At 37.6% G+C, this 43,660-nt stretch carries 46 protein-coding genes and 1 tRNA gene; 32 read left to right on the top strand and 15 right to left on the bottom strand.

Annotated elements, in window-relative coordinates; genetic code table 11:
• Positions 1–98 precede the first annotated feature (98 nt).
• From rpsF to GYA49_02780, 7 genes are all read left to right on the top strand, one after another.
• Positions 99–365 (top strand): 30S ribosomal protein S6, encoded by a 267-nt coding sequence (rpsF, locus tag GYA49_02810; protein ID NMC35953.1) that lies wholly within the window; start codon positions 99–101, stop codon positions 363–365.
• A gap of 128 nt (positions 366–493) precedes the next feature.
• A complete protein-coding gene (locus GYA49_02805; protein NMC35952.1) occupies positions 494–1,093 on the top strand; it encodes a single-stranded DNA-binding protein in 600 nt (199 codons plus the stop codon).
• Positions 1,094–1,165: 72 nt separating this feature from the next.
• Entirely contained in the window at positions 1,166–1,408 is a 243-nt protein-coding gene (gene rpsR / locus GYA49_02800; GenBank protein NMC35951.1) for a 30S ribosomal protein S18, read from the top strand.
• A gap of 24 nt (positions 1,409–1,432) precedes the next feature.
• Positions 1,433–2,098, top strand: coding sequence for a hypothetical protein (locus tag GYA49_02795; protein NMC35950.1), 666 nt, complete (start codon positions 1,433–1,435; stop codon positions 2,096–2,098).
• 38 nt (positions 2,099–2,136) lie between these two features.
• Positions 2,137–3,525: a S41 family peptidase gene (locus tag GYA49_02790; protein ID NMC35949.1), complete on the top strand. Its 1,389-nt coding sequence runs from the start codon at positions 2,137–2,139 to the stop codon at positions 3,523–3,525.
• A 9-nt stretch (positions 3,526–3,534) separates the two neighbouring features.
• The gene (rplI, locus tag GYA49_02785; GenBank protein NMC35948.1) at positions 3,535–3,942 is read left to right on the top strand and encodes a 50S ribosomal protein L9; all 408 of its coding nucleotides are present in this window, start codon (positions 3,535–3,537) and stop codon (positions 3,940–3,942) included.
• 33 nt (positions 3,943–3,975) lie between these two features.
• Positions 3,976–5,208, top strand: a complete 1,233-nt coding sequence (locus GYA49_02780; GenBank protein ID NMC35947.1) for a PDZ domain-containing protein — start codon at positions 3,976–3,978, stop codon at positions 5,206–5,208.
• A gap of 1 nt (position 5,209) precedes the next feature.
• On the opposite strand, the gene GYA49_02775 is transcribed toward GYA49_02780, so the two are convergent.
• Entirely contained in the window at positions 5,210–6,142 is a 933-nt protein-coding gene (locus GYA49_02775; GenBank protein ID NMC35946.1) for a PCRF domain-containing protein, read from the bottom strand.
• 66 nt (positions 6,143–6,208) lie between these two features.
• Entirely contained in the window at positions 6,209–6,553 is a 345-nt protein-coding gene (gene rpmE / locus GYA49_02770; protein NMC35945.1) for a 50S ribosomal protein L31, read from the bottom strand.
• A gap of 422 nt (positions 6,554–6,975) precedes the next feature.
• Between rpmE and GYA49_02765 the strand changes: the two genes are divergently transcribed.
• From GYA49_02765 to GYA49_02755, 3 genes are all read left to right on the top strand, one after another.
• A complete protein-coding gene (locus GYA49_02765) occupies positions 6,976–7,134 on the top strand; it encodes a hypothetical protein (protein ID NMC35944.1) in 159 nt (52 codons plus the stop codon).
• Positions 7,135–7,227: 93 nt separating this feature from the next.
• Positions 7,228–8,469: a histidine--tRNA ligase gene (hisS, locus tag GYA49_02760; protein ID NMC35943.1), complete on the top strand. Its 1,242-nt coding sequence runs from the start codon at positions 7,228–7,230 to the stop codon at positions 8,467–8,469.
• 3 nt (positions 8,470–8,472) lie between these two features.
• Entirely contained in the window at positions 8,473–9,702 is a 1,230-nt protein-coding gene (locus GYA49_02755; GenBank protein ID NMC35942.1) for a hypothetical protein, read from the top strand.
• Here GYA49_02755 and GYA49_02750 read toward each other — a convergent pair.
• The gene (locus GYA49_02750) at positions 9,699–10,505 is read right to left on the bottom strand and encodes a hypothetical protein (protein NMC35941.1); all 807 of its coding nucleotides are present in this window, start codon (positions 10,503–10,505) and stop codon (positions 9,699–9,701) included. The genes GYA49_02755 and GYA49_02750 overlap by 4 nt on opposite strands.
• A 4-nt stretch (positions 10,506–10,509) precedes the next feature.
• On the bottom strand, positions 10,510–10,950 hold the full coding sequence (locus GYA49_02745) for a hypothetical protein (protein NMC35940.1): 441 nt from the start codon (positions 10,948–10,950) through the stop codon (positions 10,510–10,512).
• Between the two features lie 265 nt (positions 10,951–11,215).
• On the opposite strand from GYA49_02745, the gene GYA49_02740 reads away from it, so the two are divergent.
• From GYA49_02740 to GYA49_02730, 3 genes are read left to right on the top strand one after another with little or no spacing between them, the layout of a single operon-like run.
• Complete coding sequence (locus GYA49_02740) at positions 11,216–11,866, top strand: MBL fold metallo-hydrolase (protein NMC35939.1); 651 nt, start codon at positions 11,216–11,218, stop codon at positions 11,864–11,866.
• Positions 11,867–11,892: 26 nt separating this feature from the next.
• Positions 11,893–13,233, top strand: coding sequence for a replicative DNA helicase (gene dnaB / locus GYA49_02735; GenBank protein ID NMC35938.1), 1,341 nt, complete (start codon positions 11,893–11,895; stop codon positions 13,231–13,233).
• A 59-nt stretch (positions 13,234–13,292) separates the two neighbouring features.
• Positions 13,293–14,084, top strand: a complete 792-nt coding sequence (locus tag GYA49_02730; GenBank protein ID NMC35937.1) for a twin-arginine translocation signal domain-containing protein — start codon at positions 13,293–13,295, stop codon at positions 14,082–14,084.
• A gap of 64 nt (positions 14,085–14,148) precedes the next feature.
• Here GYA49_02730 and GYA49_02725 read toward each other — a convergent pair whose 3' ends face one another.
• Positions 14,149–14,394 (bottom strand): hypothetical protein, encoded by a 246-nt coding sequence (locus GYA49_02725; protein ID NMC35936.1) that lies wholly within the window; start codon positions 14,392–14,394, stop codon positions 14,149–14,151.
• A gap of 24 nt (positions 14,395–14,418) precedes the next feature.
• Positions 14,419–14,504: transfer RNA gene (locus GYA49_02720), tRNA-Leu, on the bottom strand.
• 218 nt (positions 14,505–14,722) lie between these two features.
• Between GYA49_02720 and efp the strand changes: the two genes are divergently transcribed.
• Positions 14,723–15,283: an elongation factor P gene (efp, locus tag GYA49_02715; protein ID NMC35935.1), complete on the top strand. Its 561-nt coding sequence runs from the start codon at positions 14,723–14,725 to the stop codon at positions 15,281–15,283.
• Between the two features lie 9 nt (positions 15,284–15,292).
• Here the strand turns inward: efp and GYA49_02710 are convergent, their stop codons facing one another.
• The gene (locus GYA49_02710; protein NMC35934.1) at positions 15,293–15,751 is read right to left on the bottom strand and encodes a hypothetical protein; all 459 of its coding nucleotides are present in this window, start codon (positions 15,749–15,751) and stop codon (positions 15,293–15,295) included.
• Between the two features lie 178 nt (positions 15,752–15,929).
• Between GYA49_02710 and GYA49_02705 the strand changes: the two genes are divergently transcribed.
• From GYA49_02705 to GYA49_02685, 5 genes are read left to right on the top strand one after another with little or no spacing between them, the layout of a single operon-like run.
• The gene (locus tag GYA49_02705; protein NMC35933.1) at positions 15,930–16,841 is read left to right on the top strand and encodes a hypothetical protein; all 912 of its coding nucleotides are present in this window, start codon (positions 15,930–15,932) and stop codon (positions 16,839–16,841) included.
• A gap of 7 nt (positions 16,842–16,848) precedes the next feature.
• Positions 16,849–17,256: a hypothetical protein gene (locus GYA49_02700; protein ID NMC35932.1), complete on the top strand. Its 408-nt coding sequence runs from the start codon at positions 16,849–16,851 to the stop codon at positions 17,254–17,256.
• Between the two features lie 3 nt (positions 17,257–17,259).
• Complete coding sequence (locus GYA49_02695) at positions 17,260–17,994, top strand: RluA family pseudouridine synthase (GenBank protein ID NMC35931.1); 735 nt, start codon at positions 17,260–17,262, stop codon at positions 17,992–17,994.
• Positions 17,995–18,036: 42 nt separating this feature from the next.
• Positions 18,037–19,182, top strand: coding sequence for a tRNA guanosine(34) transglycosylase Tgt (gene tgt / locus GYA49_02690; GenBank protein NMC35930.1), 1,146 nt, complete (start codon positions 18,037–18,039; stop codon positions 19,180–19,182).
• 41 nt (positions 19,183–19,223) lie between these two features.
• On the top strand, positions 19,224–20,243 hold the full coding sequence (locus tag GYA49_02685) for a LytR C-terminal domain-containing protein (GenBank protein NMC35929.1): 1,020 nt from the start codon (positions 19,224–19,226) through the stop codon (positions 20,241–20,243).
• Here the strand turns inward: GYA49_02685 and GYA49_02680 are convergent.
• The gene (locus tag GYA49_02680) at positions 20,236–20,874 is read right to left on the bottom strand and encodes a tetratricopeptide repeat protein (GenBank protein ID NMC35928.1); all 639 of its coding nucleotides are present in this window, start codon (positions 20,872–20,874) and stop codon (positions 20,236–20,238) included. The two genes, GYA49_02685 and GYA49_02680, sit on opposite strands and share 8 nt — an antisense overlap.
• A gap of 123 nt (positions 20,875–20,997) precedes the next feature.
• Between GYA49_02680 and GYA49_02675 the strand changes: the two genes are divergently transcribed.
• Both GYA49_02675 and GYA49_02670 read left to right on the top strand, forming a co-directional pair.
• On the top strand, positions 20,998–21,729 hold the full coding sequence (locus GYA49_02675) for a YebC/PmpR family DNA-binding transcriptional regulator (GenBank protein ID NMC35927.1): 732 nt from the start codon (positions 20,998–21,000) through the stop codon (positions 21,727–21,729).
• On the top strand, positions 21,713–22,513 hold the full coding sequence (locus GYA49_02670; protein NMC35926.1) for a hypothetical protein: 801 nt from the start codon (positions 21,713–21,715) through the stop codon (positions 22,511–22,513). The genes GYA49_02675 and GYA49_02670 overlap by 17 nt, the downstream gene beginning before the upstream one ends.
• A 28-nt stretch (positions 22,514–22,541) precedes the next feature.
• On the opposite strand, the gene GYA49_02665 is transcribed toward GYA49_02670, so the two are convergent.
• Entirely contained in the window at positions 22,542–23,207 is a 666-nt protein-coding gene (locus GYA49_02665; GenBank protein NMC35925.1) for a PhzF family phenazine biosynthesis protein, read from the bottom strand.
• Positions 23,208–24,637: 1,430 nt separating this feature from the next.
• On the opposite strand from GYA49_02665, the gene GYA49_02660 reads away from it, so the two are divergent.
• Positions 24,638–25,588, top strand: a complete 951-nt coding sequence (locus GYA49_02660) for a tyrosine-type recombinase/integrase (protein ID NMC35924.1) — start codon at positions 24,638–24,640, stop codon at positions 25,586–25,588.
• A gap of 35 nt (positions 25,589–25,623) precedes the next feature.
• Here the strand turns inward: GYA49_02660 and GYA49_02655 are convergent, their stop codons facing one another.
• The 6 genes from GYA49_02655 to GYA49_02630 form a co-directional block, all read right to left on the bottom strand.
• Positions 25,624–27,036 carry a hypothetical protein gene (locus GYA49_02655; protein NMC35923.1) on the bottom strand — a complete coding sequence of 471 codons (1,413 nt, stop codon included), beginning with the start codon at positions 27,034–27,036 and terminating at the stop codon, positions 25,624–25,626.
• Positions 27,037–27,154: 118 nt separating this feature from the next.
• A complete protein-coding gene (gyrA, locus tag GYA49_02650; protein NMC35922.1) occupies positions 27,155–29,782 on the bottom strand; it encodes a DNA gyrase subunit A in 2,628 nt (875 codons plus the stop codon).
• A 33-nt stretch (positions 29,783–29,815) separates the two neighbouring features.
• A complete protein-coding gene (locus GYA49_02645; protein NMC35921.1) occupies positions 29,816–30,322 on the bottom strand; it encodes an inorganic diphosphatase in 507 nt (168 codons plus the stop codon).
• A gap of 14 nt (positions 30,323–30,336) precedes the next feature.
• Positions 30,337–32,364: a sodium-translocating pyrophosphatase gene (locus GYA49_02640; GenBank protein NMC35920.1), complete on the bottom strand. Its 2,028-nt coding sequence runs from the start codon at positions 32,362–32,364 to the stop codon at positions 30,337–30,339.
• A gap of 377 nt (positions 32,365–32,741) precedes the next feature.
• Positions 32,742–34,709: a type IIA DNA topoisomerase subunit B gene (locus tag GYA49_02635; protein ID NMC35919.1), complete on the bottom strand. Its 1,968-nt coding sequence runs from the start codon at positions 34,707–34,709 to the stop codon at positions 32,742–32,744.
• Between the two features lie 139 nt (positions 34,710–34,848).
• On the bottom strand, positions 34,849–35,571 hold the full coding sequence (locus GYA49_02630) for a hypothetical protein (protein NMC35918.1): 723 nt from the start codon (positions 35,569–35,571) through the stop codon (positions 34,849–34,851).
• 125 nt (positions 35,572–35,696) lie between these two features.
• On the opposite strand from GYA49_02630, the gene GYA49_02625 reads away from it, so the two are divergent.
• From GYA49_02625 to GYA49_02580, 10 genes are all read left to right on the top strand, one after another.
• The gene (locus GYA49_02625) at positions 35,697–37,406 is read left to right on the top strand and encodes a type II/IV secretion system protein (protein ID NMC35917.1); all 1,710 of its coding nucleotides are present in this window, start codon (positions 35,697–35,699) and stop codon (positions 37,404–37,406) included.
• Between the two features lie 35 nt (positions 37,407–37,441).
• Positions 37,442–38,512: a type IV pilus twitching motility protein PilT gene (locus tag GYA49_02620; GenBank protein ID NMC35916.1), complete on the top strand. Its 1,071-nt coding sequence runs from the start codon at positions 37,442–37,444 to the stop codon at positions 38,510–38,512.
• Positions 38,513–38,514: 2 nt separating this feature from the next.
• On the top strand, positions 38,515–39,717 hold the full coding sequence (locus tag GYA49_02615; protein ID NMC35915.1) for a type II secretion system F family protein: 1,203 nt from the start codon (positions 38,515–38,517) through the stop codon (positions 39,715–39,717).
• A gap of 68 nt (positions 39,718–39,785) precedes the next feature.
• Positions 39,786–40,394 (top strand): type II secretion system protein, encoded by a 609-nt coding sequence (locus GYA49_02610; GenBank protein ID NMC35914.1) that lies wholly within the window; start codon positions 39,786–39,788, stop codon positions 40,392–40,394.
• 121 nt (positions 40,395–40,515) lie between these two features.
• Positions 40,516–41,328, top strand: coding sequence for a prepilin peptidase (locus GYA49_02605; protein ID NMC35913.1), 813 nt, complete (start codon positions 40,516–40,518; stop codon positions 41,326–41,328).
• Positions 41,315–41,737 carry a type II secretion system protein gene (locus GYA49_02600; protein NMC35912.1) on the top strand — a complete coding sequence of 141 codons (423 nt, stop codon included), beginning with the start codon at positions 41,315–41,317 and terminating at the stop codon, positions 41,735–41,737. Before GYA49_02605 ends, GYA49_02600 begins: the two co-directional genes overlap by 14 nt.
• An 8-nt stretch (positions 41,738–41,745) precedes the next feature.
• On the top strand, positions 41,746–42,159 hold the full coding sequence (locus GYA49_02595; protein NMC35911.1) for a prepilin-type N-terminal cleavage/methylation domain-containing protein: 414 nt from the start codon (positions 41,746–41,748) through the stop codon (positions 42,157–42,159).
• Between the two features lie 14 nt (positions 42,160–42,173).
• Entirely contained in the window at positions 42,174–42,680 is a 507-nt protein-coding gene (locus GYA49_02590; GenBank protein ID NMC35910.1) for a type II secretion system protein, read from the top strand.
• Positions 42,670–43,062, top strand: a complete 393-nt coding sequence (locus tag GYA49_02585) for a hypothetical protein (protein ID NMC35909.1) — start codon at positions 42,670–42,672, stop codon at positions 43,060–43,062. The genes GYA49_02590 and GYA49_02585 overlap by 11 nt, the downstream gene beginning before the upstream one ends.
• Before the next feature lie 3 nt (positions 43,063–43,065).
• Positions 43,066–43,608, top strand: a complete 543-nt coding sequence (locus GYA49_02580) for a type II secretion system protein (protein ID NMC35908.1) — start codon at positions 43,066–43,068, stop codon at positions 43,606–43,608.
• The last annotated feature ends 52 nt before the right edge of the window (positions 43,609–43,660 follow it).

The raw sequence follows: 43,660 nt of genomic DNA, 5'->3' as shown, positions 1-43,660 counted from the left end.
TTGTTTCTCCTCAATGTAATGTTATAATTCAAAGGTTATTTCGCTTGGGCAAAATTTAGTTTAAAATAAGCCTAATTATTGTTATTAAAGGAACATCTATGCAATACGAAGCAACTTTTATTTTTGATAAAGATAATAAAAACATGGCTAAAAAACTGACCGATTACATCGAAACGGTTGGGGCTAGCATTGCCAAAAAAGATAATTGGGGAGTAAAGTCACTGGCTTATCCGATTGCTAAACGAACCGAAGCTACCTATTTACATCTAATAGTTGAAGCTGACTCTGATCAGATCAAAAAACTTGAGCAAAAAATCCAGCTTGAAGAAGAGCTTTTGCGCCATTTGATAGTGAAAGTTGATTAAGACTTGTGCTATTTTAATAATAGCTATTATTACAAAATAACTAACTCCAGAATCTAAAAGGTAAGGAGTACACATAGTTAGGTAGTAGACGAGTATAAAACTCTACTACAAAAATAAAAGGAGGCAGTATGTCTGCACGAAGTTTAAATAAAGTTCAATTGATCGGAAATTTGACCCGAGATCCTGAACTGCGTTATACACCTCAAGGCACCCCAGTTTGTACTATTGGTTTGGCTACCAATCGATCTTGGACCGACTCTTCCAGTCAACGACAAGAAGAAACTGAATATCACCGTTTAGTTGCCTGGAATAAATTAGCTGAGCTTTGCAGTCAATTACTATTTAAAGGCCGAAAAATTTATGTTGAAGGTAGATTGCAAACTCGTAATTGGCAGACCCAAGATGGTCAAGACCGCCAAACTACCGAAGTTGTGATTGATGACATGATTATTTTGGACAACCGTCACCGAGATGGTGGTGCTGAAGGAGAGGATGAAACTGCTGGAACTACTCCAGTAGCTAGTAGTCCAGCTCCTGCTCCAGTAGTAGATGATAGTGCAGCTGCTACTGATCAAGTCCAGGTTGATGATGCGGCCAGCGAAGCTGCTCCCAAAGCTTCAGCTAAAACTGAAGACAAAGCTGCTCCCGCCCCAGCTGAGGAGGAAGTGAAAGAAGAAGTTAGTGGGAAGAAATCAGAAGACATTGATGTTGATGACATCCCATTCTAAGTAATTAGAACTTGAGATAAATAATAAGAAGTTAAAATATAACTCTTTAATTAAAAGAGGAGAAAAACTATTATGCAAAAAAAACGTAAGCCACGGAAGCTGCCGCCAGTTAAAACCAATGATCCGTTTGTTAAAGCCGGCACTCAGCCGACTTATAAACAACCGGAAGAACTCGCTCCATATTTGAGTGATCGAGGCAAAATCATGCCTAAAAGCAGAACTGGTTTAACAGCTAAAACCCAACGTCGGCTAGCTAGAGAAGTGAAACGAGCTCGTCATTTAGCTCTGCTTCCCTTTGTTTCTGGCCAACGATAAGTATTAGATACAAATTAGCTATTCATGAGTCAATCTGCGCCAAACCTTGCCCAACAGTTGGCAATTGAAATTGCCAAGCCTTTACATATTGCTCCCAATCAGATCAATACATTTTTACTGGTTCATATTGGCGATATAATCAATCAGGATACTGTTTTGGCAAAAAAAGCCGGAACACTTGGTCTTTCCAAAACCCAAATTCAATCTCCGGTCTCTGGGAAAATAGTTGGTATTGATGATCAAAAAGGAGTACTTTACGTTGAATCCCAAGCAGATCAAGAAGTAGAACGATTAGCTGAAGAAAAAATTGAAGAAGATAAGCCCAAACAACGTCAAGTTCCTACAAATTCTCAGGAAATCCCGGCTTTAGCCGGTTTTGGTTCCGCTGCTGGCGAAGGCTTTTTTATTAAAGACCTATCTGAGACTAGTACGATGAGCTCGGAATGGCACGGTAAAATTTTGCTGTTTCATACTTTTCCATCACTTAAACTCTTTTATCAGGCTTCGGCAGTTGATGTGGCTGGCATAATAATTGCAGCTACAGATACAGAAGCAGAAACTCAACTTGCTAAGGTTCAAAACAAAATCCATCTTGGTGTGCTACTATTTTCTGAAGATGTCAGCCTCAATTTGCTTCATAAGCGAGCTTTGCAGATTGATGGTGCCAATAAAATCCTCCATATTTTGTAGTCCAACTAGCGTGGTAGAATAGGGGGTTGCGCAAAACTATGTCAGAAACCAAACTAGTAAGCAACGAAATTACTGTAGGTCAAAAAAAAGAAGGTTTTATGCCTAATAAATCAAATCTTATTTCCTTGCGTTTTATTCGCAACACTGCTTTAACTCTTGTGGTCATAATGTTGGTTGGAGCAGGTGGTTGGTTTTTAGGCAATCATCAGATTCGTTCGGTCAAAGGTGTGTACGCGTTAGTAGCTGGCAAAGAGGTCACAGAATCAGTAGCGGGAACGCAAACTATTGATCGTAGTCAACCAACTAATAAAAATGTCGACATGACTATGTTTTGGGAAGTTTGGGATGAACTAGAAAGAACTTTTCTTTTTAAAGAACGTATCAATTATCAGAAAATGGTATATGGAGCTATTGAAGGCATGACAGCCTCACTTGATGATCCGTATACAGCCTTTTTTCCTCCCAAAGAAAATAAAACTACCAAAGAAAATTTAAGCGGCCAATTTTATGGAGTTGGTATTCAGTTAGGTTATAAAAAAGACCAAATTGTAGTTATTGCTCCTATTTCTGGAATGCCAGCTGAAAAAGCTGGAGTTAAAGCTGAAGACTATGTTTTAAAAATTACTGATAAGGCTAAAGGTATTGATGAAGAAACGTACAATATTAACATCAATGATGCAGTTGAAATGATTAGAGGCAAAGAAGGAACTGAAGTTACTCTAACTTTGCTGCATAAAGATGAGTCTGAACCGTACACAGTGACAATCAAGCGAGAAGAAATCATCGTCCCTTCAGTTGAAGTAGCTTTTGGCCAGGTTATTAATGGTCAATTTACGACCGAAGCTACTGCTAGTGGTAAATTAGTAGCTGATCTTAAATTATCCAGATTTGGGGAATTAACTGATGAACAATGGGATGAATCAGTAGCTAAAATTTTAGAAAAAGGTGATGAAGTAGGGGGTATTGTTTTGGATATTCGCAACAATCCGGGTGGATATATGCAAGGCGCTGTCAATTTAGCGGCTGAATTTCTACCCATGAATTCTGTGGTAGTAAAACAGGAAAGTTCAATTGAATCTGATAAAGAATTTGCGACCAAACGTTTAGGTCGACTACTTACCACGCCATTGGTGGTTTTAATGAATGGTGGGAGTGCTTCTGCCTCAGAAATTTTAGCCGGAGCGCTGCGAGATCAAGACCGGGCTAAACTGATTGGAACCACTTCTTTTGGTAAAGGAATTATCCAATCTTCCGGTGATTTTGCTGATGGAGCTGGGCTTCATATTACTATTGCCAGGTGGCTGACGCCTAAAGGAACTTGGGTGCATGAAAAAGGTTTGGAGCCAGATATCACTATTGAGCTGGATAAAAAACAGCCGACAGTTGATGTGCAACTGGCTAAAGCGGCTAAAGAAGTGTTAAAATAGGAAAAATCTATGCAAGTACTTATCAAACAAACTAATCAAATTGAAGAGGTCAAAGACAGTTATGCTTTAAACTATTTAATCCCTCAGGGATTAGCTGTTATGGTGACCGATAAGATCAAAAAACAGATGGCACAAAAAGCTAAGCAAAAGGTTGAACAAAAGAAAACTGAAGGAGATAAACAAAAAAAATTAGCTCAAAGCTTTGATGGCAAAACGTTTAAAATTAAGGCTATTGCCAACGAAGAAGGGGAACTTTATGGTAGTATCGACAAAAAACAAATTAAAAAAGAACTGAAAATTAAAGATTCGTTTGAAGTAGAACCAGCTGATCCTATCAAAGAATTGGGTAGTTTTTCCAAGACCTTAGTATTTGGTAAAGCCAAAGCCACTATTACCTTAGAAGTAGTGACTTCATAAAATCTTCATAGTTACCTGTTATATTAGAGCGTTATGACTGAGCAAAATTCTCATTTTAATATATCGCTACCTCTAGCAGCTCTGATTTTAGTCATCGGACTTTTGGCTGGCATTGTAGTCAACCGCTTTGGCTATTTGTATATTGATCCCTATCTCGATCAGGTTTTGCCAACTCAAGTAAAGCAAATCTTAAGCAAGGGCAGTGAGAGTAGTGATGCGTCTCAGCCACTAATCCAAAAAGTGGTCAATGAAGACTCTTTAACTATTGATGTGGTTAAAAAAGCCTCTCCTTCGGTTATAACCGTTGGTATTAAAAAAACTCAGCGAGTAGTAACGGGCAATCCATTTGGTAGTATGTTTGACCCTTTTGGTTTTTTTGGATCGCAACAGCAACAGCAACCACAAGTTGAAGAGCAAAATATTGAGCAAGATATTGGCTCTGGTTTTGTAGTCAGTAAAGATGGTTTGATTGTGACCAATAAACACGTCGTTTCTGACACTGATGCTACTTACAAAATTATTTCCACTGACAATAAAGAATACAAAGTAGAAAAAATTTACCGAGATCCAACCTTAGATTTAGCTATTTTACAAACCAGTGCTACTGATATTGCTCCCTTACCACTAGGTGATTCTAGTAAGCTGCAAGTAGGACAATTTGTGATTGCCATTGGTACGGCTCTGGGCGAGTTTCGCAATACAGTCACAACTGGGGTAGTTTCTGGTTTAGGTCGGGGTATTACGGCTGGTGATGGTTTTGGGATTAGCACCGAACAGCTAGATAATGTGATCCAAACCGATGCAGCGGTCAATCCTGGGAACTCTGGAGGTCCACTGCTCAATTCAGCCGGTCAGGTGATTGGGGTTAATGTAGCTACCAGTACTAACGCTGAAAATGTCTCTTTTGCGATCCCTATTAACGTTATTAAAGAAGCCATTGATAACTTTAACCAAACTGGTAAATTTGATCGAGCTTTTTTGGGAGTAAAGTACAAAATGATTAGCCGAGATTTGGCGATTTTAAACGAAATTCCTGAAGGAGCTTACTTAGTTGAGGTAGTTGATGGTACTCCAGCCGCCAAAGCCGGACTCAAGCAAAGCGATATTATTACTAAAATGAATGGCAAATCAGTTAATGATACCGATGGCGGACTAGCGAAATTGATTAGTCAGATGAAATCTGGGGAAAAGGTAAGCGTTGAATATTATCGTGGGGATGAAAAGAAAACCACAACTGTAACACTGGGAGAAGCAGATACGCAATAAATTATGCTTGCGAAATAGTTTCTTCCTCCTGATCTGCTTCTTGTAAAGCTGTAATCACTTTTTCTAAGTGACCATCAATAATATTTTCCAAATCATACCATGACTTAGTAATCCGATGGTCAGTGACCCGATTTTGAGGGTAATTGTAGGTGCGGATTTTTTCAGACCGATCACCACGACCTACGGCACCACGACGCTGCGAACTTATTGTTGACAAGCGTTTTTCTTCTTCAATTTCCCAGAGTCGAGAGCGAAGTAGATCTTCAGCAATGAGGCGGTTTTGCATTTGAGTTCTTTCTTGACGACAAGAAACTACAATCCCAGTTGGTTTATGGGTCAGGCGAACTGCAGTAGAAACTTTGTTGACGTTTTGACCACCATGACCGCCGGCGCGGGAAAATGACCACTCTAAGTCATTAGGATTGAGCTCAATTTGAGTTTTAGGAACAATAGGTAAGATAGCAACCGTAGCAGTTGAAGTATGGATCCGGCCATTTTTTTCCGTGACCGGTACCCGCTGGACGCGATGAACACCAGACTCATACTGCAGCTGAGTATAGGCATTTTGGCCTTTAATTTTTAAAACTAAATCATCAAGTGATTCGACTTTCCAACCGTCTATCTCAGCAAAACGGACATACATGCGCAATAGATCAGTTGCCCAAATTTTGGCTTCTTCACCGCCAGCCGCACCCCGAATCTCCAAAATAGCCGTATTGGGATTAAATTCCTGACCTTCTTCAGTTTCATCATCGCTACTGTTGCTGCTAGTAGCTTGAAGCAGAGCTTCTTTTTGAGCTTCAAGGTTTTTAATTTCCTCTTCTGCCATTTGGGCCAGCTCTGGATCAGCTAGCATGGCTTTAGTTTCCGCTAGTTTAGCTTCTAGAGCTTCGAGTTGAGGTTTTAGGTAATCTGGAATATCAATAGTTGTCATAAACCTATCTTTTGCCTAGCAAAACACATACTTAGTTTTGGGCAAAAGATTGAGAATTAGAATTAGTTACTGAGAAGAGGAAACTGATTTTTTGCTGGACTTTCGTTGCTGTTGAATCATTTCTTTCAAAGATTTTGGAGATAAATCTTCCTGATTTTCAGATAGTTCAGCTTGCTTACGTTTTTTCTTGGAAACGTATTTTTGACCTTTAGTTTGAGCCATTTTAGCCTGGAATTTTTCCACCCGACCCTGAGTATCCACAAACTTCATTTCCCCAGTATAAAAGGGGTGGCAAAGGCTGCAAATATCGACAGTAATTTTATCCATGGTTGAACCAGTCAAAAAAGTATTGCCGCAAGCACAGGTCACCGTGACATCATGTTTGTAGTTGGGATGAATTTTGGCTTTCATACAAAGTGGAATTATAACAGAAAAATACGCTAGTTGAAAGGGTAAAATCAAAGTTTATGATATAATACTTTCATAAGTAAATAGTAAAAGCGTTTGTACTGGAGTCACGATCCAGGATTTAAGAAAATGCCACTTCGTTTCGATAGTAATCGAAACTACGTTAGGCACTTGAGCGCTGTCTTGCAAAATCGAGACCGGAGAGGTTTATGCCGTATAAAATAAACACCTGTTGTCGTCCGAAAGGGTGGAGGCGGGACCAAGCGCTCATTAGTTCATAGCTAATGAGAAAAGAGATGGGACCGCGGAGGTCCTTATTTTTTGCCTAAAAAAGCATAGATAAGCCTTCGTTCTCTGTTTGTTATTAATTTAATAGCAACTAGAGAGCGGAGGCTTTTTTAGTTGGAAAAAGGAGGTGAAAAAATATGGAAAGAGAATCAGAATTAGTGATTCCTATCGTAATTGATCGAATAACTGGAGAAACCATTGGAAAAAATGATGAAAATGAAATATTACAAGATGAAGATGACGCTGATAAAAAACAACCAATAGCTATTGATAGGTTAAGGCCAAGTGATGATTAAAAATATGGCTTACATCTGCAAGGAACCAGCAGCGTGTAGGCCACACGTCGTTATTTCTGATAAAATCTATTAGAAAAGTAATAAAGGAAAACTATGAAACAAAATAATTTACAAACCCTAAAGGGTTTTCGGGATTTTTTGCCAGAAGATAAACGAGTTAGAGATTTTGTAGCAGCTAAGGTTAAACAAAGCTGTGAACTTTTTGGCTTTGAACCCTTAGAAACCCCTACTTTAGAATATGCTTCAATTCTGCTGGGTAAGTATGGTGCTGAAGCCGATAAACTTGTATATCAGTTTAAAGATCGAGGTGGACGAGATATTGCATTACGATATGATCAAACAGTACCTACTGCTCGGTTGCTGGCTCAATATCAGGGGAAGCTACCTAATTTCTTTCGGCGTTACCAGCTTCAAAATGTCTTTCGGGCCGAAAAGCCACAAAAAGGGAGATTTAGAGAATTTACTCAATGTGACTTTGATATCTACGGTAGCACAAGTCCTTTAGCGGATGCAGAAATCTTGGCCTGCTGTTTTGATATTTTTCAAAACCTGGGGTTTGCAGATACTGTAATTACCATTAATGATCGACAAGTGTTGTTCCAAGTTCTACAGGCTTTTACATCTGTGAATGTAGATATTTTCAGTATTACTCAGAGTATTGATAAACTAGATAAGCTAAAACCTGAAGAAGTTGTAGCTGAGCTTACAGCTAAGGGTTTAGAAAAAACGAAAGCAGAACAAGTATTAACTGAAATTCAAAAAGCTAGCCCTTCTAACAATTTGAAGGCCATTATGGTAGCTGCTCAAAACTTAGGTATTCCAGAACAAAATCTAGTCTTTGAACCGACATTAGCTCGTGGTTTAGACTACTATACAGGAATGATTTTTGAAATTAAATCTAAAGCTTATAGTAGTTCTTTGGGTGGTGGTGGTCGGTATGACAATTTGATTAAACAACTGGGAGGAATTGAAATACCAGCGGTTGGAGTTGGTTTAGGTTTTGATCGAATAGTTGAGCTTGTTAAACAAAACAATTTTTTCGAATCGAACAAAAGTAGTACACAAGTATTTATCACTATATTTAATCAAGATTTACAGAAATACTCACTAACAATATGTCAACAATTACGAGCTCAAAACATATCCGCAGAACTTTCTTTAACAACTGATAATATTGGTAAACAAATCAAGCTAGCCAACCAAAAAAAGATTCCGTATGTAGTTATTGTAGGTGATGAAGAAGTAGCTCAAAATACAGTCACGCTCAAAAACTTAAGCAACGGTGAACAAGTTACTACTACTTTGGAAGAAGCAATTACTAAGCTGAAACAATAAACTATGACAGACCCTACGTACGGTGAAAATCCAGGAGCAGTGGTCAAACGTAGCTCATTACGTTTTTCCAAAAGAATGCCATCCCTGTCTGGTATTTTGACTGCAATTATCATTCTGTTTCTGATCTATGCTTTTTTGTCTGGCATGACGTTCCGGTTTTATGCCAGTTTCTTATTTTTCTGTTATAGCTTCACTAAAAGCATGTGGATTTCGGTAGTTTTGTTGGGAGTTTTTCAAACAATTCTACTAATCCCATTCCGGATTATCTATGTACTTAATTCAAATAATATTAAAGAATTTGTGGAAACCTTCGAGGATATTAAAACCCAAGAACAACAACAATACCAATTTCACCAAAATTTTACCCAAGGTCGTAAGTTAGTACTGTTTTACTCGCTGGATTTTTTTGTCCAACTGATTTCTTATGTTTCTATTGGAAAACTGTTTTTAACTGATTTTTATGCCAGGGCTATTCCTGCCAATCAGCTTTATGATTTTGTACCATATCCTACGTATCCAATTCGAGATATTTTCTTTAAGCTCCCATACCCGCATATCACAAGCAGTAAAGATTTTGGTTTTGGTATTGCTGTATTAGTTTGGCTAGGGTTACTAGGAATATTGCTTCTTAGAAGGGTAGTAAGAGGCATGATCCGGAAAAATAATCAATCATATAAGCCACCTAAAATTATCTCCATGGCTAATGGTTTTTTACTGCCAATTTTTATTTTAGTTTGGTATTTAGCCCGTAATTTTCCTACTGGAATTGAACTATCGATTTTTTCTGGGAGTGTAGCAGTAGCAAATCGAACGCTTAATACCGTTACCGCTGTAATGACCTTTTTGACACTATTTTGGCATGGCTGGCAAAATATTTTACGCAAAACTGAGCTAGCCCAGCTAAGCAATATTCCTGAAAAAATTATCGATCTAACGCAAAGAGAAATGTTTCGGACCACACTCTTTAGTTCGTTTTTAGTAGGGTTGGGAGCTTACTTTATTACCAACCAAATTCCTTCGGCTTTTGAACTATCCATTTTTACCTTAGAGCTAATCTCTTTAGCTGCACCACTAACGTTGGATAAAATGATCACCAGAGCTACTGGCAAGCTAAAATCTAAGCCTAAGAATGAAAAGAAAGAAGAGCATAGTGAAGATAAAAAAGAAAAAGCTACAGAAGATGAAAAAAAGAACAAAGAAGACGGGAAAGAAAAAAGCGAGAAGAAAGACTAATTTTCTTTTGGTTTAGCTGACTTTGTTGCTTCTTTAGCTGAAGCAGTAGCTTCATTTTCAACTTGGTTTTCTTCAGCTAATGGATTGCTCAAACTTGGAATGATATAAACAGCTCTCAATGTATAGGTTTTTTCACCTTCTTTGTCTTCAGAATCAGCTACAGTTGCAATCGCTACAGCCCGATCATCAATACTAATATCTTCCAAATTAGGTCTATCAACTCCTTTTATTTTTAAATTATATTCTTCAGGAATTTCTAAGGCATAAGTTTTCCCATTGCTAATGGTCATAGCTTCTTCATCAATTTCAGTTATTTTGCCAGCAACAACCTGACTTTTAGCAGGAGTTTCAAAATCTTGAGTAAAGGTAATGCGTTGAGCTAGCAAATTTTTGTTGTTAGTTATAGTTTTGCCCATGGCAATCGCAAACCAACCAGTTTCAATATCATCAGCTGTGATTTCCGACCGACCGACACCTGATTTAAATAAAACCAATTCAACATTTTGATCAAATAAAATTTCAGTGTTTTGAGCTGCTTGATTTTGGACCACAATTTTATTATTACCAGTTGTAGTGACAGTCCCAAAACTGCCATACCAAGTTGGAGTGGCACTGTCTGTAGCACTATGACTATTGCTAGTGCCTGTTATATTTTCTTCAATACGCTCTTTAATTTTGTCTAAAACCTCTTGATTTTCAATATCTCCAGACTTAGTACTGGTGTTTTCCTGAGCTAGACTCAGTTGAGGCTTAAACAATGCAATCATCAGAGCAATGAGTAAAATAAATAGCAATTTGTTCATAATGTTATTCTTCTTCACTGTTTAGCTCGGTACTGTACACGATTTGAATGGTTTGACTGGGAGAAACCAGTTCACCATCTGAGGCAGATACAGTGACCGTATTGGCACCTTTGATAAGCGTAATTTCTTGACTAAAATAACCAGCCTGATCAGCTTGTGCAAGATAGTCTTCGCCTTCAGCTACAATGGCTATGATTGCTTCAGGGGTAGTAGTTCCAGTAATGGTAATTTTAGCAGTATCAACGGCAATGCCACTTTGTGGCTCATCAACTTCCAACTTAATTTGTTCTTGAGCAGCTGGTGTTGGAGTAGGAATAGTAGTGGTTTGAGGATTCAAACCAGCTTGTTTGTTGATAATAGCTTTGTTGGCAGTATAAATACCATATGTTACTACCAGTCCTAAAATAGCACCGATTCCAATGGCTAATAAAATTTCTTTCCTCATAATTACTAGATTTGCCGTAAAATAAATAATGACACAAAAACTCGTTTTTTTCCTAATTTTCATCGTTATGTAATTTTTCAAGTACCAATGTTCAAGTACTATCAAAATTGCATGCCTTGAAAATTAGCAAACCCACTTCGTTTTTGTATCAACTTATTTCACAGCAAATCTAGTGCCGAATGTAACACCCGCTTTCTCTATTGTCAAGGCAGCTCAAACCTGATACTCTAAGACCGTTAAAAACGTATGTTAAAATGAGCTCACTATGCAGATTACCTACTTAGGTCATTCCAGTTTTAAGATTAAAACCGCTACCGCTACCATCGTGACTGATCCTTTTGCTAAAAATGTTGGCTTAAAATTCCCCAAAACCGAAGCTGATATTGTCACTATTTCTCATGCTCACCAAAACCATGATTTTCGAGAAGGTATCAAAAATGAAAATGCTTTTATTATTGATGGGCCAGGGGAATATGAAATTAAAGAAGTGATGATTAAAGGAATACGAAGTAAAATTAGTAAAGATGAACAAGCTACTTTTGACCCCAATATTATTTTTCAATTTGAAACCGAAGGTGGCTTAACCCTTTGCCATTTGGGCGATCTCAATCGGGAACTGACTAAAAAAGAAATTGAAGAATTGGAAAATACCGATATTCTTTTGATCCCAGTAGGAAATCACCAAACTATTGGAGCAGAAATGGCTAAAAAGATTATCAAAACTTTGGAGCCAAGCATTGTCATTCCTATGCATTATCAACAAGCAGGACTAGCTCCAGAATTTGCCCAGCTGGATAGTGTAGAAACATTTTTAAAAGAAATGGAAATTGAACCAAAACAGGAAGAACGCTTGGTGATTAACAGTACTAGCTTGCCTGAAGAATTGGAAGTAGTTGTATTAGAAAGAAAGAGTTAGCTTACTGCCACACAAACTTCATACTCATGCCAGGATCTAAAGTTCCACCCCATGATCACGAGGTCGAGCAATCTTTATTAGGAGCTCTGATTATTGATAAAGATGCCATTGTAAATATTAGCTCATTACTACTGGCTGATCATTTTTATGCCAGTGCTCACCAATATATTTACACAGCCATGCTCAAGCTTTTTGAAGAGCGGGATCCGATTGATTTGATTACGTTATCCTCACAGCTAAAAAAACAAAAGCAATTGGAAAAAGTTGGTGGCGAAGAATACCTGACGCTTTTAGCCGAAAAAGTTGCTACTGCAGCTCACAGCGAAAAATATGCCAAAATCATCAAAGATTTAGCTAATAAACGGGAATTAATCAGAATTGGTTCAGACATTGTTGAAATGGCTTATGATGAAGGTAAAGATGCGGTTACAGTCTTAGATACTTCTGAACGGGAAATTTTTGCTTTAGGCCAAAAACATTTATCCCGGACCTTTACTCCGATTCAAGATGCGTTGGCAGATAGTTTTGAGAGATTGGATGAACTGCATAAACAAGCTGGGAGTTTACGAGGTGTGCCGACTGGTTTTAAGGATCTGGATAGTACGTTGGCGGGAATGCAGGCCAGTAACTTGCTGATTTTGGCGGCCAGACCAGGGGTAGGGAAAACGGCTTTTTCACTCAATATGGCCCAAGCTATTACCGTTAATTTTAAAATTCCAGTAGGAATTTTTTCTTTAGAAATGAGTAAAGAAGAGCTAGTTGACCGTCTGATCGTGTCCGAAGCTGACATTGATGCCTGGCGGCTTAAAACCGGCAATTTAAAAGAACAAGATTTTGCCAGGATTTCAGAAGCCTATGGACGGCTAGCCGAAGCGCCACTTTTTATTGACGATACTCCAGGAATTAACCTGATGGAAATGAGGACTAAAGCCCGGCGTTTGCAGCTAGAACATGATGTTAAATTACTCATGGTTGACTACTTACAGTTAGCGGTAGGTACTAAAACATATGAAAGTCGGGTTCAGGAAGTTTCCGAAATTTCCCAATCTTTAAAAAATCTAGCTAGAGAATTAAAAATCCCGATTTTAGCTTTATCCCAGCTTTCCCGGGCGGTCGAATCGCGTGGTACCAAAGAACCGCAGTTAGCTGACTTGCGGGAGTCCGGAGCTATTGAACAAGATGCTGACGTGGTGATGTTTTTGTATCGAACTGATGATGAAAATTTAGAAAATGTGTCTTTAAAAATTGCTAAACACCGAAACGGTCCATTGCGGACTGTTAACCTTTTCTTTAAAGGCGACCGAATCAGGTTTTATGGTATGGAAAAAGGACAGGGTGGAGAAAGTACCAAAGAATCGGAAGAATAAGCTTTACAAATTTGTTATTATGATACTATCTTATATATTATTAAAAAATTTTGAAACATATGGTCAATACTCCAGATAATTCACCTGATACTAGTGATACTCCCGACACAAAAGGATTATCAAGGCGAGGTTTTTTAAAAGGAATTGCGATTGTTGCAGGAGCTGCTGCTGGCCTAGCTTTGCCGCAAGGATCAGTAGCAGAGGCTCAGGAGGAAGGTTGGACACCAGAACAAAAATCTGAAGCAATGTACTTAGAGAGTGTGAGAAAAGTTGCCGAGCAGCTTCTCAACAGCCCTGAACAGAGTAATCAAGCTTATATTAATGGTGATTTACAAGAACAAGGGCTCAGTCTCAGAGTATTTTGTCCTGAGGATATAAATTTTGATGATGCAACTATCATTGCTCCTTCGAAGTCTCTTTCAGCTTCACAAAATGAAGCTTTAGCTACTGAGGGTTTAGAACCAGGAGACAACTTTTTTATTGTCCATAAAAAGCCTTCAGCTGACTCAATGCCATTGCTAGTTGAAAAAAGAGAAAAATCCCAGAATCCTTTATTTTCAGAAAATGGTGATCTTGGAGGACATACCAAACATATCGTTTTTGCATACCAAATCGGTGAAGATGGTAAGCCTGTATGTGATGAGTATGGTCAAATTAAAATATCCGGAATATGGGCAGTACTAAGTCCCAATGCTTTTGGAGATCAATTATCAAATCATCATCGCCCTTATGTTTATATTCCTGTAGAAATGGGGCAACAAGCTCCTGTTTTTGCTGGTAGAACAGCAATGCAATATATGGGAGATGTCTTTAGACAAATTTCTTCTGAGCTTCAAGGAAGTAGTCAATAAAGTAAATAGCTCTAAAATCTGTTTTCTCAAAACAAGTAAAAATTGTTTGATGTAATTTTAATATTTAACTGTGTGAAATTTGAGGGTTTTGACTTTGTGACGTAAGTATATTTACCACTCTTTGGCTTATAGGATCTATTAATTGAGACTCTTGACTGTTCGGATCAGGAACTAATAACTTTATAAGTTCATCACGACTTAAGCCTTGTTTTCCCAAAAATTTCAAACATGCCCCCGCAAGCAAAGTTTCAATAGCTTGGGACAATAGACCTCTTAATGAACTACTATTTTGAAGCATTTCATGTGTCATATTTATTTTTAAATTAAATATTAGTGCCGAGGGCGGGAATCGAACCCGCACGAGGTGTGACCCTCATAGGTTTTTGAGACCTACGCGTCTACCAATTCCGCCACCTCGGCATTTACCTTACATTTTTAATGTTTGATGAGATTTACCAATTCCCCGCCAAAAGTTTTGTTTTACAAAACAATTAGGCGGGCAGGCGCCACCTCGGCAATTTTTCACTTCAAACATAGCTATTTTATCAGAAAAATTACTAAAATTAGTGGTAGAATACAAATATTACTAGTTCTATAGATTCCCGCTTGAGCGGGAATAGCTTTTTCTGGAGGTAATTATGATCCAAGCAACTGATCTTCGAGTCAATACTTTATTTGAATACAATGACGAACCTTGCCGGGTTTTAAGCTATAAACATACTCATATGGCCAGAGGCAGTGCCGATGTACGTCTTAAAATTCGAGGTTTAGTAACTGGCAATGTCATTCCGCTAACTTTTGCCCCCTCAGACCGTTTTGAAGAAGTAAGTTTAGTAAAAAAACCGATGCAATTTTTATATAAAGAGGATGAAGCTCTAAACTTTATGGATCCACAGACTTTTGAACAAATTGAAATTGAAGCTTCCCAAATGGGAGATGAAATTGCTTTTTTACAAGATGGGGAAACGTACAATGTCCTTTATTGGGATGAAAAACCTTTAAGTATCGAAATCCCCCCTAAAGTTGTGGTTGAAATTCTCGAATGTGATCCAGGGGTCAAAGGTAATAGTGCGGCTAATATGTACAAAGATGCTACTGTGACTGGTGGGATCAAAATCCGGGTTCCACTTTTTATCAAACAAGGCGAAAAAATCAGAGTTTCGACTGAAGATCGGGCTTATGTGGAGCGGGCAAAATAAGAATTTGTTTTAGGAAAGCATTCCCAAAAGACAAACAATGATTACTAAAGCTTGGGAAACATTACCCCAGAGAGGGCCGGCGGTGGCTTGATTTTTGTGCTCAAATTCGACAAATTTTCTAAAAATACCATTGAGTTTTAAAAGATAAAACGGAGCTTCAATCAAATCAGGCAGCACTGCAAAAAGAGCAGTGAGGCCAATATAAAAAGCTTGAGTCAAATTTGGTAAAGCCAAAGACATAAAAACCAAAACGCTAATCACACTTACTAATACATCTGCAGCAATAATTAATTTTGTTTTTTGAGATAACGCTCCATTTTTTTTCATCTCTGTAAATAAATGAGGATTCCAGTGGGGGAGGAAGTAATCAAAGAGAAAATGACTAACCAAGGCTGCAGAGACAGCGACTTCTGGCCGGAATTTAGCAATAAAAAACAGGCCTAAAAATATGTGAGGGGTAAGCAACATGAGTGTTATGTACTAGTAATTTTAAAAAACTACTAGCTAAATCAATAATATCTATCAAGCAAAGATTGCATTATACCGTGACACTCTAAATATGCAACCGAGCTTCTATTGTAGAAAGGATTGGCGCATGCTGTCAAATTAGCTATAATCTAGCCTGGTTATTAATTTTTGAAAAACTGTGTTTCCAGTATTAGCCTCTATAGGACCATTCACTATTTCCAGTCTTGGTTTTTTCCTAGCTTTAGCTTTCTTTTTTGGCAGCTTCCATATTTGGCGGCGAGCCAAACAAGAACATATGGGTGATGATGATATTTTTGATTTTATCTTCTTAAGTTTTTTTGGAGGATTGGTGGGAGGTCGTTTGCTATATATTCTTCTTAATTTTCCTAATTTTGGATTCAGACTAGTGCGTTGGATTGATCTGACGTACTCCAATGGCTTTTCCTGGTTGGGATTTTTATTAGGAGCAATGTATATTGGAGCAATAGTTGCCAAAAAAAAGAAATGGCAGTTTTTTGAAATGGCTGATATTTCGGTTTTTGGAATTGTTTCTGCTCAATTGCTGGTGAGAATTGGCCAGTTTCTGGATGGTTCATATGTAGGTCATCAAACTAGTTTACCTTGGGGGATTGGCTTTCCAGGCCTTGATGGTAGACGCCATCCTATTCAACTTTATGAAGTAGGAATTTTGATATTCACGTATTATTTATTAATTTGGTTGGATAAACGCTATCGCTTATTTTCCTGGTATCAGGATGGTCGGGGTAAAGCCAGACCAGGCTTTTTATGGTTGACCTATTTACTTATTGTTGGCGTGAGCCAATTTGCCTTAGATTTTTTTGCTGCAAGTCATATGCAACAGGTTTTTATTTTTTCCTGGTATCAAATTATCTTATGTGTTTACCTTCTCGTTGTGGCTTTTATGTTTTGGCTGCGAAGCGGAACCCATGATGATATTTTGGACAAAATCCCACTTGTTTCTAAATCAGATCAAAGCGAGATAATCCGTCAGCCTATGAATCCCTACGAACCCCGCCAACGTCAACGCCGCTTTTCTAGAGCACGAGCTGGTCATGATGTCAAAAATTAGTAATATCATGCCAAAGCCTTCTAAACTCATCATTTCCATCCTATTTGTTTTGCTTATTATTGGCCTTGATCAAACTAGTAAGCAACTAGTGCTTCATTACTTACCAAAACTAGTTTTTATCAACATGCATGGAGTTTTGGGCATTCTGCCTGGTTGGGTTGGATATGTAGCTTTAGGAGTTTTGCTAATTTCTCTAAAGAAAAAAGTATTAGGTTCGTTTTGGTTGCTACTAATTGTAGCGGCTGGCTTGAGTAATATTTTGGATCGCTTACTGTATGGTGGAGTAGTGGATTTTATACAAATTTGGCAATTTCCGGTGTTTAATCTGGCTGACAGCCTGATTACAATTGGAGTAATTGCAATTAGTCTCAAAGAGTTTAAACAAGAAAAAACCGAATCTATAAAAGAAAAATAATATATGGATATACAAGTCCTATTTCAAGATGATTATATTGTTATTATTAGCAAACCAGCTGGGGTAGTGGTTAATCGGGCTGAAAGTGTCAAAGAGCCAACTATTCAAGATTGGATGGAAGAAACTCATCGATTAGAAATTGGGAATGATGAATCCAGGCAAGCAGAAATACAAGAATTTACTAACCGTTCTGGAGTAGTACATCGGCTTGATAAAGAAACTTCGGGAGTGATGGTTTTAGCCAGGAATGTTGAAACTTTTTTAAACCTTAAGCAACAATTTAAAAAACGCCAAACTCAAAAACAATACATAGCCTTAGTTCATGGCAACATGACTCTCCGAGAAGGGACTGTCAATTTGCCTCTAAAACGCAACCCTTTTAATCGCCGTCGTTTTACCATAGCTGTTGATGGGAAGATGGGCAGAACTAAATATCAAGTTTCCAATTATTTTAGTCGTAATCAAGAACTATTTACCTTGCTTAATCTTTGGCCTAAAACTGGCCGAACCCATCAATTGAGAGTTCATTTATCGCACTTAGGATTTCCAATTGTGTCTGACCCCATCTACTTAGGTAAACGCTTGTCAGCTGACCTTACATGGTGTCCTAGGTTATTTTTGCATGCTAAGTCGTTGTCGTTTTTTCATCCCAGAAGCGGAGAAAAAGTTGTGTTTGAAAGTGGATTAGCTGAAGATTTACAAACTTGTTTAAGTATCTTATCTGAAGTAGAATCGTAGGTCTAAATTAAAACTGATATTCCATTTTATTTTAAATACACTATGTCTTTTGCTTTTACCATTAAAGCCAAAAAATGTGCAGCTCGAGCAGGAGAGATTAAAACCACGCATGGGGTGATTAAAACTCCAGCTTATATGCCAGTTGGTACACGAGGTAGTGTCCGCGCTCTTTCTTCCCAGGATCTTTTGGAAGCCAAAGCTCAAATTATTTTAGGCAACACCTATCATTTACACTTACGGCCAGGAGAACAAACTGTCAAAAAATTAGGAGGCCTACATGATTTTATGCATTGGCCCCGGCCAGTTTTAACAGATAGTGGTGGTTTCCAAGTGTTTAGTTTAGGGGCTGAAGCAGGCAAATTATCCACCATTGATGAAGACGGAGCAACTTTTAAATCACATATTGATGGCAGCACTCACCGCCTAACGCCAGAAAGTTCTATCAAAATTCAGCAAGCCTTAGGAGCTGATATTATTATGGCCTTTGATGAATGTACGCCTATTAAAGGCAAACGTTATGTAAAAGAAGCGATGGATCGAACACATCGCTGGTTGGTGCGCTGTAAAAAAGAATGGCAGAAAAAACCTGGTAATCAGGCTTTATTTGGCATTATTCAAGGTGGCAATTATAAAGACTTACGTCAGGACAGTGCTGCCTTTATTGCAGATCAAGATTTACCAGGTATTGCTATTGGCGGAGTTTCAGTTGGTTATTTCATGGATCAAACTGTTGAGCACATTAGTTGGGTCAAAGCAAAAATTCCAGAAGATAAACCATTTTATGCGATGGGAGTAGGACGGGATCCTCAAGATATTGTAGCTATGGCTTTGGCAGGAGCGGATATATTTGATTGTGTAGCGCCGACTAGATTAGCCAGAAATGGAGCTTTGTATCATGGTAAGTTAGTAGGTAGTAGTTTTAAAGTTGGTTCAGCTGACCAGATTCATTTTGAATCAGAGTTTAATAGCAAAGGTAGATTGCAAATTGGCAACTCTCAATTCAAAACTGACAAACGCGTGATTCAAGAAGGTTGTGATTGTATGACTTGCCGAGCTGGATATTCTAGGGCGTACTTGCATCATTTATACAAAGCTAAAGAGTTACTGTTTTATCGGCTGGCTAGCATTCATAATGTCCGCTTTATGATTCGGCTGTGTGAGGAATTACGAAGCAAGATTGCTGCCTAATTTCTTTTCACTCAGGTTTTTATATTCTGCTAAGATAGAGTATGGTCAAATTTTCTGCCCGGAAAAAGCGTCACAACTTCAAAAAAACTCAAGCAATTTTTGCCAAATTTTCTAAAAAATTGCCTGCTCCTGGTTATTATTTTCAAAAAAATAAAACTATTTTTTTTGTATTGATTGGAGTGATCATGGTGCTTTGTCTAGCTGAACTATGGAATAATTTACGTTTCTCGGTTTGGGATGGCCAATCACAACTTAATTTAAGTTTAGTGCAAGGTGAGGCGCTTTCTTATGTCAAAATAAATCCGGAGTTAGAAGAAGTTTTAATACTTACCTTTCCAGATAATGCTATGGTTCAAGTAGCTAAAGGTTTTGCTGATTACCAGGCTAGCAAAATTGTCAGATTGGCTAAACAGGAAAAAATTCCAGTCGGGAAATTGACTAGTCAAACCATGACGATCTTTTTAGGTAGCTTAACTGACGGTTATATTGTTAGCTCGGTACAAAGCTCCACGTTTTCTAACTTAGTTTTTAAAGCTTTAACTAAACGAGCTAGTACAAATTTGAGTAGTTGGGACTTGTTTCGAATTTGGTTACTACTGCGTAATATGCGAAGTGATCAGGTAAAAACTGTTGATCTGAGCCAAACCGGAGCTTATCAGTTGACCACCTTACCAGATGGTTCCAAAGTGTATCAAATTAATTACGATCTGCTTGATGAATGGGTGTTGCGGGAACTGGCTCAGCCGGAATATCTGAACCAATCTCTGCGGTGGGAAATTTTTAATAGCACTGACCACGTTGGACTAGGACAGGCTTTAAAGCGAATTGTAGCTAATTCTGGTTTTGAGGTCATAGGAGTGCGTCAAGAAAACAAGCCAGTAGAAACATCAGTTCTTTTTATCAATAATAAATCAGTAAATAAAGATAAAATCGCAAAAATCGCAAAATATTTAGGCCTAAAAATCAATGAACATCCAGTTCAGACAAAAGGATCAGCAGCTGATATTGAAATTGTAATCGGAGAAGATTTTTGGCAGCGATTTTTTAATAAATCTAATTAGCAGTTCCAGCTCGAGTTTGTTTTTCTGGAGCAGTAAAAGAAGGGTGATTTTTATTTTTTAAACTACATTTAGTTTCTCTAATAAAAACCGAGACTTTTTGGGGGTCAATAGATTTAATAAAAAATTCATAGCGATTATCACGTTTGACAAGCCAAATTAAACGCCTACCAAAATTATCCGGTAGTCGGCCTACATATTTTTTATCGTGGTACAAACAAATTGACTGATTTCTGATTTTCATTTCCAATTCCAAACAAGCATTAAGAATAGAAAGCGTAGGACGTTCACCAATTTGAACTAGGCTAACAACTTTAGTTTTTCCTGGTTCTTCAATAAAATTATATGTTTTGGTACTGGAGGAGGAATGGATTTTGCCATTGCCATTACAATCTTTTAGTTTATCCAGATTGCGCTTAGCAATCGGATTAAGCCGATCCAGTTTTAAAACTTGTTGGTAGATTTTTCTGGCTTTAGCAATTTCACCCAGGTGGATATAAGCCTGAGCTAATCTATTTAAAGCGTCAATGTTTTTTGGATCTTCGGAGATAATTTGTTCGTTGAGGGTTATGGCTTCGGACCACTCATTATTGAGCGCTTTGTAGATAGCGGCGGCAGAGAGGTTGCTTGTCATTGACAACCAACATACTGAGTTTGGGATTCCTTGTCAAGAGCGATATAATAGGTAAGGACAAAACGTAAGGCGAAAAAGGAAAAATATACATTTTTCAATTTTCGTTTTAGCTTTTGAATTTTTATGTCTGGACACTCTAAATGGTCGACTATTAAACATGCTAAAGGTATCAATGATGCCAAACGAGGCAAAATCTTTTCCCGTCTTTCTAAAACTATTGCCATTGCGGTTCGTGAAGGAGGTAGTGATAGCCCGGAATTTAACCCCAAGTTGAGATTGATGATTGAAAAGGCGAGAGCAGAGAATATGCCTAAAGAAAATATAGCTCGGGCAATTGATAAAGGAGCTGGTCGTATAGAAGGAGCTTCTTATGAAGAAATCACCTACGAAGGATTTGGACCTGGAAAAGTGGCTATGATGGTAGAATGTGTGACTGACAATAAAAACCGGACTAATTCAGAAATTAAATCAGCTTTTGAGAAAAATGAAGGTGTGTTTGGTTCAGTCGGTTCGACCAGCTACTTTTTCGCTAAAAAGGGGATAGTCAAAATTAAATTGCCTGAAGATAAGGATATTGAAGAAATTCAACTAGAGCTCATTGATTTGGGAGCTGAAGATTTTCAAAATGATAATCAAGCTGAATTAACGGTAATTACTGAGGCTAATGGCACACATAGCGTTGCTCAGAATATTGAAAAAGCTGGCTATACAATTTTGGACACCGATGTGATTATGGTTCCAAGCAGCTATATTAATCTTGAAGAGAAAGCTTATGAGCGCTTTATGCATTTTCTAGAGATCGTTGATGATCAAGATGATGTGCAAAGGATTTTCCACAATGCTCAAAAAAATTAAACGTATCTTTTATCTTTCCAAACGAAGAAAATTTGTTATCAGTGCCACTATTCTTTCTTTCGGCCTATTGTTTATTCAGGAGATTCAAGGTATTTACCATTACGGAGCTATTGCCGGATTAAGTCTGATTACTGTTTTACTTTCAATTTGGAGTTTAAAAGAAGATATTCGGAAAATCGGCTGGGTGATGGCGCTAATTTTACCAACCTTTTTTACCGCTTCTATTAATCTATTCTATTTCCTTCTTCCGGAACGGCTTGTTATTCGACTCGCTTTCATGGCTCTTTTTGGGATTGGAATGTATGCTTTGCTTCTGACTGAAAATATTTTTACTGTAGCAGCTTTGCGAACTATTCAACTACTGCGGGCAGCGCAAGCCTTAGGCTTTGTCCTGACGTTATTTGTAGCTTTTCTGTTGTACGATACTATTTTTTCCTACAAATTGGAACCATGGTATAACGCTGGCTTAGTGCTTCTAGCTTCATTTCCGCTAGTTTTACAAGGAGTCTGGTCAGCCAAGTTAGAAGATAAGCTGAGCAAAAAAACCTTGTCATATTCACTTATTCTGACATTTATTTTAGGACAAATGGCTATGATCATTAGTATGTGGCCGGTCACCATCATTATTGCTTCGCTCTTTTTAGTTACTGTCTTTTATGTGATTTTAGGTATTATACAGCAAGCTTTGGTAGGAAGGTTGTTTCGCCAGACTGCTTTTGAATATCTTCGAGTAGGAATTGCGGTGCTTCTAATTGTTTTATTTATTGCTCGGTGGCGAGGATAGAGATAAATTTAAAATAAAAGATAAATATCTATTCCCTTTTAATTACCCTGACCCTACCACCAAGATCTATAAAACCAGATATTGTTGATATTTTAGTATAAATAACTGAACCTTGACCATGATGAATTGTTAAATCCCGACCTAGTTTAATAGTTAATTTCATTGCGCCTGATCCATTAGCCTCATCTTCAGAAATACCCCAATCAGAGGCAAAAGTGCGAGCACGAATAATGGCTTTGTTTTTATCTATCCAAGACCAAATTAGTGTATGTTTTTTAGAAGATGCTTGTTTAACGGTAATTTTTTCAAGCTGTAAAGTATTAACTACTTGTTCAAGATTCCATGGAGGGGTAATTGATAAATCACCTCTAACCCACATTAGTCTATTTTTTGCCCATGTTTTGATTTTAGTTCTCATGCTAATAAGTTGTTTAACTGGCTTTTTATATTCTTGATCTAAAAAATAAGCTGCTCCTATTACAGCATGGCCAGCAAAAGGAATCTCTCTTTGTGGAGAAAAGATGCTAATATCTCTCTTTTGAATATTATTGATAAATACGATCTCACTAAACCCGCTTGCTAATGCTATTTGCTGTCGTTTGACTTTATTAAAGAATTTCTTTTCATCAATAATTATGCCAAGTGGATTACCATATTTACCTAATTTATCTGTAAAAACGTTGACTATATTCATTAAGATGATTTTACTACAAGAGGAATAAAAGTATAAAAAATAGTTTCGTCCTCGAGAACACCTCATATAATTTTTGCGTCTAAAAACAGAGTAGATCTTGATGAAAATAACAATGCTATCCAAAAGCCATATTATTATTTTAATGTAAAAACAAAATCAAATTACTCAAGAGAAAATTTTAATAACAGATATAATTGGTTTTCCATAATAAAATTTTTAGATATATCCAGGCAGAGTAGAGGGGATAGACAGATTTCTGTCACCAGTTATAGTCCCATAATAAACAGAGAATGATATTTTTCACATAAAGTTATAGGACTTTTCACGGAAGCAATTTTAGCAGCAAAACAATTTGACTGCTGAATACCTATGTTTTTGGGAAAATATTCGTAGATATTTAACAGAGTAAATGATATAGTTTGTATATATTACTAGACTCTGTTTATGGACTGGATTTAAGTTGTGGAAAACTTTGAATCTATCAAGGCTTAAACCTTCTTAGCAAGACTTAAAAATAAGAGGCATAGACTAAAGGAAGAGAAGATTTCATGAGTGCCATGCTGGCGAATGTAAATATGTTAAAACGATCTAACCACTCTGCTTAGTTGTATGTATTTAAAATGTTTCCAAGCTATTGTGTCGCACAATATAACTTAAACGACATAGAGTATGGAAGTAGCAGAGAGCAGCTCAATTTTTGTGTTTTTTAGAAAAATTTTTAATTTTTTTTAAATTTTTTTATTTCCCCTTTTACAGATATGTGCAAAATTCACATAACTGCTCTTTTTGTTTTGATACTACATTTTGCCAACTTTGTATAAAAAGCCGTAAAAGTGTGTGTCTACCCCACTTAAGACTTTTTTTACAGAGGTTTTTATCTGTTTTTGATGATTAGTTAATCATTGAAAAACTTTGCATGCGTTAGAATGGCTCTCATTGCGTATTAGCCATATAAAACTGATATATCAACCAAAAATGATTTCTTAAACATCAAAAACAAGTTTTGGAACGATTAGTTAAATACATGCTGTAGACACGTTTTCTGTATGTGTCTATGTAGGTTGTTTTGATGTAATTTGGTCTTTTAAAATGAGCCTCTTGCTTTTTGAAGCTATAAGAAACTCAACCCTTTTTGTTGTGATAGTTTTTAAAAACAAATATCAATATGTTGAATTAATTTTTTTATTATTTATTTTAATTAATATAAGAACACTTTTTCATTTTTATTAGATATTGTTTTTGCTGCTTGTTTTATTTTATGTCGTACAATAAAATAATTTATACTATTAAAAATACATAATTAGAGAAGCCTACTCTGATCCACATCTGTTGTTTTCGGCTTTTTTACAGTAGGTGATTGCTCTATTTTATTAGTATATCAATAAATATTTCTTACTACTCATATTGTCAGTTTCTAACTTTGACTGCTAATGAAAAAAAGTCTTGATATAAAAACCCAAATTGAGCTGTTCTTAGAGTACTTGGAATTGGAAAAGAATGCCTCTCCCCTTACTATTCGCAATTACCGAATCTATCTCGAGCGCTTTGCCAGTTGGCTGGATGCTCAAAAAAACGCAGTCATATCAGTAAAAAGTATTGATATAGACACTGTTCGCGAATACCGTCTTTATTTAAAACGCTTTATTGATGATCATGGCTTACCACTCAAGAAGAGCACTCAGAGCTACTATGTGATCGCGCTGCGATCGTTTTTCAAATGGCTAATTAAAAATGATGTTAAAGTTTTGGCACCGGAAAAAATTGAGCTGCCAAAGAATGATGCTAAATCTTTGAAGTTTTTAAATCGTGAGCAAGTGGAGCGCTTGCTATCCCAGCCTACCCTATCAAGCGAAATAGGGTTGAGAGATAAGGCAATTTTGGAATTACTGTTTTCTACTGGCTTGCGGGTGTCTGAGCTGATTAACTTAAACTGCGATCAGGTCAATTTGGAGACCAAAGAGTTTGGGGTGATTGGTAAAGGGAGGAGACCGCGAGTGGTTTTTTTGTCAGAGTCAGCTGCTGATTGGCTGAACCGATATTTGGAACAACGGGAAGATAGTTGGAAGCCACTTTTTATCCGCTACTCAAGGGGCAAACAAGAAGAATACGAAGGTGAGAAAATGCGGCTAACCCAACGCAGTGTGCAGCGAATTATAAAAAAATACGTACGTAGAGCCAAGCTACCAGTCGATGCAACCACACACACCCTTCGGCACAGCTTTGCAACTGATTTACTTTTAAATGGCGCCGATCTTCGCAGTGTCCAAGAAATGCTGGGTCATAAAAATATTGCTACGACGCAAATTTATACACATGTAACCAATGCCCAGCTTAAAAAAGTCCATGAGCAATTTCATGGGAAGAAAGAAAACAGTAATTAGAAATTGACAGACTAAATTTAACAAACCAAAACCCTTCATTCTTTCTTTGGAATTTCAGGAAATTTAACCAATTCTCCTAGCTGAGAATGAATTGCCTCTCTACATTCTTTCTTAAATTTTTTATTATTATTTTCATGGAGATATTTTGCTACTAAAAATAAATCTGAAGTTTTAATTAACGCAATCTTTTCTCGTTTTGCATCAGTTTTACATTTTGCTGTAAAATCAACCTTTCTATTTTTTGGCTCTATAAATCTTTCTGGATTTCCAAATAATATGCCAAATGCTTTTTCTTCTACCTCGTCTCTAGCAAAGTCTGCATTCAATGCATCAATCAATTGCCGGTATTTAGTTACATTAATATCCTTACTATCTTTCCCCTCACTTTCTCCAATATATCGATGTTCTTCAGGACTTGTAATAACCTGATCCATTTCTAAATTACCATCATCATAATTTTCAGCTTGATAGCCGAGTATTTTAAGAGCTTTTATGACTGCATTTTCAAGTGGTTTACCTTGTTCAAATAATAAATCCTTTAATGTTATCTCCTCTTCAAGTTCTATTTTCAGCTTCTCATTTTCTTCTTTAATTTTTAAAACTTTTTTCTTATTCTTGCTAATTGACTTAAGCAACTTTTCTTCTTTCATGCTTATGAATTCTTTTTTTGAAACCCACTCTGGTGCTGTTGTTTTTTCTGAATTATTGGTAAGTTTGTTATCAATTTCAATTAAACATTGGATAAAGTTGCTGCCCCAAATCAATCCCTTTTTGTTCCAAACCTCTTCTTTTTCACCGTCCACACCTTTTTTTGTTTTTGTAAACTCTTCCTCATTAAAGGTGATCATTGGAAGCGTTATTAAATATCCAGTGCCAATCTTATAAATAGCTCCTAATATTTTCGTTTTTGTTTTACCAGTAAAAACAACATCAACTTCTTTTGGATTTTCTACGTAAAGTTTGTATTCTAAATTATCTTTGAATGAGTTATAAAAATTTCTGAAAGTCGGATTTCCTGAAAAGCAAATATGTTTTCCAGAGGCGGATATTAATGTGCCAATACTGATTGGTAAAAAATCGTAATTAGATTTTGTATAAGTTTTGTGTAAGCTTTCCCCTTTTCTGGGGTGAGATACACCAGAAGAAAGCATGTGGCTTTGTTTTTTGGACAAAACAATAAAAACACTTTTCCCAGATTGCAAAAAATCTGTTATTTCTTTTTGAAGGTGAATTATTTTTTTTTCGTATTCACTTGATGTTGGAACATTGTAGCAACCTCCTCCTGAAGAAAAATCAATCCAATTCCCATAATTCTCACTTGGGTATAAAGATTCTGGCGAAATCAATAAAATATCAGCGTCCATTAAAGATAAATCACTGTAAAAATTTAAATAATTATCACTGTTGCCTGGTATTTCGTATCCGATTGTAAATATTTGTTTTTTCATATGCATAGCTTGTTTCTCTCTGTGAAATAAAATTATTTCAATTACATGAGAATAATTTTTATTTTGATATAAATCTAATTGGGATTATAAAACTGGAAGTCAAGTTGCGCAATTTATTCTACTCTTCGCTCTCTTCTTCACCGATACAAGTCATGGCGGCCACGCTATCGCCTTCTTTGTTAAACCTCATGAGGATAATGCCTTGAGTATTGCGACCCAGTTGCTTAATATTGCGCAGTGGCAACTTGATCATTTGGGCTTTTTTAGTAGTAATCATCAGCTGAGAAATTTCTGGAGTGACTAACTCAGCTGAGACAATATTACCAGTTTTAGCATTAAGCTTAGCCACTTTGACACCTACTCCAGCACGTTTGTGCAATGGGAATAAATGGACCGGAGTACGTTTGCCAATCCCCCGCTCGGTGACAACCATAAGGTCTCTAAAGTATTTTTTGCGACCATCATCGGGTCTGTTCTCTTTAGACGGGAAAGTTTCCATAGTAACCACATAATCATCAGGTTTGATATTAATGCCCTTAACACCTTTGGTAGCTCGACCCATAGGACGGACATCCTTTTCATTAAAGCGAATGGCTTTACCTCTGTGGGTGACGATAAAAACCTGATCATCACCAGAAGTAGTTTTGACAGAAATTAGCTGATCGCCTTGATCCAATTTGATACTAGTCAAACCGTTGACTTTAATTTTGACATATTTATCTAAAGTGGTTTTTTTGATCAAACCCTGTTTAGTAGCCATGACCAAAAACCCTCCAGTTTTAGTCAAATCAGGAATGGCAATGATAGACTTAACCGTTTCCCCACTATCAATATTGATCAAATTAACGACAGCTTGGCCTTTGCTTTGGCGGCTACCTTCGGGTAAATCGTAGGCTTTGAGATGGAAAACTTTGCCTTTGTTGGTAAAGAATAAAACATCATCATGATTGTTGGCAGTTAATAAGAAAGCCATCTCATCTTCAGCTTTGGTAGCCATGGAAGAAACGCCTTTGCCGCCGCGGCGCTGAGAACGGAAAGTATCGCGGGGAATCCGTTTTACGTAGCCACTCTTAGTTACCGTAATTAAAATTGGAGCATTGGGTACTAAATCCTCTTCAGAAATAGTAGTTAGAGCGCCATGAATTTTGGTCCGCCTGGGGCTTTTATATTTTTCTTTAAGTCCATCCAGTTCGGCAATAATGACCTCTAAAATTTGTTTGGGGTTTTGTAAAAGTAAGGTTAGTTTATCAATCGTTTCTTTAATGGCTTTGTACTCATCTTCAATTTTTTGCCGTTCAAGTGCTGAAAGCCGGCGCAGCTGCATATCTAAAATAGCTTCTGATTGGATTTGGGTCAGGCCAAAGCGGGACATCAAATTAGCCCGAGCGGTATCACTGTCTTTGGATTCGCGAATAGTTTTGATAACGGCATCAAGGTTATCTAGAGCAATTTTTAAACCTTCTAAAATATGGGCTCGGAGTTTAGCAGCCCGCAGCTCATACTGACTGCGGCGAACAACCACTAGTTGACGATGTTTGATATATTCAGTCAGCATCATTTTCAAATTACACAACTGAGGTGTGCCATCGACCAAGGCCACCATATTAGCCGGGAAACTGGTTTGTAGCTCAGTATGTTTGAAAAGATTATTGAGAACCGATTTGGGCCGACTGCCTTTTTTGAGCTCAATCACGACATGCATGCCTTTGCGGTCAGATTCATCCCGAATATCAGAAATGCCAATAATCTTTTTATCTTTAACCAGCTGGGCAATTTTCATGATCAGTTTGGCTTTGTTGACCAAATATGGAATTTCGGTAATGACGATCCTAGATTTATCCTTAACTTCAGTGATATCAGTAGTAGCCCTCATCAAAATCCTGCCTTTACCAGAAAGGTAAACTTCGCGGATGTCTTTGGGATTATAAATATTAGCCCCGGTTGGAAAATCAGGACCTTTGATATGGCCCATTAACTCTTCAATAGTAACTTCAGAAACAAAACCGCCAGTGAGTTGATCTGGCTCAGTAGTTTCGATAGTTTTGGGATCAGCTTGAGTTGGAGTGGTTTGGGATTTAGCAACCAAGGTTTTAATTGCATCAACCACCTCTTCCAAGTTGTGTGGTGGAATTTTAGTAGCCATCCCGACCGCAATCCCTTCAGAACCGATCAAAAGCAAATTTGGCAATTTGGCTGGTAAAACCGAAGGCTCTTGTTGAGACCCATCAAAATTGTCGACAAAATCAACCGTTTCCTTATCAAGATCTTCCAATAGCTCATCTGCAATTTTGGCCAGTTTGGCTTCGGTGTACCGCATGGCAGCAGCACTATCACCATCAACTGAGCCAAAGTTACCCTGACCATCGACTAAGGGATAGCGCATGGAAAAATCCTGAGCTAGTCTCACTAACGTTTGGTATACAGCTTGATCGCCATGAGGGTGATATTTACCCAAAACTTCTCCTACAATTCTGGCAGACTTTTTGTATGCAGCTTTAGAGGTCAGACCCATATCGCGCATGGCAAACAAGATCCGGCGGTGTACTGGTTTTAAACCATCGCGAACATCCGGCAAAGCTCTGGCCACGATAACAGACATGGCATAATCTAGATAGGATTTTTCCATCTCCTGTGTAATCGAGGTTGGGAAAATTTTGCCATACTCAGTATCTTTAACCACGTTTTTTTGCAAAGCCTGATTTGGCTCCCCATTTGTTTCTACTGGTTTATTGGTATCTTCTGCCATGTTTTTTTCTTTACAAATTTATGTCGTTTAATATTAAATTATTTGTTTAAAACGATCTTGACTATTTTTAAGCTCTTTTAAGGCTTCTATTTTATTAGCAAAACGCTTGATCTTGACCCATTTACCTTTTTCCAAATCTTTATAGTGAGCAAAGAAATGCTCAATTCGATGTAAACGATGTCTAGGAACATCAGATAATTTGGTCCAAGGCCCAAACTCAGCATCAATACTGCGAGTAGCCGGAACACAAATTAGTTTACAATCTCCACCCTTTTCATCTTCCATAGCCAACATACCAATGACTTCAGCCTTGATCCAGGTGCCTGGAGCCACTGGTTCGGAAGTTAAAACTAAGGCATCAAGAGCATCACCATCTTGGCCAAGTGTATGTTCTACTAAACCATAGTTTTCCGGATAAGCCATGGGAGTTGGTAAAAACCGATCCACATAGATCCTGCCAGTTTTTTCATCCAATTCATACTTAACTGAAGAGCTGGATGAAATTTCGATGATAATATCAACTATGGTTTTTTTTGCCATACAGTCCTCAATTTTTACATGCCAAAAGTAGTAACAACTAAAGAGGCAATCAGCAAAGCCACAATCTGAATGATTTTCATCATAGGATTAAGAGCTGGTCCAGAGGTGTCTTTTAAAGGATCACCAACGGTGTCACCAACCACAGCGGCTTTGTGAGCTTCACTGCCTTTACCGCCAAAAAAGCCATCCTCAATGTATTTTTTGGCATTATCCCAAGCTCCACCAGTATTACAGCTGTACAGAGCAACCATAAGACCAGAGGCAATAGCCCCGCCTAAAAAGCCACCTAATGCTTCAGCACCTAGAAGGCCTGCGAAAACCGGAGCAGTAATTACAATAGTGGCTGGTAAAACTAGCTCTTTTTGAGCAGCAGCGGTCACGATTTCCACGGCCTTAGAATAATCGGGAGTAGCTTTACCCTGCATAATACCTTTAATTTCTTTAAATTGACGGCGCACTTCTTTAATAACTTCGTAAGCTGCAACTCCAACTGATTTCATTAGCCTTGAGCTAAATAAGAATGGCAAAGCAGCACCGAATAAGACACCGACAAAAACTTTAGGATTAGCCATATCAATTGAACTTAATCCAGTTTCTTCAAAATAAGTTGCAAACAGTGAACTAGCAGCAATGACAGCCGAACCAACGGCAAAACCTTTGGTCAAGGCTTTGGTAGTGTTACCAACAGCGTCAAGACCATTGGTTACCTTGGCAGCTTTTTCAGACAGTCCTGCCATTTCACACATACCCTGAGCATTATCGGCAATAGGTCCGAAGGTATCTAAAGCCATAATAATACCGGTTGTTGCCAGCATACCCATCCCGACTAAAGAAACTCCATAAAAACCTAGCAAGCTATAGCCAACCAAAATACCGGCAATCATGACCAAGGTTGAGGCAAAAGTTGATTCCATACCAAAAGACATGCCAGTAATAAGATTGGTACCTGCGCCGGTTTCTGAAGCCTTAGCAATTTCCACTACTGGTTTTTCACCTGGTCCGGTGTAGTATTTTGTAATAAACAGTAAGGCTAGCATACCTACGATCCCAGCTACGGCTGCATACCCAGCTTTGACTTCCTCAAGCAAATAAATTGCCAAACCCATAAAGATAACTACAGAGGAAATTGCTGAAACCACGAAACCTCTAATTAAAGGCAAAATAGCATTGGTCTCACCTTCTCTAGCTTTAACAAAAAATGAACCCAAAATTGAAGTCAAAATAGCAGCAGCTCTAGCTAGTAGTGGAAAAACCACACCTTTTAAACCAAACATTTGACCGCCCAAGATCATGGCAGCTACTACCGTTAGTTCATATGATTCAAAGACATCAGCGGCCATACCAGCGCAGTCACCGACGTTATCGCCAACATTATCAGCAATTACGGCTGGATTACGCGGATCATCTTCAGGAATACCTTTTTCAACTTTACCAACCAAATCAGCACCAACATCAGCAGCTTTGGTAAAAATACCGCCGCCTACCCGCATAAACAGTGCAATCAAAGCAGCGCCAAACCCATAGCCAACCAAAACATCAGTAGCATGTTTGGCTACAGCTTCATCGCCAACCAAGTGATAACTAAAGTAAGACCACATGTAGATTAAGGAAACACCCATTAGACCCAAACCAACGACCAACATTCCGTTGACTGCTCCAGCTCCAAAAGCAACTTTTAAAGCAGGGTTAAGACCTTTTAAAGCCGAGTTGGCAGTGCGAACATTAGCATGAACTGCCACCCACATACCAAGATAACCAATAACAGCACTTGAAACTGCCCCCAATAAAAAGGTAATGGCAATATGGGAACCCATGGCAAAAAATAGCAGGATTGCCAAAACAATCATAAAAGGAATAATGACACTAAATTGTCGTTTAAGATAAGCCATAGCACCTTCACGGACAGCTTTAGCAATATCTTGTAATTTTTTTGAGCCTTCCTGCTCCTGCATTACTTGCCTGGTTAAGTAATACCCATAGGCTAAAGCGATGATGGCTGTAGCCGGAGCAACAAAAAGCGCTACTAATTGGATATTCATCATATGAAATCTCCTTTGTTTTATTCCCGCAGGCTTGGGAATGTATTTTTAATAATTATTTCTAAACTAAACTTGGCTATTATAAATAGAACTTTGTAAAAGTTCTAGCTTTATAAAGCATACGTCAATTTCTTTTGGCCGCAAAAGAAATTGACAAAAGAAAACTCTCGCTTAAATTAAAAAATGTTCAGGAAACAGTTTTTTTCATTTATGTCATCGAACTTGCCTTCTCAGAAAGGCAGCAAACATTGCGATGACATGTTGTATGAATTCAAAAAACAGTTTCTTGACTATTTTTTAAAAAAGCGATTATAAAACAAAAAATTTTATAATTTAGCTTTTGCAATTCTTAAAAGAGCAATCAATAAAACATTTATTTGTTAAATATCTAAAGTTGCCATTTTGGCATGTGTTTGGATAAACCGTTTTCTCGGTGGTACTTCATCACCCATCAACATAGTAAAAACCTGATCAGCCCGTTCTCCATCTTCAACGCTTACTTGTTTAAGTAATCTGGTTTTGGGATTCATGGTTGTTTCCCAAAGTTGTTCTGGGTTCATTTCGCCCAAACCTTTGTATCTTTGTAAATTTATTTTAGTAGCACTCCCCTTCTCTTGTTTGATTTTTTGAATACATTCATCTTTTTCCGGATCAGAATAAGCATATTTTATATCTTTGCCAGTTTGGATTTTATACAGTGGCGGTAGAGCGATATATAAATATCCTTTAGCTACGATCTCTGGTAAGTGACGGTAAAAAAAGGTTAAAAGTAAAGTCGCAATATGTTCACCATCCACATCAGCATCACACATAATCACAATACGATGATAGCGGGCTTTAATTACATCAACTGTTTCGCCAATGCCCATACCTAAAGCAATAATCAAAGCTTTGAGCTCTTCAAACTCTACAATTTTATCAAGCCTGGCTCGTTCAGTATTTAAAATTTTCCCACCCAAAGGCAAAATAGCTTGGTTAAACCGGTCTCGACCCTGTTTAGCACTACCGCCAGCACTATCTCCTTCAACGATGAAAAGTTCTGATTGAGCCGGATCTTTGCTTTGACAGTCAGCCAATTTACCTGGCAAAGTCATGCCTTCCAAAATCCCTTTGCGAACGACCGCATCTCGAGCGGCCCGAGCGGCCATACGGGCTTTAGCAGCCAGTTCAATTTTGCCAATAATTTTTTTAGCTTCTTGAGGATGTTCTTCAAAATAAACATCAAGCTGCTCTTTAAAGACTGAATACACAGCCTGCTGAGCTTCACTATTATTAAGTTTAGTTTTGGTTTGAGATTCAAACTGAATATTAGCGGCTGGCATTTTGACAAAAACTACAGCAGTTAAACCTTCTTTAATATCATCGCCGGTGAGTTCACTTTTACCATCTTTACCATTCATCTCGTTCTGTTTCATATAGTCTTTGATTGACCGCGTTAAAGCCATACGAAATCCGGCCACATGAGTCCCACCATCGGGAGTATTAATTACATTGGTAAAAGCCTGAATATTCTCATTAAAACTGTCGGTGTATTGCATAGCTATTTCTACGCCAATAGGAAACTTATCCTCGACATGGCCTTTAGCATAAATGACTTCATGAATTTCTTTTTTATTTCTATTTAAAAAACGCACCAAAGATTTGATGCCACCTTCGAAATAAAAATGAGCTTCCTCGCCACTACGTAAATCAAAAAGATGGATTCTAATTCCAGCCATTAAATAAGCCCGTTCACGGAGCATATTTTTAATTTTTTTATAAGAAAATTCAGTAGTTGAAAAAATAGAACTATCAGGTTTAAAAGCAGTAGTAGTACCACCTTGCAAAAATGGCACATAAGTTTGGGATAAGGACTCTTTAATTTGAGTATCGCTTAATGTTTTAACACTGTCTTTGGGTTTACCAATCGAATATTCCTGGAAATAAATTTGGTTATCTCGTCGGACTTCAACTCTAGTGTAAATAGATAACGCATTAACAGCCGAAGAACCAATTCCGTGCAAACCACCAGAAGCTTGGTAAGCCCTACTATCAAACTTACCTCCAGCATGGAGTTTGGTCATAGTAACTTCTAAGGCGGAAATACCTAATTTGGGATGAATATCAACCGGAATACCGCGGCCATCATCAGAAACTACCATGCTACCGTCTTTTAAAATATGCACATACACATTACTGGCAAAACCAGCAATAGCCTCATCAAGAGAGTTGTCGACAATTTCAGAGAGCAAATGATGCAAACCTCGCTCATCAGTGGAGCCAATATACATGCCCGGTCGTTTGCGGACTGGTTCTAAACCTTCCAGAACTTGGATATTTTCAGCGGTATAGCTTTGTGAAGCGTTCATATTCTTTAATAAGACAATAAAGAACAAAGTCCCACAATGGGGCTTTTGTTTCTCTTTAATATATCCCTTAGTATATCAAATTTATCAGACTTTTGGGTCTGAAATTAGACCTCAAAATCTAACGCAAGAAGGATACAATTTAAAACCCTTCCAAGTCAAGCTCCTCCTGGTCCCAAGCAATCATAAGTTGGTCTAGAACCAGTTTTATATTCACATTACCGGCTATATCTTGCTGACCCTTAATTAGATTTTTAAGCAATACGGTAAGATTGATTGGTGAGTCAGAGGAGTTTTGTTGTAGTTGCCAACGCAGCGTATATATAGTGCTAGCTAACCATTGCTGGGCTGAATTTCGATCTTTACTATAGTTATTAATAACACTTAATCTTTGGCCAATAGTTTGTTTATGAAGACTAATAAGTTCTTGCCAAATAGTTTCAAAATCTAAGTCTTGCTTCCCTGTTTTACCAGCAATTAAAACCTGGCAACGAGATTGAATAGTTGCAAGCAGTTGCTGATGATTACTGGTTAATAAAAAAAATAGTGTATCTTCTCCGGGTTCTTCCAGAATTTTTAACAAGGCGTTTTGAGAAGCTGTAGTCATAGTTTGGGCTTGGTCAATAATACATAGCTGTTTGGGTAGCTCAAATGGTTTTTTATTGACTATTTGAGGTAATTGTCGAATAATTTCAATCTTAATCGAAGCCTTTTGAGTAGTGGTTTTAGTATTGATTTCGGGTTTAACCCAGGTAATGTCAGGATGGGTTTCTAGCTGATCTGGAGTGATAGCAATACCTGCTAATGCAATTATTTTGGTTTTAGCTTGTGAAAGTGGGAAGCCACTGAGTAGATAACTATGCATATTTATTTTTGTATTATGCCACAACATGTAGAAAACATGTTGACGAGACATTCATTTAAAAGGATAATGATTTTAAGATAGACCACTTCTGATGGTGGTTTGTTGATGAAAAAACTATTCTGCCCATGGATACTAGTAATAAAACCCTAGCTGATATCTTACTTGCTAAGCAAGTTCTAACTCAAACCAACTACGATTTTATCAAAACCGAAGAAGTTAATACTGGCAAAGATCAGGAAGAAATCATTCGTGACCGCAATTTAGCTTCTGAGAAAGAATTAGTCGAAGCTAAGGCAGCTATTAACAATATCCCTTTTATTGACATTACCCAAATCGGGAGTAATCCTCAGGCTATGACTTTGGTACCCCAAAGTGTGGCTCAGCGTTTTATAGTCTTCCCCTACTCTTTTGATCCAGCTGAAAAAAAACTAGAAGTGGTTATGGAAAATCCACTGGACGTGACAGCAATAGACTTTTTAGAGCGTAAGTCGCAATGTAAAGTAGCGCCGGCTTTTGGAGTAGCTAAGGATATTAAACAAGTAATTAGCGAACGTTATTCCCAAGGATTATCTTCTCAAATTGATGCAGCTGTCAAAGAAGCTGCTCAAAGTAATACTCGGGTAGTTGATGAAAATACAATTAAGGATGTTATTCAGGAGGCACCAATTGCCAAGATTGTAACTACTCTTTTAAGCTTTGCTATGAAATCTCAAGCTTCGGATATTCATATTGAGCCGATGGAAGATAAAACCAGAGTGCGATATCGGTTGGATGGGATTTTGCACGAAAAATTAGTACTGCCTAAAAATGTGCATGATGCCGTCATCTCTCGGATCAAGATTTTAGCCAGAATGAAAATTGACGAAAAACGAATCCCTCAGGATGGCCGTTTTTCTTTTCGCAGCGATGATCAAGAAGTTGATTTGCGGGTATCATCCCTACCAACAGCTCATGGAGAAAAAATCGTAATGCGGCTTTTGAAAAAAGGCGGTAATGTGCCTGATTTACCAGATTTGGGTTTACGTGGTCGGGCTTTAAAGAATTTTCAAGAAGCTATTCAAATTCCTCATGGAGTTATCTTGGTTACTGGTCCAACTGGTTCAGGAAAAACGACTACACTCTACTCGGCTCTTTATAAAATTAATACGCCCAAAGTCAATATTATTACCTTGGAAGATCCAATTGAGTATGAGATGCCAGGTATCAATCAGGTTCAAATTAACCCAGTAGCTGGTCTGACTTTTGCTTCGGGATTACGGTCTATTTTGCGACAAGACCCCAATATTGTGATGGTCGGCGAAATCAGGGACACCGAAACAGCTGAGCTAGCAATTCAAGCTTCTCTTACGGGTCACCTAGTCTTTTCTACGCTGCATACCAATTCAGCTGCTGGAGCCTTGCCTCGTTTAATTGACATGGAAGTAGAACCTTTCCTATTGGCTTCAGCAGTCAATTGTATTGCTGGTCAACGGGTGGTGCGAAAAATTTGCCCAAGTTGTAAAGAAGCATATAGTCCACCCAAGGAAGTTATAGATGGACTGCGTAAAAAATTAGGACCACTTTTTGATCGTTATGATACTCCGGATTTTAAATTATACAGAGGAAGACGTTGTCAAGCTTGTAATGATACTGGCTATGCAGGAAGAATCGGAATTTATGAGGTCTTGCAGGTAACTGAAAAGATTAGCGCCTTAACAATTGCTCATAAACCAACTTCAGAAATTGAAAAAGCTGCTATTGAAAATGGCATGATTACCATGGAAATCGACGGCTATCTAAAAGCTATAGAAGGTGTTACTACTCTAGAAGAAGTAATGCGAGTAGCACAAACCTAAAATAAACCGTATTATTAAATTATATTTATTTATCTATGCAAACTATACGAGAACTTCTCCAGCTTACTGTCCAAAAAAACGCTTCTGATCTTCATTTAATCAATGATTCTAAGCCCATGTTGCGAATTGATGGAGAGTTACGAGCTATTGAGGATGCGCCAACACTCACGCCTGAACTTTTGAAAACCCTAGTTTCTTCAATGTTGACCGAAGTTCAAAAAGAATTTTTAAAACAAAATAAAGAAATTGACTTTTCCATAAGCTTAGGTGACCTAGCACGTTTTAGGGTCAATGCCTATGTTCAGCGTAATAGTTTTGCTGCGGCACTGCGTTTAATTCCTACCAAAATTCGTAGTTTTGATGAGTTGCAATTGCCTAATATTTTTCACAACTTAACCTCTCTAAAATCAGGCATGATTTTGGTGACTGGCCCGACTGGCCATGGTAAATCCTCAACATTGGCAGCTATGATCAATGAAATCAATTCGACCAGAGCCGATCATATTGTGACTATCGAGGACCCAATTGAGTATATGTATAGCAATAAAAAATCAATTATTTCTCAACGTGAACTTGGGCAAGATACGCACTCTTGGAAAATTGCCTTGCGCAGCGTGCTTCGGGAAGATCCAGATGTAGTTTTAATTGGGGAAATGCGGGACTATGAAACTATTGCTTCGGCTTTAACTATTGCTGAAACAGGCCATTTGGTTTTTGCGACGCTGCATACTAACTCGGCTTCACAAACAATTGACCGTATTGTTGATGTCTTTCCCGCTCACCAACAAAACCAAATTAGAATGCAACTGGCTAATACATTGGAAGCAGTGGTTTCACAACGACTTTTACCAGCATTAACTGGTGGACGTATTCCGGTAGTAGAAGTTTTACTGGGAACTACAGCAGTAAAAACTAATATCCGTGAGGGCAAAACTCACTTAATCGACAATATTATTCAAACTTCACAAGAGTCAGGTATGATTCCCCTCGAAGGCTATATGGCTGACTTAATTGGTCGGGGTAAGTTAGATATTCAAGTTGCGAAACAGTGGAGTTTGCGACCACAAGAACTAATGCGGCACCTAAAAGGTGACAGTGAAAAATAATTATGAAAGTATTTTTATATCAGGCAGTTAAAGAAGATGGCGAACGGCTTCAGGGAGTAGTTGAAGCCAGAACTAAACAGCAAGCTGTCGATATTTTGCGTGGTAAACGCCTACTTATTACCAGTCTTGAAGATCAGGAAAGCAAAATGCAATATCAGCTGAGCATGCGCCTTTCTCATGTGAGCCAAACCGATATTATTCATTTTACTCGTCAATTTGCCTCGATGATTGATGCCGGTTTGCCAATGACAAGTGCGCTGCAACTTTTACAGAAAAAAACTAAGCCAGCTATGTCTAAAGTTATTTCAGATGTCAGCGCAGGGATTGAAGGTGGGCAAACACTGTATAAATCTATGCAGTCTCACCCCGAAGTTTTTACCCCACTCTACTTATCGCTTGTTAAAGCTGGAGAAATGGCAGGAGTCTTGGGTGAGGTTTTAACCAGACTGGCTGAAAGCATGGAAAATCAACGGGAATTTACGTCAAAAGTGAAATCTTCCATGATGTATCCGGCTATTGTGACACTAGCTATGATTGGGGTGGGAATTATTATGGTCTTTTTTGTGATGCCTAAAATGAGTTCTTTGTATGAAGAGTTTGATGCTGATCTACCTATTATGACTTCTATTGTATTGGGAGTTTCTGAATTTATTAGAGTTAAGTGGTACTTCTTTTTGATTATTATTGCTAGTTTGGTGGCTGGAGCAGTTTGGTGGCTGAAGAGTCCTGAAGGTAAAAAACAATTTGATCAAGTTACTTTAAAAATTCCGTATATTGGGGAATTGTTGGACAAAGTTATTTCTACCACAGTAATTAGTACTTTAGCGCTACTAATTAAATCCGGAGTATCAATTGTTGATTCTTTAGGGGTGGTGAGTCAAATTTCCAGTAACTCGGTCTATCGGAACGGTATTGAAAAAGCCACAACTACAGTTGAAAAAGGCATGACCTTATCAAGTAGCTTTGCCAGAGAAGCTTTTTTCCCTGACGCAGTAATTCAAATGATGTCAGTCGGTGAAGAAACCGGCCGACTAGATGAAATGCTGGACCGGATTGCTTCACAGTATGAAAAAGATTCGCTTTTGGCTTTGAAAGCTTTAACCAGCGCTATTGAACCGGCTATGATTGTAATACTTGGAATTGGAGTGGGAGTAATGGTTATTTCGATTATTGTGCCAATTTACAACTTGACATCACAGTTTTAATTGAGGCACTATAGTAGTAATAAGTTCTTGCCATTTTAGGAATAATAAGCCTAATGGTTTAAAAGTATATGAAATACAAGTCTTCCCGAGGTTTTACTCTAGTTGAGTTATTAATCGTTATCACTATCATTGGTATTTTGGCTGTGGCAGTATTGGCGGCTATTAATCCTATTGAACAGATGAATAAAGCCAAAGATAGCGGATATCAACAAACCGTTGCTGATGTTATAAATGCTGTACAGAGAAATGAATTAACAACAGAACAATATCCATGGGGAGCAGCTGGAACTGCTGTTACCAATATGTATCGTCATGATACTACTGATGTGACTACTACTGGCTATGTTGCTAATTTAGTAACAGCAGGAGAATTAAAAACTAGTATATCTAATAAAGTTCCTGCCAGTGATTTATATATTGGAGCTTATGATGGAAGTAGTGGCTTTTGGGGATGTTATTTACCAGCATCAAAATCAGCACGAGCTGGCTTCACAGCAGCTGGTGTTCAATATAATGGTTTTGACTATAAAACAATGACCGGCTGTGATAATGGTACTGGTATTTGTACTGCTTTAACGAATCCTACAGCTGGTACTAACTGTACTGCTAGTTCTGCAGAATGGAGTATTACTGGAGATAGTGGTGTTAAATGTATGCTTTGTGCTCAAACAGATTAGTTTTGAAAGAATCAAATTAAAATAAAACCCAGCTTCGGCTGGGTTTTTTGTTGGCGAAACTCTGATTTTCTGTTAATCTAAATACTAGAGATTTTAAGTTTATTAAGAAATTTTATATTTTATGTTGGTTTACTTACTACTTTTTATTTTTGGATTAATCATTGGAAGCTTTTTAAATGTAGTAGTTTATCGGGAAACTCATGAAAGCAAAGGTAAAAAAACAGGATTAAAAGCTTGGATACCAGAATGGGCCATTGGCCGGTCGTGTTGCCCAAAATGCAAAAAAGAAATCAAGTGGTATGACAACATTCCCCTACTCTCTTATTTGCTACTTAAAGGCAAATGCCGGTTTTGTAAACAACATATTTCTTCAAGCTATCCCTTAGTTGAGTTGGTAGTTGGCTTGGAGTTTGTTTGGGTTTATTGGCTACTGGGACGTTTTGCCTTTTTTCAGCAGATGGAAGGCTTTTTTAGCTTTGTGGTTTTAGGGTTTTGGCTCTTTATTTTCTCAATCAGTTTGGCTTTAGCAATTATTGATATACGATTGGGAATTTTACCTGACTCTCTAATTATTAGCGGTACAATTGTGGCAGTTGGCCGGCTTTTTATTACTGGTCGTTGGGAATTTTTACTATCAGGATTAGGTTTAATGGGCTTTTTTCTATTTTTATATCTGATTACTCAGGGAAAAGGAATTGGTTTTGGAGATGTAAAACTAGCTTTTTTTATTGGAGTGGTTTTAGGTTGGTGGCAATGGGTCTTAGTAGCTATGTTTATTGCTTTCTTGACCGGAGCAATCATGGGTGTCATACTGATTGCAATGGGCAAAAAAAACATGAAATCAGCAATCCCTTTTGGCCCATTTTTACTTGGAGGCATGTTGCTTGCCAAACTATTTGGTGAGTATATATGGCTATCTTATGTTGGCATCTAAAAAAGGTTTTACCTTAATTGAGTTATTAGTAGTAATTACCATTTTATCAATTTTAGCTATGGTGGGAATGAGTTCATTTCGCAAATCTTTAGATCGAGGTAGTGATGGAAAGACCATTTCTGAAATTAAAGAGATTCAAAAAGCTTTAGAAACCTATTATTCAGTAAATAATTCCTATCCAGCATCAACAGCCGAATTAATAACAGAGTTGGATACAGCAGATTATTTTCCATCAGGTGTTCCTAAAAAAGAATTTAATGATAGTGACTATACTTATGTTTACAATGGTGGAGATTATTTATTGTGTGGAAGCTTAAAAGCAGGTGGTGGTAATTATGGTGGTGACAGCGCAACTGGTTTCTTGGATGATAATAGTGGGGATATGTTTTGTGTAGTAAATTTACAATAAATCACCGTATGAAAACAAACAAACGAGGTTTTACTTTAATAGAGCTGATGGTAGTAATTACTATCATCGCTATTTTATCGGCAGTGGGCATGAGCAGCTATAAAACTGTTTCTAAAAAATCCCGTGATTCCAGACGTAAAGCTGATCTAGAGCAAATCAGAGGAGCTTTGGAATTGTACCGGGCTGATGAAGGAGAATACCCGGTGAGTTTGCCAGATTGTGGAGATCCTTTAGCAAGTGGCACAACGACCTACATGGAGCAAATTCCTTGTGATCCAACTGAAAGAACTGATTATGGTTATAATCAAGATGATACATTTCGTTATACCCTACTTACTTGCTTAGAACAAGAAGATGCTTTGGGAGATTGTGGATCTTTGAGTTGTACAGAAGGTAATGCATATTGTATTCATAATCCTTAGAAACTTCTTTTACTATGAAACTGTCCAATTCTCAAGGTTTTACCCTGATCGAATTACTTGTAGTGATGACCATTATGGGACTGATGATGGGGGTTGGTATGATGGCGTATGGTCGGATCCAGGAAGACCAAAATCTCAAAAAATCATATAAAGATGCTTTGATTGCTTTAACTGAAGCGCAGCAAAATGCATTTTTAGGCAAAAAAGACATTTGTACTGCGGATGAAGTTTTAGTAAGTTATATCTTTTCTTTCGTTGATGGTACGGGTGGTTACCAAATCAATGCAATTTGTTCGGATGGAAAAACTCCACCAACTATCACTAGTAGTCCTACAACAAAAACCGGAACTTTAAGTAAAGGAACAATTTTTAAAGCTATATCTGGTACGACAGTCGAATTTGAATCAGTAACTAGAGAATTAACTTCAGGGACTAGTTTTACTTTTTCTATCGAAAATAGCTCTGGGGCAAGAGTAGTTGAAATTACTCAATTCGGAGATATTAGAGAAGATGGTAAATAAACAGCGTGGTCAAACCATTATCGAACTTTTGATTGCTATTACTGTAATTACTATGGTGTTTATTACTTTGGCTTTAATGTCAACCAAATCAGTCCAAATGTCTGATTTAGCCCAAAACAGACAAAGTGCCACATATTTGGCTAAAAAAGAAATTGAATTAGTTCGAAAAATGAAAAATACTCAAACTTGGGAACAATTTACAACATCAATTGGTAATAACAATTATGCAAGCACAGAAAATAAAATAGATTTTACTATTGATAGGGCTGTTAATGTAGATCCGAGCGATAATGAAAAATATGAAGTTGTAGTTACAGTTATGTGGGACGATGTCAAGGGCTCTCATGAAGTTAAAGAAACAACTTTTATTACTAAATGGTAGTTTATGAACAAAAACTCAGGTTTTACTTTGGTGGAAATGCTGGTAGTAATTGCTACCTTTGCACTGATTATGGGAGCCACAGTTAATGTTTTGGCCTCGATAGTACGCAATAATGCTAAAGCCAAGACAATTACGAATCTTAAAAAAGAAGGTGGGAATGCGATCTCTATTGTGCAGCGAAAATTGCAGGTAGCAAGTCAAATTACTCCAGATAGTGCCTGCGGTGATCCAGTGGTTTCTGGCACATCTCTTACCTTTTCAATTTTAAATGAAAATAAAGAGCGAGAAGCATATGTGCTGGAATGTGATGAACAGGATATTGTTAATGATGGTGATACAGATAATACCAATATAGAGCTTACAACCCCTGCTAATATGACTACACTTGTTAATCCCAATTTTGACTTCACATTGTCTAATTGTTCCATTTCGTGCTATAAAAGTAGTATAGACCGTTATACGGTTGATTTTAGTTTTGATCTCACTGCTCCTACTGGAGAAAAAGATACTTTTTCTACTAGTGTGGTTTTGAGAAACTATCAATAATGAAACAAAATCTCAAAAACCAAGGCCAAGTGGTTTTAATGGTAGTTTTAAC

The sequence above is a fragment of the Candidatus Beckwithbacteria bacterium genome (assembly GCA_012797845.1).
Taxonomy (GTDB): Bacteria; Patescibacteriota; Microgenomatia; order UBA1400; family UBA1449; genus JAAZOH01.
This window is presented reverse-complemented; position numbering and strand designations above follow the sequence as displayed.

Bases quoted from the DNA above. Each gene is read 5' to 3' on its own strand.
- rpsF (NMC35953.1), top strand. From the start codon at position 99: ATGCAATACGAAGCAACTTTTATTTTTGATAAAGATAATAAAAACATG.
- GYA49_02805 (NMC35952.1), top strand. From the start codon at position 494: ATGTCTGCACGAAGTTTAAATAAAGTTCAATTGATCGGAAATTTGACC.
- rpsR (NMC35951.1), top strand. From the start codon at position 1,166: ATGCAAAAAAAACGTAAGCCACGGAAGCTGCCGCCAGTTAAAACCAAT.
- GYA49_02795 (NMC35950.1), top strand. From the start codon at position 1,433: ATGAGTCAATCTGCGCCAAACCTTGCCCAACAGTTGGCAATTGAAATT.
- GYA49_02790 (NMC35949.1), top strand. From the start codon at position 2,137: ATGTCAGAAACCAAACTAGTAAGCAACGAAATTACTGTAGGTCAAAAA.
- rplI (NMC35948.1), top strand. From the start codon at position 3,535: ATGCAAGTACTTATCAAACAAACTAATCAAATTGAAGAGGTCAAAGAC.
- GYA49_02780 (NMC35947.1), top strand. From the start codon at position 3,976: ATGACTGAGCAAAATTCTCATTTTAATATATCGCTACCTCTAGCAGCT.
- GYA49_02775 (NMC35946.1), bottom strand. From the start codon at position 6,142: ATGACAACTATTGATATTCCAGATTACCTAAAACCTCAACTCGAAGCT.
- rpmE (NMC35945.1), bottom strand. From the start codon at position 6,553: ATGAAAGCCAAAATTCATCCCAACTACAAACATGATGTCACGGTGACC.
- GYA49_02765 (NMC35944.1), top strand. From the start codon at position 6,976: ATGGAAAGAGAATCAGAATTAGTGATTCCTATCGTAATTGATCGAATA.
- hisS (NMC35943.1), top strand. From the start codon at position 7,228: ATGAAACAAAATAATTTACAAACCCTAAAGGGTTTTCGGGATTTTTTG.
- GYA49_02755 (NMC35942.1), top strand. From the start codon at position 8,473: ATGACAGACCCTACGTACGGTGAAAATCCAGGAGCAGTGGTCAAACGT.
- GYA49_02750 (NMC35941.1), bottom strand. From the start codon at position 10,505: ATGAACAAATTGCTATTTATTTTACTCATTGCTCTGATGATTGCATTG.
- GYA49_02745 (NMC35940.1), bottom strand. From the start codon at position 10,950: ATGAGGAAAGAAATTTTATTAGCCATTGGAATCGGTGCTATTTTAGGA.
- GYA49_02740 (NMC35939.1), top strand. From the start codon at position 11,216: ATGCAGATTACCTACTTAGGTCATTCCAGTTTTAAGATTAAAACCGCT.
- dnaB (NMC35938.1), top strand. From the start codon at position 11,893: ATGCCAGGATCTAAAGTTCCACCCCATGATCACGAGGTCGAGCAATCT.
- GYA49_02730 (NMC35937.1), top strand. From the start codon at position 13,293: ATGGTCAATACTCCAGATAATTCACCTGATACTAGTGATACTCCCGAC.
- GYA49_02725 (NMC35936.1), bottom strand. From the start codon at position 14,394: ATGACACATGAAATGCTTCAAAATAGTAGTTCATTAAGAGGTCTATTG.
- efp (NMC35935.1), top strand. From the start codon at position 14,723: ATGATCCAAGCAACTGATCTTCGAGTCAATACTTTATTTGAATACAAT.
- GYA49_02710 (NMC35934.1), bottom strand. From the start codon at position 15,751: ATGTTGCTTACCCCTCACATATTTTTAGGCCTGTTTTTTATTGCTAAA.
- GYA49_02700 (NMC35932.1), top strand. From the start codon at position 16,849: ATGCCAAAGCCTTCTAAACTCATCATTTCCATCCTATTTGTTTTGCTT.
- GYA49_02695 (NMC35931.1), top strand. From the start codon at position 17,260: ATGGATATACAAGTCCTATTTCAAGATGATTATATTGTTATTATTAGC.
- tgt (NMC35930.1), top strand. From the start codon at position 18,037: ATGTCTTTTGCTTTTACCATTAAAGCCAAAAAATGTGCAGCTCGAGCA.
- GYA49_02685 (NMC35929.1), top strand. From the start codon at position 19,224: ATGGTCAAATTTTCTGCCCGGAAAAAGCGTCACAACTTCAAAAAAACT.
- GYA49_02680 (NMC35928.1), bottom strand. From the start codon at position 20,874: ATGACAAGCAACCTCTCTGCCGCCGCTATCTACAAAGCGCTCAATAAT.
- GYA49_02675 (NMC35927.1), top strand. From the start codon at position 20,998: ATGTCTGGACACTCTAAATGGTCGACTATTAAACATGCTAAAGGTATC.
- GYA49_02670 (NMC35926.1), top strand. From the start codon at position 21,713: ATGCTCAAAAAAATTAAACGTATCTTTTATCTTTCCAAACGAAGAAAA.
- GYA49_02665 (NMC35925.1), bottom strand. From the start codon at position 23,207: ATGAATATAGTCAACGTTTTTACAGATAAATTAGGTAAATATGGTAAT.
- GYA49_02660 (NMC35924.1), top strand. From the start codon at position 24,638: ATGAAAAAAAGTCTTGATATAAAAACCCAAATTGAGCTGTTCTTAGAG.
- GYA49_02655 (NMC35923.1), bottom strand. From the start codon at position 27,036: ATGAAAAAACAAATATTTACAATCGGATACGAAATACCAGGCAACAGT.
- gyrA (NMC35922.1), bottom strand. From the start codon at position 29,782: ATGGCAGAAGATACCAATAAACCAGTAGAAACAAATGGGGAGCCAAAT.
- GYA49_02645 (NMC35921.1), bottom strand. From the start codon at position 30,322: ATGGCAAAAAAAACCATAGTTGATATTATCATCGAAATTTCATCCAGC.
- GYA49_02640 (NMC35920.1), bottom strand. From the start codon at position 32,364: ATGATGAATATCCAATTAGTAGCGCTTTTTGTTGCTCCGGCTACAGCC.
- GYA49_02635 (NMC35919.1), bottom strand. From the start codon at position 34,709: ATGAACGCTTCACAAAGCTATACCGCTGAAAATATCCAAGTTCTGGAA.
- GYA49_02630 (NMC35918.1), bottom strand. From the start codon at position 35,571: ATGCATAGTTATCTACTCAGTGGCTTCCCACTTTCACAAGCTAAAACC.
- GYA49_02625 (NMC35917.1), top strand. From the start codon at position 35,697: ATGGATACTAGTAATAAAACCCTAGCTGATATCTTACTTGCTAAGCAA.
- GYA49_02620 (NMC35916.1), top strand. From the start codon at position 37,442: ATGCAAACTATACGAGAACTTCTCCAGCTTACTGTCCAAAAAAACGCT.
- GYA49_02615 (NMC35915.1), top strand. From the start codon at position 38,515: ATGAAAGTATTTTTATATCAGGCAGTTAAAGAAGATGGCGAACGGCTT.
- GYA49_02610 (NMC35914.1), top strand. From the start codon at position 39,786: ATGAAATACAAGTCTTCCCGAGGTTTTACTCTAGTTGAGTTATTAATC.
- GYA49_02605 (NMC35913.1), top strand. From the start codon at position 40,516: ATGTTGGTTTACTTACTACTTTTTATTTTTGGATTAATCATTGGAAGC.
- GYA49_02600 (NMC35912.1), top strand. From the start codon at position 41,315: ATGTTGGCATCTAAAAAAGGTTTTACCTTAATTGAGTTATTAGTAGTA.
- GYA49_02595 (NMC35911.1), top strand. From the start codon at position 41,746: ATGAAAACAAACAAACGAGGTTTTACTTTAATAGAGCTGATGGTAGTA.
- GYA49_02590 (NMC35910.1), top strand. From the start codon at position 42,174: ATGAAACTGTCCAATTCTCAAGGTTTTACCCTGATCGAATTACTTGTA.
- GYA49_02585 (NMC35909.1), top strand. From the start codon at position 42,670: ATGGTAAATAAACAGCGTGGTCAAACCATTATCGAACTTTTGATTGCT.
- GYA49_02580 (NMC35908.1), top strand. From the start codon at position 43,066: ATGAACAAAAACTCAGGTTTTACTTTGGTGGAAATGCTGGTAGTAATT.